The following is a 56951-nucleotide window of genomic DNA, read 5'->3' as shown; positions in this document are numbered from 1 at the left end:
CATCGTGCCGGCCGGCATCACCGGCCACACCACGGCCTTCTTCGACACCTACGGGTCCCGCCCGCAGCGCGCCAAGGCCGAGGCGGCACTGCGCTCCGCCGGCATCCAGGGCAAGGCCAAGATCACCATCTGGTCGACCCCGACCCGCTACGGCCCCGACACCGACGCCGCCATGGCGGAGATCGCCCAGCAGCTCAACTCCAGCGGCCTCTTCGACGCCAAGGTCAAGAGCGTGCCGATCGACCAGTACGAGAAGGGCGTGGCCGCCGGCAAGTACGGCGTGTACGTCAAGGGCTGGGTCCCCGACTACCCGGACCCCGACAACTTCACCCAGCCGTTCTTCGGCAAGGGCAACGTCCTGAACAACGGCTACGACTCCCCGCGCATCACCGGCAGCCTGCTCCCCAGGACCGCCGCCGAGCCCGACCGCGGCGCCACCAAGAAGGACTACCGCGAGGTGCAGCAGATCGTCGCCGACGAGCTGCCGATGATCCCGCTGTGGCAGGGCAAGCAGTACGCCGTGGCCCGGGACACCGTCTCCGGCCTGGAATGGACGCTGGACTCCTCGACGGTCTTCCGCTTCTGGGAGATCAGCAAGAGCTCGGAGGACTGAGACTCCGAAGGACGGACCTGAACGCAGGAAGGCCCGGCGCGGGGAACCGCGCCGGGCCTTCCCGCATCCGCTCGCTCACTGCGCGCCGGGACGCACCAGCCCGCTCTCGTACGCGTACACCGCCGCCTGCACCCGGTCCCGCAGCCCCAGCTTCGTCAGCACATGACCCACGTGCGTCTTCACCGTCGTCTCGCTGACGAACAGATCCGCCGCGATCTCCGCGTTCGACAGCCCGCGCGCCACCAGCTTCAACACCTCCACCTCGCGCTCGGTCAGCGTGCCGAGCGTGTCCGGCACCGCCTCCTCGCCCGACGGCAGATGCGTGGCGTACTTGTCCAGCAGCCGACGCGTGATGCTCGGCGCGAGCATCGCCTCGCCGGCCGCCACCACCCGGATCGCCTGCACCAGCTCGTTCGCCGGCGCGTCCTTCAGCAGGAAGCCGCTCGCCCCGGCCCGCAGCGCCTCCACCACGTACTCGTCCAGGTCGAACGTGGTCAGCACCAGGACCTTCGCCGGGCCGTCCTTCGCCGGACCGGTGATCCGGCGGGTCGCCTCCACGCCGTCCATCCGCGGCATCCGGATGTCCATCAGCACCACGTCGGGCTGGAGCGCCCGCACCTGGTCCAGCGCCTGCATGCCGTCACCGGCCTCGCCGACGACCGCGATGTCCTGCTCCGCCTCCAGGATCATCCGGAAGCCGGTACGCAGCAGCGGCTGGTCGTCGACCAGCAGGACGCGGATAGTCACGAACTCTCCTTCGATTGGCCTGCGGCCCCATTCTGCCCTGCCGGCGCGTCCCCGGACTGCGGCGCCGGGATCACCGGGAGCACCCCACCGGGGACGGCCGCGCCCGTCGCCAGCGGATACGGCGGGGGAGTGCCGCCGAACTCCGGGCACACCGCCTGGTGGTCGCACCAGTTGCACAGCTTCGTCGGCCGCGGCCGCCAGTCACCCGAATCCGTCGCCCGCTGGATCGCGTCCCACAACGCCAGCAGCTTGCGCTCCACCCCCCGCAGATCCGCCTCGGTCGGGTCGTACGTCAGCACGTCGCCGCTGCCCAGATAGACCAGCTGCAGCCGGCGCGGCACCAGCCCGCGCAGCCGCCACAGCACCAGCGCGTAGAACTTCATCTGGAACAGCGGACCGTCGCTGTACTCCGGGCGCGGGGCCTTGCCCGTCTTGTAGTCCACCAGGCGCACCTCGCCCGTCGGCGCCACGTCCACCCGGTCGATGAAGCCACGCAGCTGCAGCCCCGACTCCAGCACCGTCTCCACGTACAGCTCGCGGTCCGCCGGCTCCAGCCGCGTCGGGTCCTCCAGCGAGAACCACCGCTCCACCAGCTTCTCGGCGTCCGCCAGCCAGCGGGACAGCCGCTCGCCCTCCGGATCGTCGGCGAACAGCTCCGCGAGCTCCGGCCGCTTCTCCAGCAGCTTCGCCCACTCGCCCGGCACCATGGCCCGCGCGCTCGGCGCCGTACGCTCCGCCGCCGGCGCATCGAAGAGCCGCTCCAGGACCGCGTGCACCACCGTGCCCCGGGTGGCCGCCTCACTGGGCTTCTCCGGCAGCTTGTCGATCACCCGGAAGCGGTACAGCAGGGGGCACTGCATGAAATCGCTCGCGCGGGAGGGCGACAGCGCCACCGGGCGCGCCGCGGCCGGCGCTGCCCGTACGGCCTTCTCGGTGCTCGTGTCCATAGCCATAGACCCTACGGCCCGCCACCGACAGCATTCCGCATACCATCGACGACGGACCGCTTCGCCCTGCATGATCGGGGTACCGAGAGCGTGGTACCGAACCGGACAGACCGGTCAGGGCGAAGGCCGCACACCGACGAGGGGACACCGTGGACGAGAGCGGGAAGCCGCAGGGCCCGCAGGACGCCCAGGAGTCCGCCGCCGCACCGCGAACCGCCCAGGACGCACCGCAGGACGGAGCGGCGGCGGAGACGGGGAAGGACGTACCCGAGAGGGGGACGGAAGAGTCGGAGGGCACGCCCGCGAAGGGCGACGGCGACGAGGAGACCACCGGCGCTCCGGCCGGCGGGGCGCCCCAGCGGCCGGCCGTCACCCCGGGGTCCGTGGACGGCGCCGCCAACGGGCGCCGCGGTCCCGGCGGCGGCATCCTCATGGGCAAGCCCTTCGGCGTGCCCGTGTACGTCGCCCCCAGCTGGTTCCTGGTCGCCGCGCTGATCACCTGGGTCTTCGGCGGCCAGCTGGAACGCGTACTGCCCGAGCTCGGCGCCGCCCGCTACCTCGTCTCCCTCTTCTTCGCCGTCGCCTTCTACGCCTCCGTACTGGTGCACGAGCTGGCGCACACCGTCGCCGCACTCCGCTTCAAGCTCCCCGTACGCCGCATCCAGCTCCAGTTCTTCGGCGGCGTCTCGGAGATCGAGAAGGAGTCCGAGACCCCCGGCCGCGAGTTCGTCCTCGCCTTCGTGGGCCCCTTGCTCTCCCTCGTGCTCGCCGGGGTCTTCTACGGCGCGATGTACCTCGTCGAGCCCGGCACGGTCCCCGGCGTCCTGATCGCCGGCCTGATGATCTCCAACCTCATAGTGGCGATCTTCAACCTGCTCCCCGGCCTCCCGCTCGACGGCGGCCGGATGCTCCGCGCCGTCGTCTGGGCCGTCACCGGCAAGCCGATGACCGGCACCGTCGCCGCCGCCTGGGTCGGCCGCGCGCTCGCCGTCACCGTGCTCATCGGCCTGCCGCTGCTCACCCACACCGGGGCCCTGGGCAACGAACGCCCCGAGATCGGCGACGTCGACTCCCTCACGGACGCCCTGCTCGCCGCGATCCTCGCCGCGATCATCTGGACCGGCGCCGGCAACAGCCTGCGCATGGCCCGGCTCCGCGCACACCTCCCCGACCTCCGGGCCCGTGCGCTCACCCGGCGCGCCGTCCCCGTGGAGCCGAGCCTGCCGCTCTCCGAAGCGCTGCGCCGCGCCAACGAAGCGGGCGCCCGCGCGCTGGTCGTCGTGGACGGGCACGGCGTACCCACCGCGGTCGTCCGCGAGACGGCGATCGTCGCCATCCCCGAGCACCGCCGCCCCTGGGTCGCGGTCAGCGGCCTCGCGCAGGACCTCAAGGAAGGCATGCGGGTCCCGGCCGAACTGGCCGGCGAGGACCTCCTGGACCACCTCCGCACCACCCCGGCCACCGAGTACCTGGTCGTGGAGGACACCGGCGAGATCTACGGCGTCCTCTCCGCCGCCGACGTCGAGAAGGCCTTCGTGGCAGCAATGGCCCGGCCCTCCTGAGGCGCCGCGCCGATCCGCCCCGTAACGCCGAGGACGGCCGCCCCGTAACGCCGAGGACGGTTCCGCCCCGGAATGCCGAGGGCGGTCCCTGCCGAGTACCCGACCGGGTCCCCGGGCGGTCCGTCCCGGTCGGCCCCGGACCCGTACCGAGCGGTTCCGGCCAAGATTCCCGCGGCCCGCTCCCGGGTAACCCCCAGCTGGGGGGACGGGGGTGTTCGACCGGCCCCGTAGGCCCCGCCCAGCCGGCCCCGGCCCCGCTCCGGCCCCGCCCTGGTACGGAGCGGTCCGCACGCCCGGTAGGCTGGTCACATGTCCGAACCGACCGGTGCCGCCCGCCGTCGCGGGCCCTTCAAGGTCGGGGACCAGGTCCAGCTCACCGATCCCAAGGGTCGCCACTACACGTTCACGCTCGAAGCGGGGAAGAGCTTCCACACCCACAAGGGAGCCTTCCCCCACGACGAGCTGATCGGCGCTCCCGAGGGCAGTGTTGTCCGTACCACCGGGAACGTCGCCTACCTCGCGCTGCGCCCCCTGCTCCCCGACTACGTCCTGTCCATGCCCCGCGGTGCCGCCGTGGTCTACCCCAAGGACGCGGGGCAGATCCTGGCGATGGCCGACATCTTCCCCGGCGCCCGCGTCGTCGAGGCCGGAGTCGGCTCCGGGTCGCTCAGCAGCTTCCTGCTGCGCGCCATCGGCGACCAGGGCATGCTGCACAGCTACGAGCGGCGCGCCGACTTCGCCGAGATCGCCACCCAGAACGTCGAGCGGTACTTCGGGGGCCCGCACCCCGCGTGGACGCTCACCGTCGGTGACCTCCAGGACAACCTCTCCGACACCGACGTCGACCGGGTCATCCTGGACATGCTCGCCCCGTGGGAGTGCCTGGACGCCGTCTCCAAGGCGCTCGTCCCGGGCGGCATCCTCTGCGCGTACGTCGCCACCACGACGCAGCTGGCCCGCACGGTGGAGGCCATCCGCGAGCACGGCACCTTCAACGAGCCGTCGGCCTGGGAGACCATGGTCCGCACCTGGCACGTCGAGGGCCTCGCCGTCCGCCCCGACCACCGCATGATCGGCCACACCGGCTTCCTGCTCACCGCCCGCCGCCTCGCGGACGGCGTCGAGCCGCCGCTGCGCCGCCGCCGGCCCGCCAAGGGCGCGTACGGCGAGGACTACACGGGCCCCGGTGGCCAGTCCGCGCCCGCCGAGGAGCAGCCGGTGCACAAGACCCCGGCACAGAAGCTGCGCGAGAAGAAGGAACGCGAGCAGCAGGAGCAGGCCGCCGGCCAGGAGCAGTCCGGGCAGCCGGAGGCAGGCCGGGAGAGCAGCGCGGACTCCGCCGAGAGCTGACCGCGTACGGCTCGCCACCGCATACCGAACCGCACGGCGCCGCCGGTGAGTTCCCCGCAGGGAACCACCGGCGGCGCCGACGCGTTTCAGGGCCCGGGCCGGTACGCGGGCCCATGGCCGGTTCCGACGTGTTTCCACCGTTCGGGAACCGCCCGCGGAGCCGCCGCGTTTCCAGGACAAGGATCGAGTTCTTCAAGTTTTCTTCTCGGTCCGGACTTGTTGGTTCCGTGGCGGGGCGTCGTGTGGAACGATGCCGGGCAACCCCCACCGCCACAGCTCTTCCCAGGAGTTATTCCGCGTGCAGTCCTTGGCAGGCCCGGACCTTCCGCACACCAGCACGAGCCTGATGCAGTGGCTCGCCACCGCGACCGCCGTCGCGGGTGTCGTCGCCCTCGCCTCCCTGGTCCAGCCTGCCGGCGCGGTCGCGACCGCCTCCGCCGCGACCTCCGCCGGCAGCCGGCCCGCCCCCGCGGCCACCGCCCCGGACGCCCGCGCCGCGCACTATCCGCTCGACTGCGGACCCAACCCCGTCCAGGTGACCGACAAGGTCTCGGGGGACCTCGACGGCGACGGCGGCCCGGAGACCGTCGCCGTGGTGCGCTGCAAGGCCGAGATGGGCACCCCGCCCAGTGGTGTGTACGTCCTCGCCGCGCCCTCCGTGAAAGGAGCGGCGCCGCGCGTCGTGGCCACCCTCGTCGACCCGGCCGACAAGATGAGCGTGCAGGGCCTCGCGCTGAGCGGCCGGGCCGTGAGCGCCACGCTCCTGGGATACTCCGCGACCGACGTGCCCCGCTGCTGCCCCGACGTCCGCAAGGGCGCCAAGTGGCAGTGGCAGGACGGCAAGTTCGTCCAGAGCGAACACTCCGCTGCGGAGGGTGACCTCCCCGCTTCCCAGGGCATCTGACCGGGCTGGGCCGGCGGGCCCGGTGCGCCCCTGCGTGGGCAGCGGCCCGCCGCGGTCCGACGTCCGGACCGTAGCCCTCCGTTACTCCGCGTCCGGCCCGTAGACCTCGGCCTTGTCCGACACGCGGCGCACGTGGATGCAGTCGCCGGGGCACTCCTTCGCGGAGTCCCGCACGTCGTTGAGCAGCGGCAGCGGAACCGGCGTGGTGGCGCCCTTGTCCTGCAGCAGCTCGTCGTCGGCGCTTTTCACGTACGCGAGCCCGTCGATGTCGAGCTCGAAAACCTCCGGCGCGTACTGCGCACAGATGCCGTCGCCCGTGCACAGGTCCTGGTCGATCCAGACCTCTAGCTCGGTGGCTTCTTCCTGGGCGCTCATCTCGCCTGCCGTTCCTGCGTGCGTTTAACCGATGTTGACTAAGTAGTGCCAGCACTGACGGGTGTTGACCGTGTCGACGATACAACCGGTCGCTTTCGGATGTTGTCGGGTGGGTATCACCCCGGGGTGAGGACGTGCGCAAGGGTGAAGATCGGACACACCCCGACAGTCTTTTCGATCTAGGGGTTTCAACCTGCACCGGCCCAGGTAGGGTCAGGAAGCGTCCAGCTCCCCTTGGAGGAGGTGAGGACCGTGGCAGCCCACGACGACGACATCAACCGCGGCATCCGGCCGGGGCGGGGGTCTGATGACCCTGCCGGCCAGGTTGCCTATCTCGAGCAGGAGATCGCCGTCCTGCGACGCAAGCTCGCCGACTCTCCGCGTCACACGAGGATTCTCGAAGAGCGGATCGTCGAGCTGCAGACAAACCTGGCTGGCGTATCGGCTCAGAACGAGCGACTCGCCAATACTCTCCGTGAGGCCCGCGACCAGATCGTCGCGCTCAAGGAGGAAGTCGACCGGCTCGCGCAGCCGCCGGCCGGCTTCGGTGTCTTCCTGCAGGCGAACGAGGACGGCACGGCCGACATTTTCACCGGAGGACGAAAGCTCCGGGTCAATGTCAGCCCGAGCGTCGAGCTCGAAGAGCTCAGGCGTGGCCAGGAGGTCATGCTCAACGAAGCGCTCAACGTGGTCGAGGCCATGGAGTTCGAGAGCGCCGGGGACATCGTCACCCTCAAGGAAATCCTGGAGGACGGCGAGCGCGCCCTGGTCATCGGGCACACCGACGAGGAGCGGGTGGTGCGGCTCGCCGAGCCACTGCTGGACATCACCATCCGCCCCGGCGACGCCCTGCTGCTCGAACCCCGCTCCGGCTACGTCTACGAAGTCATCCCCAAGAGCGAGGTCGAAGAGCTGGTCCTCGAAGAGGTACCGGACATCGACTACACCAAGATCGGCGGTCTGGGCGGCCAGATCGAGCTGATCCGGGACGCCGTCGAGCTCCCGTATCTCTACCCCGATCTGTTCAAGGAGCACGAACTGCGCCCGCCCAAGGGCGTCTTGCTCTACGGCCCGCCCGGCTGCGGCAAGACGCTCATCGCCAAGGCGGTCGCCAACTCCCTCGCCAAGAAGGTCGCCGAGGTGACCGGCAAGCCCGCGGGGAAGAGCTTCTTCCTCAACATCAAGGGCCCCGAGCTCCTCAACAAGTACGTCGGCGAGACCGAGCGGCACATCCGCCTGGTCTTCCAGCGGGCCAGGGAGAAGGCCAGCGAGGGCACGCCCGTCATCGTCTTCTTCGACGAGATGGACTCCCTCTTCCGCACCCGTGGCTCGGGCGTCAGCTCGGACGTGGAGAACACCATCGTCCCGCAGCTGCTCTCCGAGATCGACGGTGTGGAGGGCCTGGAAAATGTGATCGTCATCGGTGCCTCGAACCGCGAGGACATGATCGACCCGGCGATCCTGCGCCCCGGCCGTCTCGACGTGAAGATCAAGATCGAGCGTCCGGACGCCGAGGCCGCCAAGGACATCTTCTCGAAGTACCTCACGGACCGGCTGCCGCTGCACGCCGACGACCTCGCCGAGCACGGCGGATCGCCGAAGGCCGCGGTCAGCGCCATGATCCAGTCGGTCGTCGAGCAGATGTACGCGGAGTCCGAGGAGAACCGCTTCCTGGAGGTCACTTACGCCAACGGTGACAAGGAAGTCCTGTACTTCAAGGACTTCAACTCCGGCGCCATGATCGAAAACATCGTCGGACGCGCCAAGAAGATGGCCATCAAGGCCTTCCTCGAACAGAACCAGAAGGGCCTCCGGGTCGCCCACCTGCTCCAGGCGTGCGTGGACGAGTTCAAGGAGAACGAGGACCTCCCCAACACCACCAACCCCGACGACTGGGCCCGCATCTCCGGCAAGAAGGGCGAGCGGATCGTCTACATCCGCACCCTCGTCACCGGCAAGCAGGGCGCGGACACCGGCCGCTCCATCGACACGGTGGCGAACACCGGCCAGTACCTGTAACACCGCTCACCGGCTGCGGATGTCCCAGGCGGGGCGTCCGCAGCCGGACGCATTTCCAGGGGTGGGACGCGCCCTGGAGGGGACCCGGCGGAACAGGGAAAACCGGACTGGAGCAATGACTGTAATGATCTCCCCAGCGCCGTTCCGGCGTTCTAGGCTCTTCGGTACCGCCGCACCACCACGTGCGGAAGCGGGGACCGCATACGGACCGGAAGCGCAGCGGTACTTGAGCGCCGACCCCAGCCGGGGGCGCCGCCGGGCAAGGAGGGCCGCATGACCGTACGGCGAGTAATGGGCATCGAGACGGAGTACGGCATCTCCGTCCCCGGCCACCCCAACGCCAATGCCATGCTCACCTCGTCCCAAGTCGTCAACGCCTACGCGGCGGCGATGCACCGGGCGCGCCGCGCCCGCTGGGACTTCGAGGAGGAGAACCCGCTGCGGGACGCCCGCGGCTTCGACCTCGCGCGCGAGAACGCCGACGCCAGCCAGCTCACCGACGAGGACATCGGCCTGGCCAACGTCATCCTCACCAACGGTGCACGGCTCTACGTCGACCACGCGCACCCCGAATACAGCGCCCCCGAGGTCACCAACCCGCGCGACGCGGTCCTGTGGGACAAGGCCGGCGAGCGCATCATGGCCGAGGCCGCGGAGAAGGCCGCCCAGGTCCCCGGGGCCCAGCCGATCCACCTCTACAAGAACAACACCGACAACAAGGGCGCCTCCTACGGCACGCACGAGAACTACCTGATGAAGCGGGAGACCCCCTTCTCGGACATCGTGCGCCACCTCACGCCCTTCTTCGTCTCCCGCCAGGTCGTCACCGGCGCAGGCCGGGTCGGCATCGGCCAGGACGGCCACGAGCACGGCTTCCAGCTCAGCCAGCGCGCCGACTACTTCGAGGTGGAGGTGGGCCTGGAGACGACGCTCAAGCGGCCCATCATCAACACCCGCGACGAGCCGCACGCCGACGCCGAGAAGTACCGCCGCCTGCACGTGATCATCGGCGACGCGAACCTCTCCGAGATCTCCACGTACCTGAAACTGGGCACGACTGCGCTGGTCCTCTCCATGATCGAGGACGGCTTCATCAACGTCGACCTCGCCGTCGACCAGCCCGTACGCACCCTCCACCAGGTCTCGCACGACCCGTCGCTGCACCACCTGATCACGCTCCGCAGCGGCCGCACGCTCACCGCGGTACAGCTCCAGATGGAGTACTACGAGCTGGCCCGGAAGTACGTCGAGGAGCGGTTCGGCGCCGACGCGGACGAGCAGACCAAGGACGTCCTCAGCCGTTGGGAGGACGTGCTCGGCCGGCTGGAGAACGACCCGATGAGCCTGTCCGGCACGCTGGACTGGGTCGCGAAGCGGGAGCTCATGGAGGGCTACCGGCGCCGCGACAACCTCGACTGGGACGCGGCCCGGCTGCACCTGGTCGACCTCCAGTACGCCGACGTACGGCCCGACAAGGGCCTCTACAACCGGCTGGCGGCCCGCGGCAAGATGCAGCGGCTGCTGACCGAGGCGGACGTGGAGAAGGCGGAGATCAAGCCGCCGGAGGACACCAGGGCCTACTTCCGGGGCCGCTGCCTGGAGCAGTACGCGGACGACGTCGCGGCCGCCTCCTGGGACTCGGTGATCTTCGATCTGCCCGGCCGCGACTCCCTCCAGCGGGTCCCGACCCTGGAACCCCTTCGTGGCACCCGGAACCACGTCAAGGAGCTCCTGGACCGCTGCCGCACGGCGGAGGACCTGGTGCGGGTGCTGAGCGGCGGCTGAGGCGGTAAAACCGCGTACGGGCCGCTCACGGCCTGATGAGAGGCCCGATCGTGACCGATCCGGTCCCCGCCGGGCGGCTGAAAAGTCCGCCCGGCGGGAATCATCGAAGTGGGTCCCGGACGTTGAGGGAAAGTGCAGGGCCGATGTCGGACCCAGCTTGTAGGGTCTGATCTTGACAGTCACATCGAGCGGGGCGAACCGAGCGGGGTGAGGGATATGGCGACCAAGGACACCGGCGGCGGGCAGCAGAAGGCTTCGCGCACCACCGAAGAGGTCGAGGAGCAGACTCAGGACGCGGAAGCGTCCGAGGACCTCAAGGAGCGCCAGGAAAAGCTGTCGGACGACGTGGACTCCGTGCTGGACGAGATCGACGACGTACTTGAGGAAAATGCCGAGGACTTCGTGCGCTCATTTGTGCAAAAAGGTGGCGAATGAGCGGAATGTCCGAATCTGCCGATAAGCAGTGCACTGGGTGCAAGCAGCGCTTAGCGCTTGACCGGTTTGCTGCGGACAAGAATCGGCGGGACGGGCTCCAGGTGCGGTGCCGGCAGTGCGTAGCCGAATACGGGGCGGCGCACTACCGGCGTCGCCGGGAGGCTCTCGGCAAGACGGTACGCGAGAAGGTGGAGCTCCCAGCGGGTCACAAGCAGTGCCGCACGTGCGGAGAGGTCAAGCCGCACAGTGAGTGGCATCGGAACAGCTCCGCCTCCGACGGTCTGTCGACGCGCTGCAAAGCGTGCCGTGCCGTGCAAGGCCGAGCGGATCACCTCAAGCGCCAATACGGCATGACCGAAGCCGAGCGCGACGCGCTCATCAAGGAGCAGTTCGGCATCTGCCCCATCTGTCTCGTGCCTGTGCCCGTGCATGTGGATCACGATCACAAGACGGGTAAAGTCCGGGGCGTACTGTGCTTCAACTGCAATTCGGGACTGGGCAAGTTCCAAGATGACCCCGACGTGCTGCGTCGGGCCATCGCATATCTGGAAGGGAACCCGTGGAAGCCAATACTCGAAGCACCGGGCGTCTACCGTCTGCCTTCCTGACGCCTGGGTCCTCCTCGTTCATGGACTTTCTCAGTGAGCACTCGCCGGAGCTGCTGCCGGGGAACCGGCCGCTGCCGCCCGTGCAGGGGGCGATCGAGGCGCCGCACGGCACGACGATCGTCGCGGCGACGTTCCCCGGGGGCGTCGTGCTGGCCGGTGACCGCCGCGCGACGATGGGCAACGTCATCGCGCAGCGGGACATCGAGAAGGTCTTCCCGGCGGACGAGTACAGCGCGGTCGGCATCGCCGGCACCGCGGGACTGGCCGTCGAGATGGTCAAGCTCTTCCAGCTGGAGCTGGAGCACTACGAGAAGGTCGAGGGCGCGCAGCTGTCCCTGGAGGGCAAGGCGAACCGCCTGTCGACGATGATCCGCAGCAATCTGGGCATGGCCATGCAGGGTCTGGCCGTGGTGCCGCTGTTCGCGGGGTACGACATCGATCGTGAGAAGGGCCGTATCTTCTCGTACGACGTGACCGGCGGGCGTTCGGAGGAGCGGAACTACGCGGCGACGGGCTCCGGCTCGGTGTTCGCGCGCAGTGCTCTGAAGAAGCTGTTCCGGGACGACTTCTCGGAGAATGACGCGGCGACCGCGGTCGTGCAGGCGCTGTACGACGCCGCGGACGACGACTCGGCCACCGGTGGTCCGGACATGGGCCGGCGGATCTATCCCATCGTCACGGTGATCAATGACGAGGGCTTCAAGAAGCTCACCGAGGACGAGGTCTCCGAGGTGGTCCGTGCCGTTCACGAGCGGCGCATGGAGCAGCCCGACGGCCCGCGGGCCGGGCTTCTCTGACGTGACGACAGCGGATGACGGATCCGGAGGGGCTTTCGCCGTGAGAGAGCCATTGACAGAAAGGGACGGATAGCCGGTGTCGACGCCGTTCTATGTCTCACCCCAGCAGGCCATGGCGGACCGCGCCGAGTACGCCCGCAAGGGCATCGCGCGTGGGCGCAGTGTTGTCGTCCTGCAGTATGCCGACGGCGTCGTTTTCGTCGCCGAGAATCCTTCCCGTGCACTGCACAAAGTCAGTGAGATCTATGACCGGATCGCCTTTGCGGCGGTCGGTAAATACAACGAGTTCGAGAACCTTCGTATCGGTGGTGTGCGCTACGCCGATCTGCGGGGGTACACCTACGACCGTGAGGACGTGACCGCGCGCGGGCTGGCCAACACCTATGCCCAGACGCTCGGTGCGATCTTCTCCAGTGCGGGCGAGAAGCCGTACGAGGTGGAGTTGCTGGTCGCCGAGGTGGGGGCGACCCCGGAGGACGACCAGATCTACCGGTTGCCGCATGACGGTTCGATCGTGGACGAGCACGGTTCGGTCGCGGTCGGTGGCAATGCCGATCAGATCAGCAGTTACCTCGATCAGCACCACCGGGACGGCATGACGCTGGGCGAGGCGCTGAAGCTCGCCGTGGAGTCGCTGTCGCGGGACAACAACGGTGGTGAGCGCACGCTGACCGCCGAGCAGCTGGAGGTCGCGGTCCTGGACCGTAAGCGGCCGCAGCAGCGGAAGTTCAAGCGGGTGCTGGGCCGTCAGCTGGCCCGGTTGCTGGAGTCGGACGGTGCGGCGGCGACGTCGGCCGGCGAGTCCGAGGGCGAGTCCGAGGAGGGCTCCGAGTCCGAGGAGTGAGTTCCGAGTCCGAGGAGTGAGCTCCGGCTCCGGTACGTTCCGCGTCGCCCCGGTGGGTCACCGCCCGCCGGGGCGACGCGGCGTTTCAGGGGCGTGGCTCCGCCGGGGGCGGGGCGGTGGAGCCGCGGGTGACCAGTTCGACGGGGAGGGTGGTGGGCGCGGCGGGTGGCCGGCCGGCCAGGACGTCGATGAGGGCGCGCATGCCGGCGGCGCCGAATTCCTCGGCGGGCAGTCGTACGGTCGTCAGCTCGGGTTCGACGGCGGTGGCGAGGGCGAGGTCGTCGAAGCCGGTGACGGAGACGTCTTCGGGGACGCGCAGGCCGAGGCGGCGGGCGGCTTTGCAGGCGCCGGCGGCGAGGAGGTCGTCGTCGCAGACGAGTGCGGTGGGGCGGGGGCCGGGGGCGGTCAGTGCGGCGTGCGCTGCGTGCAGTCCGGCGTCGACGCTGAGCGGTGCGGCCTGTACCGCCAGGGTGGCGCCGGATACGGCGGCCACGGTGTCGGCGAGCGCGCGGGCGCGGAGGTGGAAGGTCCAGGAGTCGACGGCGGCGGCGAGGTGGGTGAGCCGGCGGTGGCCGAGGTCGAGCAGGTGGTGGGCGGCGAGGCGGGCGCCGTGGGCGATGTCGAGGTTGACGGTGGCGGCGGCCGGGGTGCTGTGGGGGTCGCTGTCCAGCATGACCAGGGGGAGGCCCTCGCCGTAGAGGGCGGTCAGCGCGTCGGCGGCCATGGAGGAGGCGATGACGCCGTCGAGGGTGGCGCGGGCCGAGTCGAAGGGGTCGCGGGCCGGGCCGATTCCCTCGGGGGAGGGGTAGAGCACGAGGCCGAAGCCGGTGTCGGCGGCGATGCGGGCGGCGCCGGTGTAGACGCGGGCGAAGAATTCGGTGGTGAGCGCGGGGACGACGAGCAGTGCTGTGCGGGTGCGGCCGAGGCGGAGGCTGCGGGCCGCGAGGTTGGGGCGGTAGCCGAGTTCGCGTGCTGCGGTGCGGACGGCGTCGGCCTTGGCCGTGGAGACCCGGCCGCGCCATTTGTCGCCGAGGACGAGGGAGACGGCGGCCTGCGAGACGCCGGCGGCCCGCGCCACGTCCTTGCTGGTGACGCGGGGTGCGTCGGCCGCCGCCTGGTGGGTGGCGCGGTCGGTGCCGGCCGGCGCGTGCGTTCCGGTGCCGGGCGTCGCCGTGCCGCGCGTCGCCGTGTCCGGCGTTCCGGTGTCGTCTGCCGCCGCCCCCTGTTCGGTCACTGGTGTGGCTGCCCTTCGTGCGGCGGTGCTGTTGTGGTGTGCGCGGTGGATCCGCGTGCTGTTGTGGTGTGCGCGGTGGTCCCGCGTGCTGTTGTGGTGTGCGCGGTGGTCCTGTGTGCTGTTGTCGTGTGCGCGGTGGACCCGCGGTCAGCTGCCATGGTACGTATGGCGGGTCACGTTATACGTAACACTGAAACGTCCACCGGACGGCTCCCGGCCCGGACGGCCGGCGGAGAGGGGCGGGTATGGCCGCGGGATACGCGGAGCTGCTCAGGACGCGCCACGCGGCGCGGCTGCTGGTCGGCACGTTGGTCGGACGGCTGCCGAACGCCACGGCGGCGCTGGCGGTGGTGCTCTTCACCCGGGCCGAGGGCGGCAGTTACGCCCTGGCGGGGGCGCTGTCGGCCGTGTACGGCCTCTGTACGGCCGTAGGACAGCCGCTGCTGGGCCGCGCGGTGGACCTGTGGGGCCAGCCGCGGGTCATGCTGCCCTCGGCCGTCCTGTCGGCGCTGGGCATGGTTCTGCTGGCCGCCGTCGGCATCGAGCCGCTGTGGACGGCGTACGCGGCGATGGTGGTCGCCGGCCTCTTCACGCCGCCGCTGGAGGGCGGACTGCGGGCGCTGTGGCCCGGGGTGCTGAAGCGGCCGGAGCGGGTGCACGCGGCGTACGCGCTGGACGCGGTGGCGCAGGAGGTCATGTTCGCGGTCGGCCCGCTGTTGGTGACGCTGAGCGTCGCGGCCTGGTCCGAACGGGTCGCGCTGCTGGTCATCAACGTACTCGGGGTGGTGGGCGCGCTGTCGGTGGTGGTCTCGCCGCCGTCCCGCGAGTGGCGCAGCGCGCCGCGTGAGGCGCACTGGCTGGGGGCGCTGCGCTCGTCCGGGATGCTCGTCCTCATCGGGTCGTTCTTCTTCGTGGGCCTGGCGCTGGGGTCGATCGCGGTGGCGGCGGTGGCGTACGCCGACACGCACGGCGGCGGGATGGTCTCCAGCTATCTGCTGTCGGCGCTGGGTGCGGGGGCGCTGGTCGGCGGTGTGGTGTACGGGGCGCGGGAGTGGCCGGGGGAGCCGGAGCGCCGGCTGCGGGTGCTGATCGGGCTGCTGGCGCTGGGCTATCTGCCGTTGTCGCTGGTGCCGGGGGTGGTCGGGATGACCGCGCTGACGGGGCTCGCGGGGGTGTTCCTGGCGCCGGCGTTGGCGTGCGCGTTCATCGTGGTGGACCGGCACGCGCCGCGGGGCACGGTGACGGAGGCGTTCTCGTGGCTGGTCACGACGTTCGGCGTGGGGGCCGCGGTGGGTACGTCCGTAGTGGGCCCGGCGGTGGAGCTGGGCGGCGCGGCGGCGGGTTTCGCGGTCGCGGGCGGCGGTGGTGTGGCCGCGCTGGCGGTGATGGTGGCCGCGCGGCGTTTTCTGCTGCCGTCCGGGATCCGTACGGGTGAGGGCGGCGGGGCGCCGGTTGCCGGCGGCCCGGCGGAAAATGATCGGAACGGTGCCGCCGAACCCGGTTTCAGAGCTGGCCATCAGGCGTAATGTTCAGTCATGGACCGCCGCATTTTCGGGCTGGAGAACGAGTACGGCGTCACGTGTACGTTCAGGGGACAGCGCCGCCTGTCTCCCGACGAAGTGGCGCGGTACCTCTTCCGCCGTGTCGTGTCATGGGGCCGCAGCAGCAATGTCTTCCTGCGGAACGGTGCCCGCCTGTACTTGGACGTGGGATCGCACCCGGAATACGCAACTCCCGAGTGCGACAACGTGACCGAACTGGTCACGCATGACAAGGCCGGCGAGCGCATTCTCGAAGGCCTGCTCGTCGACGCCGAACGCCGCCTGCACGAGGAGGGAATCGCCGGAGACGTCTATCTCTTCAAGAACAACACCGATTCGGCGGGAAACTCCTACGGCTGTCACGAGAACTACCTCGTGGCCCGGCACGGGGAGTTCTCCAGGCTCGCGGACATCCTCATTCCGTTCCTGGTGACCCGTCAGCTGCTGTGCGGTGCCGGAAAGGTGCTGCAGACGCCGCGCGGCGCGGTGTACTGCGTCAGCCAGCGTGCCGAACACATCTGGGAAGGGGTCTCGTCCGCGACGACCCGGTCCCGGCCGATCATCAACACCCGCGACGAGCCGCACGCGGACGCCGAGCGCTACCGCCGCCTGCACGTCATCGTGGGTGACTCCAACATGTCCGAGACGACCATGCTGCTGAAGGTCGGCGCCACCGACCTCGTGCTGCGCATGATCGAGGCGGGCACGGTGATGCGGGACCTGACGCTGGAGAACCCGATCCGGGCGATCCGCGAGGTCAGTCACGACATCACCGGTCAGCGCAAGGTGCGGCTGGCCAGCGGCCGGGAGGCCTCGGCGCTGGAAGTCCAGCAGGAGTACTACGAGAAGGCGGTGGACTTCTGCGACCGCCGCGGCATCCGTACGGGCACGGTGGAGCGGGTCCTGGAGCTGTGGGGCCGCACGCTGGAGGCGATCCGGGACGAGCAGCTGGACCGGGTCGCGACCGAGATCGACTGGGTGATGAAGTACCAGCTGATCGACCGTTACCGCGCCAAGAACAACATCACGATGTCGCACCCGAGGGTCGCGCAGATAGACCTCGCGTACCACGACATCCACCGCCGCCGCGGGCTGTACTACCTCCTGGAGAAAAAGGGCCAGGCGGCGCGGGTGTGCAACGATCTGAAGATCTTCGAGGGCAAGTCCGTGCCGCCGCAGACGACGCGGGCCAGGCTGCGCGGCGATTTCATTCGCCGGGCACAGGAACAGCGCAGGGACTTCACGGTCGACTGGGTGCATCTCAAGCTCAATGACCAGGCGCAGCGTACGGTGCTGTGCAAGGATCCGTTCCGGTCGGTGGACGACCGGGTGGAGAAGCTCATCGCGGGAATGTGACCGGTTCCCCGCGCCACGGCGGTGTGTCAACGGCCTTTGCGCCGGTGCACACCGCCGTGTTGTCTCTGGAAAAGCGGTGGTGTTCGGCTCGTGGCGGGGCGGGGTTCAGGTCGTAGAGTGGCGGGCATTGCCCACCCACCCCTCTAGCCCGAGTTGGACTGATGAAGCTCACGAAGAACACCCGCCGTGCCGCGGCCGCGGCGATCGCCGTGCCCGTCCTGTTGTTCACCGCCGCGTGCGGGTCCGACGACGACTCCGCCGCGAGCGTCGCTTCGGTGGAGGGCAAGGCCGGCGAGCAGCCCAAGATCAAGGTCGACAAGGAGGCCAAGGCGCCGGACAAGGCGGTCGTGAAGACCCTCCACAAGGGGACGGGCGCGACCGTCGCCAAGGGTGACTTCGTCCGGCTGGACTTCGTCGGGCAGACGACGAAGGGCCAGGCGCTGGGCAGCAGCTGGACGAAGCAGCCGGGTGCGAAGGCGGACGCGCCGCGCTCGCAGTCCGTGAGCGAGGCCGGCCAGCCCACTCAGCAGCTGCCGGTGCCGCGGGTGGCGCAAGAGGTGCTGGGGAAGAAGGTCGGCACCCGCTTCGAGATCGAGGGCACTGCCAAGGCGCTGGTCGGGGACCAGCTGAAGCCCAACGGCGGGATCAAGCCGGAGGACGGACTGGTCTGGGTCGTCGACGTGACGGCCGCGAAGAAGGCGGACAAGCAGGCGACGGCCAAGGGCGAGCAGGCGGCGCCGGAGGCCGGTATGCCCGAGGTGAAGGCCGAGGGGAAGAAGGCCGCCACGATCACCGTCCCGAAGGGGCAGAAGCCGCCGAAGGAGACGAAGGAGCAGGTCCTCATCAAGGGCGACGGCCCGAAGGTCGAGGCCGGCAAGGGCCTGATCGCGCAGTACACCGGCGTGAAGTGGGAGGACGGCAAGAAGTTCGACTCCTCCTGGGACCACGGTGGCGCGACGGCCTTCCAGATCGGTACGAACGGTGTCATCCCCGGCTGGGACAAGACGCTGGTCGGCAAGCACGTCGGCGACCGTGTCCTGATCGTCGCCCCGCCGAAGGACGCCTACGGTGCCAACCCGCAGTCCGGGCTGTCGAAGAACACCCTGGTCTTCGCGGTGGACATCCTCGGCACGTTCTGAGGCCGTCGGGGCGAACGGCAGCCTGCCGCGGTGATCGTTCCGCCGTGATCTGCGAGACTGTTCCGCGTTGTAGAACGATTCGTTCGTAGGAGCACATACGTGAGCATCGACAAGCCCGAGATCGACTTCCCGGAGGGTCCCGTACCCACCGATCTGGAGATCGTGGACCTGTGGGAGGGTGACGGGCCGGTCGCCAAGGCGGGGGACACCGTCTCCGTCCACTACGTCGGCGTCTCCTTCAGCACCGGTGAGGAGTTCGACGCGAGCTGGAACCGCGGCAAGCCGCTGCAGTTCCAGCTGGGCGCCGGCCAGGTCATCGCGGGCTGGGACCAGGGCGTGCAGGGCATGAAGGTCGGCGGTCGCCGCCGGCTGACCATCCCCGCGCACCTCGCGTACGGCGACCGTGGCGCCGGTGGCGGCCGCATCGCCCCGGGCGAGACGCTGATCTTCGTCTGCGACCTGGTCTCGGTCTGAGACGCGACGCCGGAGCCGGCTGAGCCCGGTCCGGCGTTGATCTTCGGCCACGCGGACACCGTGTCCGGCCGCCGGTCACGTCCTTTCGCGGCGCCGGCCCGGCGCGTGGCGCGAGCAGTGAGGGCCCATGCCCCCTCGGGGGTATGGGCCCTCGGCTTTTGAAGCGGCTCGCGGTAGCGGTACGGTCATCGGTCGAGAGCTAGAGAAAGGGCGTCGATGGCCATTGCCAAGGCCGAGCGGCTGATGAACCTGGCGCTGTGCCTGCTGGGGACCCGGCGCCCGCTCACCAAGCGGGAGTTGCGCGGATCCATCGAGGCGTACGTCGAGGCGTTCGGCCCGGGGGACACCGTGGCGGGCGCGGGCGACGAAGCGTTCAACCGCATGTTCGAGCGGGACAAGGACGACCTGCGTGAGCTCGGCATGGTCATCGAGACCGTCGAGGGTCTGGACGGCGACACCGGCTACCTCGCCCGCCGGGACTCCAACCGCCTCCCGCCGATCACGCTGGACGCCGAGGAGGCCGCGGCCCTGGGCCTGGCCGCGAAGATCTGGCAGCAGGCCCGGCTGGCCGGCGCGGCCAGCGGCGCGCTCCAGAAGCTGCGCGCGGCCGGCATGCCGCTGGCGTCGGAGGACGAGGGCCCGTACGACCCGGCGCAGCCGCACAGCGCCCTGGAGCCCCGCATCCCCGCCCACGAGGCGGCCTTCGAACCACTGATGCTGGCCTGCCGGGACCGCCGGCCGGTCGTCTTCGACTACCGCAAGGGCAACGCGGCGCGGCCCGAGCAGCGCCAGGTGGAACCCTGGATCCTGGAGTGCTGGCGCGGCCACTGGTACCTGGCCGGCTGGGACCGCGACCGCAAGGCCGAACGGGTCTTCCGGCTCTCCCGCATCACCGGCAAGGTCCGCTCGCGCGCCGGAAAGTTCACCGCCGAGGTGCCCGACCACGTGACCGTACGGGAGACGGTGGAGAGCTGGGCGGGCGAGACCGCCACCGGCACCGCCCGTATCAAGCTGCGCGCCGATCACGGCTACCCGCTGCGCGCCCGCGCGCTGTCCGTGCGCGCGGCGGGCGAGGGCTGGGACGAACTGGAGATCCCGTACGGGCACGGGCTGGACGCCTGGCTGGTGGAGCTCGGCCCGGACGTGGTCGTGCTGGAACCGGCCGAGCTGCGGGCCGACGTCGTGGACCGGCTGCGCGCCGTGGCCAAGGGCTGAGGGGAACGACCACATCATGGCGACGAACGCCATCGACCAGACCCGCCGGATGCTGTCCCTGGTGACGTACCTGCGCGAGCGCCCCGGCGCCCACGTCAGCGACGTCGCCCGGGCCTTCGGCATCAGCGAGGACGAGCTGATCGCCGACCTGGACGTGCTGCCCATGTGCGGTACGAGCTTCCGCGGCGGCGACCTGCTGGACATCGACACCGACGGCGACCGCATCTGGTGGCACAACCCGGACGACGTGGCCGAGCCGCTGCGGCTGGCCGCCGACGAGGCGACCGCGCTGCTGGTGGCGGCGCGCGCCGTGGCCACCCTGCCCGGCCTGCGCGAGGGCGACCGGCAGGCGCTGCTGCGGGCCACGGCCAAGCTGGAGGCCGCGGCCGGCGAGGCGGCCGGCGCGAGCTCCCGCCTCGCCGTCACCTTCGAGTCCGAGGGCGGCGTCTTCGCCGACGTGGACCGGGCCATCGCCGAACGCCGCCGGCTGTGGCTGCGCTACTACTCACCGGCCCGCGACGAGCTCACCGAGCGCGAGGTCGACCCCATCCGCCTCTTCACCATCGGCCACACCTACGTCGAGGCCTGGTGCCGGCTCTCCGAGGCGCGCCGCACCTTCCGGCTGGACCGGGTCGCCGAGATCAAGCTGCTCGACGCGCCCTCCGACCCGCCGCCGATCGAGCTGCGGGACCTGTCCGAGGGCCTGGTCCAGCCGGCCGCGGAGGACCCGGAGGTCGTGATCGAGGTGGGGCCCGGCGGCCGCTGGGTCGCCGAGTACTACCCACACGACACCGCCGAGGAGCTGCCCGAGGGCGGCCTGCGCATCACCCTCCGTACGCCGGACCCCGCGTCGCTGCGGCGGCTCGCGCTGCGGCTGGGCCGGGACGGGCGGATCGTCGCTCCGCAGGAGCTGGCGGACAGCGCGCGGGACGCGGCGGCCCGGGCGCTCGCCGCGTACGGCGGCTGAGCGGCGGCCCGGAGCGCAGGACAGTCGAGGAAACAGCAGGGGAGCTGTGAGTGCGATGACGACGGTGCCGACGCCGGCCGCGCCTGTGGTCTTCAAGGCCGCCTGCCCGGACTGCCGCGGCCGCTTCGAGCTGGCCTCGGACGCGCTGCGGCTCGCGATAGGCGGCAGCCGCCGTACCACCTTCTACTCCTTCACCTGCCCCGACTGCGGCTCCGCCGTCCGCAAGCCGGCCGGCGAACGCATCGTGGAACTCCTGACGGGCGGCGGCGTACGGACGCTGCGGCTGCATACGGGGTGACCGCGTCTGCCTACGGGGTGACGACGGCTGCCTTCGGGGTGACGGCGGCGACGGGGCTGCAGGACCGGCGGCCGCACGCGGTTCCGGCGCGCTTCCCCTGGGTAACCCCCCGGTGGGGGAGCGGGCTCGTTCGATTCGCCCCGTAGGCGCCGGTAGGCTCGCCCCATGCTCTGGCCCATGATCGCCATCGCCCTCGGCTTCCTCGGCCTCGCCGTCCTCGGTGTCCTGGCCGTCCGCGTCTTCGTCGAGGTACGCCGACTCGCCCGGCAGGTGGACCACACCTCGCGCCGGATCCAGCAGGCCGCCCAGGATCTGGAGCGGGCCGCCGCGCCGCTCACCGGCGACGCGGGGGCGATGGCCGGAACCCGACGGGAGAGCGTCTGAAAAACGTCCGCCCCTGGGCGGTACGCTGCAAGATGCGGGTCGACGAGCGAGGCGCGGCTCGCAATCGGGAGTATGCACGGGGATTGCCGCCGGTTAACCCCCGCGCGTTACGATCGCTGGCAGCACGGCGAAACGGACGCTTGTCCGACCAGTCGGGCAGCCCCACCCCAGCCGCCTCGGTGAGAAGGTAACCACTTATGTTCACTGGCAAGATCGGCGCTCCCGAGATCATCCTCATCCTCGTCGTCGTCATCCTTCTGTTCGGTGCCAAGAAGCTCCCCGAGATGGCCCGCTCCCTCGGCAAGTCGGCGCGCATCCTCAAGAGCGAGGCGAAGGCGATGAAGTCCGAGGGCTCACAGTCGCAGTCCGCGCCGTCCGACCCGCCGAACGACGCGCAGGGGGAGACGCCGAGGACGATCCAGGCCTCGCCCGGCGACGTGAACAGCTCCCGCCCGGTCGCCGAGCCGACCGACAGCACCACCAAGCGCTGATCCAGGGCCGACTGGGGCGGCGGACCGGTACCGCTGCCCGCCGCACGAGATGAGGACGTGGGTTGCTCAAGTCTGCCCCCACCAAAGAAAAGAAGAACAAGGACCCCGAGGGGCGGATGCCTCTCGCGGAACACCTGCGTGAGCTCCGCAACCGGCTCGCGAAGGCCGTGCTGGCGATTGTCGTGGCGAGCGTCATCGCGGCGTTCTTCTACCAGGACATCATCAACGTCATCACCAAGCCGGTGCTGCAGACGGTGGGGTGCGACCTGTCCTTCGCCGAGCTGGCGAAGAAGCAGGGCGGTGAGACCTGCGCCCGCATCGTGATGATGGACCTGCTCGGACCCTTCACGTTCGCGCTGAAGGTGTCCCTGATGGCGGGCATGATCCTCTCCTCGCCGGTCTGGCTCTACCAACTCTGGGCGTTCCTCGCGCCGGGGCTGCACCGCAGCGAGAAGAAGTACGCGCTGACGTTCGTCGGCGCCGGCTTCCCGCTCTTCCTGGCCGGTGGCTACTTCGCGTACCACGTCCTGCCGACCACGGCCAAGGTGCTCATCGAGTTCACCCCGCCGGGCGTCGACAACCTCGTGACGCTGGAGAAGCTGCTCGACCTCGTGACGCGGATGATCGTGGTCTTCGGCCTCTCCTTCGAGCTGCCGCTGCTCCTCGTCCTGCTCAACCTGGGCGGTGTGCTCACCGGCAAGCGGATGCTCGGCTGGTGGCGCGGCATGATCATGGGCATCACGGTCTTCGCCGCGGTCGCCACGCCCAGCGTCGACCCGGTGTCGATGATCCTGCTGGCGGCCCCCATCGCCGTCCTGTACTTCGCCGCCGTGGGCATCTCGCTCGCCAACGACCGCCGCAGGGCGCGCCTGGCCGGCACCGGACCGGACGACGACGAGGCCTCCGAGCTCGACCTGACCCCCGACGACATCGGGAGCATCGAGCCCGTCGAGGCGCCGCGCGCCCTCCCGACCCAGTCCGCGAACGGCCACGAGCTGGAGCGCCGCCGCGACGACATGGACGACATCACGTAACGCGTCCGCTCCGGTACGGGGTGTACGAGGGCCGGTTCCCGGGGTGGGGCCGGCCCTCGCCGCGTGTACGGGGGCGGCGGATCGCGTGGCATAAAGATCGCGTGACTGTCAGAGGTGGCCGGTAGTCTCGTAGACACGATGACCGAGGACATGTCCCCTGCTGAGCGCTATGCCGCCGCGCGTGTTCGCGCGGCCGAGCAGGCCACCGCACTCTTCCCTTTCAAGGAGATGTACGACTTCGCACTGGACGCGTTCCAGATCGAGGCGTGCGAGGCCCTTGAGGCCGGCAAGGGTGTGCTGGTCGCCGCTCCCACCGGATCCGGCAAGACGATCGTCGGCGAGTTCGCCGTCCACCTGGCCCTGGAGCAGGGCCGCAAGTGTTTCTACACCACCCCCATCAAGGCCCTGTCGAACCAGAAGTACCAGGACCTGGTCAAGCGGTACGGCGCCGAGAAGGTCGGCCTGCTGACCGGCGACAACAGCGTCAACGGCGACGCCCCGGTGATCGTGATGACCACCGAGGTCCTGCGGAACATGCTGTACGCGGGCTCCCAGACGCTGAACGGCCTCGGTTACGTGGTCATGGACGAGGTGCACTACCTCTCCGACCGCTTCCGCGGCGCCGTCTGGGAAGAGGTGATCATCCACCTGCCCGACTCCGTGACGCTGGTCTCGTTGTCGGCGACGGTCTCCAACGCCGAGGAGTTCGGCGACTGGCTGGACACCGTGCGCGGCGACACCGAGGTGATCGTCTCCGAGCACCGCCCCGTGCCGCTGTGGCAGCACGTCCTGGCCGGCCGCCGGATGTACGACCTCTTCGAGGAGAAGGAGGGCGGCGAGCCCGGCCGCGGCAGGCGCGAGGTCAACCCCGACCTGATGCGGCTCGCCCGGCTGGAGAACAGCCGCCCCACCTTCGGCCGGGACAAGCGCCGCGGCCGGAATCTGCGGGAGGCGGACCGCGAGCGGGAGCGGCGCCAGCGCAGCCGGATCTGGACGCCCAGCCGTGCCGAGGTGATCGACCGGCTGGACAACGAGGGCCTGCTCCCCGCGATCACGTTCATCTTCAGCCGGGCCGGCTGTGAGTCGGCGGTGCAGCAGTGCCTGTACTCGGGCCTGCGGCTGAACGACCAGGCGGCGCGGGAGAAGGTCCGCAAGATCGTCGAGGCTCGTACGGCCGGCATCCCCGACGAGGACCTGCACGTCCTGGGCTACTTCGAGTGGCTGGAGGGCCTGGAGCGCGGCATCGCGGCGCACCACGCCGGCATGCTGCCCACCTTCAAGGAGGTGGTCGAGGAGCTGTTCGTGAAGGGCCTGGTCAAGGCGGTCTTCGCGACCGAGACCCTGGCCCTGGGCATCAACATGCCGGCCCGTTCCGTGGTCCTGGAGAAGCTCGTCAAGTGGAACGGCGAGCAGCACGCCGACATCACCCCCGGCGAGTACACCCAGCTGACCGGCCGGGCCGGGCGCCGCGGCATCGACGTCGAGGGCCACGCGGTGGTGCTGTGGCAGCGCGGCATGGACCCGGCCGCGGTCGCGGGCCTGGCGGGCACCCGTACGTACCCGCTGCGCTCCTCCTTCAAGCCGTCGTACAACATGGCGGTCAACCTCGTCTCGCAGTTCGGCCGGCACCGCTCGCGCGAGCTGCTGGAGATGTCCTTCGCGCAGTTCCAGGCCGACAAGTCGGTCGTCGGGATCTCGCGCCAGGTGCAGAAGAACGAGGAGGGGCTGGAGGGCTATCGCGAGGCGATGACCTGCCACCTCGGCGACTTCGAGGAGTACAGCCGGCTCCGCCGGGACCTGAAGGACCGGGAGACGGAGCTGGCCAAGCAGGGCGCGGCGCAGCGCCGGGCCGCCGCGGCGGCGGCGTTGGAGAAGCTGAAGCCGGGCGACGTGATCCACGTGCCGACGGGGAAGTTCGCGGGGCTGGCGCTGGTGCTCGATCCGGGTATGCCGTCCGGGCGGACCAACGGCCATCGCGGCTTCCACGCCGAGGACGGCCCGCGGCCGCTGGTGCTCACCGCGGAGCGGCAGGTCAAGCGGCTGGCGTCGATCGACTTCCCGGTGCCGGTGCAGCCGCTGGACCGGATGCGCATCCCGAAGTCGTTCAACGCGCGCAATCCGCAGTCGCGCCGCGACCTGGCCTCCGCGCTGCGCACCAAGGCCGGGCACATCCCGCCGGAGCGGCATCGCAAGAAGCGGTCGGAGGCCGCCGACGACAAGGAGATCAAGCGGCTGCGTACGGCGCTGCGCGCGCATCCGTGCCACGGCTGCGACGAGCGCGAGGACCACGCGCGGTGGGCGGAGCGGTACCACCGGCTGCGGCGGGACACGCGGCAGCTGGAGCGCCGCATCGAGGGCCGCACGAACACCATCGCGCGCACCTTCGACCGCATCTGCTCGCTCCTGACCGAGCTGGACTATCTGCAGGGCGACACGGTCACGGACGAGGGACGCCGGCTGGCGCGGCTCTACGGCGAGCTGGACCTGCTGGCGAGCGAGTGCCTGCGCGAGGGCGTCTGGGAGGGCCTGTCGGCCCAGGAACTGGCCGCGTGCGCGTCGGCGCTGGTGTTCGAGGCGCGCCAGGCGGACGACGCGGTCGCGCCGAAGCTGCCGTCCGGCAAGGCCCGGGCCGCGCTGGGCGAGATGGTCCGCATCTGGGGGCGGCTGGACGCCCTGGAGGAGGACCACCGGATCAACCAGGCGGAGGGCGTCGGCCAGCGCGAGCCGGACCTCGGCTTCGCGTGGGCGGCGTACCAGTGGGCGTCCGGGGTCGGCCTGGACGCGGTGCTCCGCGAGGCGGAGATGCCGGCCGGCGACTTCGTGCGCTGGTGCAAGCAGCTGATCGATGTCCTCGGCCAGATCGCGGCCGCGGCGCCGGAGGGCAGCACGGTGACCCGGGCAGCGCGCAAGGCGGTGGACGGCGTGCTGCGGGGCGTCGTGGCGTACTCGTCGGTGGGGTGAGCCCCACCGTCCGGCGGCCGAGGCGCACACGCGTCCCGGCCGCCGCTCGGTCGCGTCCTACGCCCTGACCGCGCTCGGCCCCGCGGCGGCACGCCCCGTGGCGTTCCCCTGCGCGGTACGGCTGCGCAGTGCCCGCAAGGCCAGGAAGAGCAGGACGCCGATCGGGGACAGCAGCACGGTCAGGACCAGCAGGGGGCCCATGACCAGCGGGTGGATGCCCAGGCGGCGGGCCTCGCGGTACATCCACTGACCGAGGAAGAGATCCCAGGCGATGACCTGCGCCCAGATGGCCGCCGCGCCGCCGTCCACGGTCATCAGGTCCTGGAACGCGCCCAGTTCGGGGCTCGACACCGCGGACCAGAGCCGCGGGAGGACCGGTACGGCCAGCGCGAGGTAGACCGCGAGGACCGGTATCAGCGGCAGCGGCGAGGCGGCGATCCGGTCGGTCCACCGCCGGCCGGGCGCGAGGATCAGCAGGGCCCAGAAGGGGGCCGCGAGCCAGAACGCGAGATCGAAGAGGACGCGTGTCATGCGGTGAGCTCCTGGGGGCGGGCCGCGGTCTCCGCGGTCTCGTCGTACGGGCGGGTGGGGGCGCGCAGCGCGGCAAGCGTGCCGAGGGCGGTGGCCGTGAGCAGGGCCGCCAGCGCGCCCAGGGTCGGCGCGTCCGGGTGGATCAGCGGCTGGCCGCGCAGTGCCTGCCAGGTGATCAGGGCCAGCAGTCCGGTGAGGAAGCCCGCGGCGACCAGGACGAGCCGCAGCCGTACGCGCTCGGTACGCAGCCTCGGTATGCGGCGGCCGAGGGCGTCGAGGCCGAACAGGAAGAGGGGCAGCAGCTGCAGCGCGTGCATGCCCACGAAGTGCGGTATGCGCAGGTCGCCGCCGGTGGTGCTCCAGCCGGTCAGGGGCATCGCGGGGCCGCCGTCCGGCACGCCGACGCTGTGCGCGCCGACGATCTCCCGCACGCCGTGCGCGGCCGCCGCCTGCTGCTCCGGGGTGGGCGCGAGCATCAGTCCGCCGAGCGCCAGGCCGGCCAGCGCGATCAGTACGCCGAGCCGGACCGCCCAGGTGGCGGCCGGGTCGGCGCCCTGGCCGCGGCGGAACTGGAGCAGGGCGATGACGAGCGTGGCGAGCCACAGGACGACGATGGTCACGCCCATGATCGCGAAGAGCGCCTGGTCGAGCGGGGTGGCGAAGTTGAAGTGGCTGCGCCGGCCGCGGACCGTCTGGCCGACGATGACGGCCATTTCGACGGCGCCGGTGACGGCCACGGCCGTGCCGGCCCACCAGCCGGTACGGCTCCGCGCCGGGGACCGCCCGAGCAGCCAGGCGAGCGTCAGCCCGTAGAGGACGAACGAGACCGAGAACTTCAGCGGCTTGAACCAGATCGGCGCGCCGACGAGCACCCGGTCGTCGGCCGCCGTGCCCACCGCCGAGACGACGGCCAGGGCGGCCATGGCGAGCGAGAACCAGAGCAGTGGGCGGTGCGGTGTCGCGGTGCGCAGGGCAGGCAGGAGTGGAGCGGGCATGAGTGACCCCCGTCATCGTCATGTCGCGAGAATGGATAGTGGCACTTGCCGCTATCTGATAGTGGGACTATCTATGATGGGGAGTGATCTGGCAAGCCTGGAAGGGAAGTGAACGGCGCGTGCGCATCGGCGAGTTGAGCCGGCGGACCGGGGTGGCGGTACCGACGATCAAGTACTACGTCCGGGAAGGCCTGCTCCCGGCAGGCCGCCTGACCAGCCCGAACCAGGCGGACTACGACGAGACGCACGAGCGGCGGCTGCGGCTGGTCCGCGGTCTGATCGAGGTCGGCGGGCTGTCCGTATCGGCCGTGCGTGAGGTGCTGGCGGCGGTCGAGGACACGGACCGGCCCGTGCACAAGGTCCTCGGCTCGGCCCACGAAAGCCTGACGCCGCCGCACGCCGTCGGCGGCGCGGAGCTGGCCGGGGCCCGCGAGGCCGTGGCCGCGCTGGTCGCGCGGCGGGGCTGGCAGACGGCGCCCGACGGCGCGGCGGGCGAGGCGCTCGCCGGTGCGCTGGCCACGCTGCGAGGCCTGGGGCACGGCGGATTCGAGGAGGTGCTCGACGCCTACGCCGATGCCTGCGAGCGGATAGCGACGGCGGACCTGACGTACGTCGGGCGGGCCCCGGACGTGGAACGGCTGGTCGAGGGCGTCGTCGTGGGCACCGTCATCGGCGACGCCGTGCTCTCGGCGATGCGGCGGCTGGCGCACACGGACGCCTCGGCCCGGAGGTACGGCGCGGCGGACGACTGAGGCGCCCGCCGGGGGCGGGCGCCCGGGGAGGGGCCGGCCGGACAGGAGGCGTCCGGCGTGGCCGTCGGTCAGGAGGCGTCCGGCGCGGCGGCCGGCTTCTCCTGCTCCGCCTCGACCGCTTCGTTCCACTCCTTCTTGGAGGCCTGCCAGCCGTCCTCGTCGTGGCCGCGGCGCCAGTAGCCGGAGATGGACAGGTCGGCGCGCGGCACCTCGCGCTCGACGCGCAGCAGGCGGCGCAGCTCCTTCACGAAGCCCGCCTCGCCGTGCACGAACGCCTGGACCCGCCCGGGCAGCCACTCCGTGCCGCGCACGGCCTCGACCAGCCGCTCGCCGACCGGCTCGCCGTTGCGGTGCAGCCAGACGATCTCCGCGCCGGCCGGGGCCCGCAGCTTCTGCTCCTCGCGGGCGTCCGGCACCTCGATGAAGGCGCGCACCACCGCGTCCTCCGGCATCCGCGCGAGCGAGGCGGCGATGGCCGGCAGGGCGCTCTCGTCGCCGGCCAGCAGGTGCCAGTCCGCCGAGTCCTCGGGGGCGTACGCGCCGCCGGGGCCGAGGAAGCGGATCTCCTCGCCGGCCTCGGCCTGCTGCGCCCACGGCCCGGCCAGCCCCTCGTCGCCGTGGACGACGAAGTCGATGGTCATCTCCAGGCTCTGCGGGTCCCAGGCGCGCACCGTGTACGTACGGGTACGGGGCCACTGGTCGCGCGGGAAGTCCGCCCGGATCTGCGCCATGTCGAACGGCTCCGGGTACGTCACGCCCGGCACCGGGAAGAGCAGCTTGACGTAGTGGTCCGTGTACTCCCCGGCGGAGAACTCCGCCAGCTCCGCACCGCCCAGCACGACCCGCATCATGTGCGGGCTGAGGCGTTCGGTGTGCACCACGCGGGCGCGGTGGGTGACGGCCTTCCTGCGGGCGGGACGCTCGGTGGGACGTTCGGCGGGACGGTCTGCTGCCACGGTGGGCCCCCTGGACGGTCTGAGAATAAGTTAGGTACACCTAACCTAACAGCACATCATGAGAGCGTGCTGAGGACGCGCTGGAGTGAACCGCCCAGTCCCCATCGGCCGGCCAGCTCCTCCAGCGTGGCGGGATCGGCCGGTTCCTTCGGCACCGCCGGGTCGAACTCCGGCAGCGCCACGTCCCTCGCGACCTGGACGACCCGGGGCGCCACCTCGATGTAGGGCCGGGCCTCGGCCAGCCGCTTGCGCTGGGTGGGCGTCAGCTTCGCCGCCGGGTCGTCGACCGCGGCCATGATCCCGGCCAGGTCCCCGAAGGACGCCAGCAGCTTCGCCGCGGTCTTCTCGCCGATGCCCGGCACGCCCGGCAGGCCGTCGCTCGGGTCGCCGCGCAGCAGTGCCAGGTCGGCGTAGCCCGCGCCGTCCACGCCGTACTTCTCGCGGAGCCACGCCTCGTCGGTGAGCTGGAGGGTGCCGACACCCTTGAGGGGGTACAGCACGCGGACCCCGCGCCGGTCGTCGACGAGTTGGTAGAGGTCCCGGTCGCCGGTGACGATGTCGACCGGCCCCGCGGCCCGCGTGGCGAGGGTGCCGATGATGTCGTCCGCCTCGTACCCCGCGACCCCGACGCGGGCGATGCCCAGCGCGTCCAGCACCGCCTCGATCACCGGGACCTGCGGCGAGAGGGTGTCGGGGATCTCCTCCGCGTCGGGCTCGGCGGAGCCCTCGGGCGCCTCCTCGGCGACCCGGTGCGCCTTGTACGTCGGGATCAGGTCCACCCGCCACTGGGGGCGCCAGTCGGCGTCCATGCAGGCCACCAGGTCGTCCGGGTGGTGGTCCTGGAGGAGGCGGGCGATGAAGTCCAGCAGGCCGCGGACGGCGTTGACGGGCGTGCCGTCCGGGGCGCGGACCGAGTCGGGCACGCCGAAGTAGGCGCGGAAGTACAGCGAGGCGGTGTCGAGGAGCATCAGGCGTCGAGTCACACGCCGATGATGCCGCACGCCACTGACAGCGCCCGGCGTGTGTCCCCGTTCACCGTGCATCGCGTCTGAGTCGCGAGCAGGCGTGTCCGGGTCGCATGTGACGCCGTATCAAACCTGTGACCTGTGTGAGCCATGCCACTGATGTGTTTGGCGTGAATAAACGGGGGCATGCGCGCACCCGGAGCGGAACCGGTAAGGGATTCAACTTTTCTTTTCCCGGCGCAGGCGGCCCGAAGTCGTGCCGCTCCACGGCCCCTCCCCAGCCTTTCGGCCTGGGGATCACCCATGGCTTGGGACGGGCCGTACCTTGGTTCGACTCGAGAGGTGTATGTGTCCAGGCTGCAAGCCGAGCACCTGTACAAAGTGTTCGGCAGACGACCCGATGACGCCGTGCGGAAACTCGAGGGCGGGGCAACCCGCGACGAGCTGCGCGCCGAGGGTACGACGGCAGCGGTGATCGATGCGTCGTTCACCGTGGACGAAGGCCAGATCTTCGTCGTCATGGGTCTGTCGGGTTCCGGCAAGTCCACGCTGCTGCGCATGCTGAACGGGCTGCTGGAGCCGACCGCGGGCAGTGTGCGGTTCGACGGCCAGGACCTGACCACGCTCAGCCCGAAAGAGCTGCGCCGGGTCCGTTCGCAGAAGATCTCCATGGTCTTCCAGCACTTCGCGCTCTTCCCGCACCGCAGCGTGCTGGAGAACGCCGCGTACGGGCTGGAGGTGCAGGGCGTACCGAAGGCCGAGCGGCAGAAGCGTGCCCATGAGGCGCTGGAGCTCGCGGGCCTGAAGGGCTGGGAGAAGTCTTGGCCCGACGAGCTGTCCGGCGGCATGCAGCAGCGCGTGGGCCTGGCCCGTGCGCTGGCCACTGACGCGGACCTGCTGCTGATGGACGAGTCCTTCAGCGCGCTGGACCCGCTGATCCGCCGCGACATGCAGGACCAGCTGCTGGAACTGCAGAAGACGCTGAAGAAGACGATCGTCTTCATCACCCACGACCTGAACGAGGCCATGCGGCTCGGCGACCGGATCGCCGTCATGCGCGACGGCCGGGTCGTCCAGAACGGCACCGCCGAGGACATCCTCGTCCGGCCCTCCAACGACTACGTCGCCTCCTTCATCCAGGACGTCGACCGCACCCGCGTGCTGACCGCGGGCGCGATCATGACGGACGTGGCGTCGGTACTGGGCGGCAAGGACGCCAACGGCCAGGAGATGTCCACCGCCGAGCGGTTCCGCGCCGCGGCGCCCGCCACGGTCACCGAGGACACCCCGCTCGTCGACCTGTTCGCGCCCTGCTCGGCCAGCACGGTCCCGGTGGCCGTCGTCGACGCCGCCGGTGAGCTGGTCGGCGCCGTGCCGACGCAGCGGCTGCTCGCCGTGCTCGGCGAGGCCGAGGCGGACACCGCACCGGCCGCCGGCGTACCCGCGCAGCCGGCCTCCGCGGACGCGAAGCAGCCGGAGGACAAGCAGCCGGAGGACGCGAAGCCCGCGGACGTCACGCCCGAGGACAAGCAGCCCGAGGACGCGAAGCCGACGGACGCCGACACGGTGGAGAAGAGCGGCGAGGACACGACCGGCGACGGCAAGTCCGCCGATGACAAGACCGGCGACGACAAGCCCGCCGACGGGAGCAAGGTGATCGCCGGTGCCTAGGATCGAGATCGGCGCCTGGGCCGACGCCGCAGTCGACTGGCTGCGGTCGAACGTCGCCTGGCTCTTCGACGCCATCACCAGCGTGCTCAACGCGGTGTACGGCTTCTTCCACATGGTGCTCGCGGCGCCCGAGCCGCTGTTCCTCGCGGGCATCCTCGCGGTGCTCGCCTGGTGGCTGCGCGGCTTCCTCGCCGCCGTACTGACCTTCCTCGGCTTCGTACTGATCGACTCGATCGAACAGTGGGACGCGACCATGGAGAGCCTCTCCCTGGTCCTGGTGGCCTGCCTGGTCATCGTCGTCATCTCGGTGCCGCTGGGCATCTGGGCCGCCCGCAACCGTGCGGTCAGCGGCGCGGTGCGCCCGGTCCTGGACCTGATGCAGACGATGCCGGCGATGGTGTACCTGATCCCGGGCATCCTCTTCTTCGGCCTCGGCGTGGTCCCCGGCATCGTGGCGACCATCGTCTTCGCCATGCCGCCCGCCGTCCGCATGACCGAGCTGGGCATCCGGCAGGTCGACGCGGAGCTGGTGGAGGCGGCCGACGCCTTCGGCACGCACCCGCGCCGCACGCTCTTCCGCGTGCAGATCCCGCTCGCGCTGCCCACGATCATGGCCGGCATCAACCAGGTCATCATGCTGGCGCTGTCCATGGTCGTCATCGCCGGCATGGTCGGCGGCGGCGGTCTGGGCTCCTCCGTCTACGACGCGATCAGCTCCGTCGACGTGGGTCTGGGCACCGAGGCCGGTCTCGCGGTGGTCATCCTCGCCATGTACCTGGATCGGATGACCGGCGCCCTGAACCAGCGGGTCTCGCCGCTCGGCCGGCGCGCGCTGGCCAAGGCGCAGGCCGCGCTCGGCGGCTGGAAGTTCCTGCAGTGGCGCCCGGCGACCTCGCTCGCGATGGTCGGCGTGGTCGTGCTCGCGCTGGCCGCGGGCGGCATGAACGCCTTCGGCGGCAAGAGCGAGAACTCGGCCGCCGGCATCGGCGACGGTCGGACGATCAACCTCGGCTACGTCAACTGGGACGAGGGCAAGGCCACCACGTACCTGTGGAAGGAGCTGCTGGAGCAGCGCGGCTTCAAGCCCAAGGCGCAGGCCCTGGAGGCCGGCGCGCTCTACACGGGCCAGGCCCAGGGCGACATCGACGTGCAGACCAACTCCTGGCTGCCGGTCACCCACGCCTCGTACTGGAAGAAGTACAAGAACAAGCTCGAGGACTACGGCGCCTGGTACGACAAGACCTCCCTGGAGATCGCCGTACCGTCCTACGTCAAGGGCGTGAAGACGCTCGACGACCTCAAGGGCAAGGGCAAGGAGTTCGGCGGCAAGATCGTCGGCATCGAGCCGGGCGCCGGCGAGATGAAGATCGTCAAGGACAAGGTCCTCAAGGACTACGGCCTGGCCGGCGAGTACAAGCTCCAGCAGTCCAGCACCTCCTCGATGCTGGCCGAGCTGGACCGCTCGATCAAGGCCAAGAAGCCGGTCGCGGTGACCCTGTGGTCCCCGCACTGGGCGTACAGCAAGTACAAGCTGACCAAGCTCAAGGACCCCAAGGGCTCCTTCGGCTCCGGTGACGGCATCCACGCCCTCGGCCGCAAGGGCTTCTCCAAGGACGAGCCGCAGGTTGCCTCGTGGATGAAGAACTTCCACCTGGACGAGGGGCAGCTCACCAGCCTGGAGGCGGAGATCCAGGACGCCGGCAAGGGCCACGAGCAGGACGGCGTCAAGGCCTGGCTGAAGAAGAACCCGGGCATGGCCGACAAGCTGGCCCCGGCCCCGGGCGCCTACGCCAAGGGCAAGGACGCCGGCGCCGCGCCGAACATCGGCTACCCGTCCTGGGACGAGGGCATCGCCACCTCCTTCCTGTGGAAGTACGTCCTGGAGCAGCGCGGCTACAAGCCGAAGATGCGCAACCTCGACGTGGGACCGATGTGGACCGGCATGTCCACCGGCCAGGTCGACGTGGAGATGGACGCCTGGCTGCCGGTCGCGCAGAAGCAGTACTGGGACAAGTACAAGAACGATCTCGTCGACCTCGGTGCGTGGTACGACAAGACGTCCCTGGAGATCGCGGTGCCTTCCTACGTGAAGGGCGTGAAGACCATGGACGATCTGCGTGAGCACAAGGACGAGTTCAAGGGCAAGATCATCGGCATCGAGCCGGGCACCGGTGAGATGAAGCGCCTGAAGAGCAAGGTCCTGCCGGCCTACGGCATCAAGGACATGAAGGTCACCGAGGCCGGCACCAGCGCCATGCTCGCCGAGCTGGAGCGGTCCTACGCCAAGAAGGAGCCCATCGCGGTCGTCCTGTGGTCGCCGCACTGGGCGTACGACAAGTACGACCTGACCAAGCTGAAGGACCCGAAGGGCACCTGGGGCGCCAACAACCAGATCAAGTCGCTCGCGAACAAGAGCTTCCCCAAGAAGTTCCCCGAGTTCAGCAAGTGGCTGAAGAACTGGCACATGCAGCCCGAGGAACTGGCGAGCCTGGAGCAGGCCGTCAACAAGGCCGGCACCGGTCATGAGGAAGAGGGCGTCAAGAAGTGGGTCGAGGCCCACCCGGGCATCGTCGACAAGATGGCGCCGGTGAAGTGACACCGTGACGCCGAACCGGTCCTGACCGGTCGCCCCTCCCTGGTACGGGCCCCGCCACCGCACTCCGGTGGCGGGGCCCGTCCGCGTGTCGGCACTCCGACGACGGGGCCCGTCCGCGGTCGGCAGGCCCTGTCGCGGGGCCTACGGTGGGGCGATGACCTCTCACGCTCCCGTACGCAAGGTGGTCTCCCTCGTCCCGTCCCTGACTGAGGCCGTCGCCGCCACCGGGCCCGAGCTGCTGGCCGGCGTCACCGACTGGTGCAGCCACCCCGCCGGCCTCGACGTCCCGCGCATCGGCGGCACCAAGAACCCCGACACCGCGCGGATCGCGGCGCTCGCCCCCGACCTGGTGATCGCCAACGAGGAGGAGAACCGCCCCGCCGACCTCGCCGCGCTCCGCGCCGCCGGGCTGGACGTGCTCGTCACCGAGGTCCGCGACCTGCCGCAGGCCTTCCGCGAGCTGGACCGTGTCCTGGTACGCGGCTGCGGGCTGCCCCGCCCGAGCTGGCTGGACGACGCGGAGGCGGCCTGGCGCGAGGTCCCGGCGTACGACCCGCCGCTCACCGCCGTGGTGCCGATCTGGCGGCGGCCGTGGATGGTTCTCGGCCGGGCCACCTTCGCGGGTGACCTGCTGGCCCGGCTGGGCGTCCGCAACCTGTACGCGGACCACGCCGACCGCTACCCGAAGATCCCCCTCGACGAGCTGAACGCCCGCGGCGCCGACCTCGTCGTCCTCCCCGACGAGCCGTACCGCTTCACCGCCGACGACGGCCCCGAGGCGTTCCCGGGGATGCCCGCCGCGCTCGTCAGCGGCCGCCATCTCACCTGGTACGGCCCGTCGTTGGCGGCGGCTCCCGGGGTGCTGCGGACGGCGCTGGAGGCGGCCGTACGGCGGTAGCGGCGGCGCGCCGGCAGCCACCTGCCGGCACACCGCCCGGGGCGCAGGCCTGGGCGCGGGCCCGGGCGCGGTCCTGCGCGCGGGTCCGGGCGGGCGTCAGGTAGACGTCGCCGTAGCCGTGGCTGTAGCCGTAGCCGTAGCCGTCGATGCCGCGGCCGAGGCGGGCGGCGCGAGGAGCGTGCCCCGGACGAGCCCGCGGGCCGTATACACGAAGGCCGTCAGCCAGCCCGCCACCAGGAGCAGGTACAGCCCGACGGTGAGCCAGTCGTACAGGACCAGTCCGGTGTGCCCGGCCAGCCCGGCGGCGCCGGTGACACACGTACCGACAGGGAAGGTGAACGCCCACCAGGTCATCGAGAAGCGCATCCCGCCGCGGAACGCGCGGGCCACCAGCGCGGCGGAGAGCAGCAGCCACAGCAGCGCGAACCCCATCACCGGCACGCCGTACAGCACGGCGAAGGCGGTCATCGCGCCGCTGTACGCGGAGCCGGCGGCGGGCGCGGCGTTCGCGAGGTTGCCCACCGCGGTCGTGGACTGGCCGAGCGGGCCGAGCACGAGGACCAGCGCGGGCGTCGCGGCGAGCGGCAGCGGGCCGTGGTGGATCAGCCGGGAGAGCACCAGCGGCAGCATGGCCAGCACGGTCAGCAGGGACAGCCCGAACATGCCGTAGCAGCCCAGCAGCAACGCCTCCCGCCACTGACCGGCCGGCAGATGCGGGATCAGGCCGGGCCCGATGGCCGCGGAGACCATCGGGGCGACGATGGGCAGCAGCCAGGCGGGGGAGGCCGAGCCGACGTCGATACGGTGCCGGGTCACCATCAGGTACGGCACGGCCGCCGCCGCGGCCAGCCCGGTCACGGTCCCGGCGACCCACAGCACACTGTCCACCGCCACCGCCGGGGACAGACCGATCACGTCCTTGCCCACGGCGAGCGTGCCGCCGCCGACCGCCAGCAGCGCCATCGCCAGGCAGCCGTGGAACGGGGCCACGGCCGGATCGAGCAGGTGCGCCCTGGCCTGGTCGGTGTGGCGGACCCAGTGCGCGGCGCGGGCGGCGAGCAGCACGGCCAGCAGGACGGCCGACAGCGCCCAGACGGCTTCGTACGCGGAACGCAGTACGCCTGAGTGCACCGGGAGGGTGGCACCGGCGTTGGCGACGATCGCCGTACCCATGACGGCGGCGTACCAGTTGGGGCCGAGGTGCCGTACGGAGCCACGGGGACGGCCGTCGGAACCGGTCACCGGACGGGAACTGGAATGCGCGAGGGTTGCCATGCCACCAGCGTTTCGCCACACGCCGGGTTCCACCAGGGGGCTCACTCCTATGAGGACATAAGCTGGTCTTATGAGCGAAGCGGAGCGGGAACAGGAAGGAAGTGTGCCGGAAGCGGCGCACCGCGGCCGGCCGGCGCAGGACGGCGGACCGGCGCACGGTGGCCGGCTGGCGCACCGCGTCCCGGACCTCGGCGCGCTGGAGCTCCTGCTCGCCGTGGCCCGGCTGGGCAGCCTGGGCCGCGCCGCGAAGGAGCTGGGCATCACCCAGCCCGCCGCCTCCAGCCGACTCCGTGCCATGGAGAGCCAGTTGGGCGTCGGCCTCGTCGAACGCTCACCGCGCGGCTCCCGGCTCACCGATGCCGGCGCGCTCGTCACGGACTGGGCGCGGCGGATCGTGGAGGCGGCCGAGGCCTTCGACGCGGGCGCGCAGGCGCTGCGGGCCCGGCGCGACTCCCGGCTCCGCGTGGCCGCGAGCATGACCATCGCCGAGTACCTCCTCCCCGGCTGGCTGATCGCGCTGCGCACCCAGCGCCCGGACACCGCGGTGTCGCTGTCCGCGGGCAACTCCGCCGTGGTCGCGGAACGGGTCCTCTCCGCCGAGGCCGACCTCGGCTTCGTCGAGGGCCTGGACGTACCGCCCGGGCTGGACGGCGCGGTCATCGCCCACGACCGCCTGATGGTGGTCACCGCCCCGTCCCACCCATGGGCCCGCCGTCGCACCCCCTTGACCGGCCGCGAACTGGCCGCCACCCCCCTGATCCTCCGCGAACAGGGCTCCGGCACCCGCCAGGTCCTCGACGCGGCCCTGGCGCTCTGCGGCCCCCTTGCGCCCCCACTCCTCGAACTCGCCTCCACCACCGCGGTGAAAGCCGCCGCAGTCAGCGCCGCCGGCCCCTCGGTCCTCAGCGAACTCGCCGTCGGCGAAGAACTGGCAGCCCGCCGTCTGGTGGAAATCCCGGTCCCGGGCATTCCCCTCGGCCGCGACCTCCGAGCGATCTGGCCCACAGGCCAACGCCCTACGGGGCCGGCGCGGGAGTTGCTGGGACTGACGCGGGCGGTGCCCTGACCGGTGCGGTGACGGGCAGGGCAGAGGCCGAGCCGGACCGGGCTGAGAGCCTCTCGGGCCCCGGCGGACGCTGTCGCGGCCAGCTGCGTCTGCGGCCTTCCCGGGCCTTCCCGCGCGGCGAGCCGGTCCGCCCGCTCGTCGGCCTCGCGGTCGCGCTGGTTTCCCGGGCGCGGCCACCTCGTAGTTCCACCGTTCGGCGGCGTCTGACCTGTGCCGGGCCGGGCAGGCGCCGGGAGCACGGGACGGCACAGATGCCAGCGCTCGGGGAAAGCGTGCCGTGCAGCCCGCGACGTCGCGAAAGCCTCAGTGGGTACGAGCGGGGCGGTACTGCGAGCGCAGCGCCGCCCCGCTCACACACTCATGAGCCGGGACCACGTCCACCGGCACGGCATGAGACCTCAGCGGATCGACACCACATCGCGACTCGTAGCCCGCGCAGTCCTGGGCCGTGCGGGCCGGCACTGCTCCTGGGATCGCAGAGCCGGCGACAGAGGGTGCGTGTCAGTGATGGCCGGGAGATTCCGGTGTGAAGTTTCGGGCCGGCCGGGGTGGCGACTCGGCGGTTGCCTTCACAGCCGCGGCGGCCAACTGCTCTCGGACGGCCTTGGACAGAGCGGGCCCGTGAACGGCGCCCACCACGTCCCCGGCCAGACGGTGCAGCTTGGTGTTGGTTTTCTGTGAGGTGGTGACCAGCACGTCCCAGGCTCCGTCGGGGCTCAGGCCGAAGCTGACCATCAGGATGCCGCGTGCCAGGTCGATGATCGGACGGGTCTGGATGGCCCGTCGCAGTTGGGCGTTGACGGCATGCGGGTCCTGCGCAGTGTTGTGGTCGGAGCGTGCGTCCTGATCGGTTGACTGCGCGGTGTTCCTGTTGTTCGGGCTCGGGGGCGCGAACAGCGTCCGGATACCGGTCAGGTCAAGCCGTCGCTCCACCGCGGGGCTGCTGGAGCAGATGATGACGGTCTTGCCCCGTTCGAAAGCCCGTCGGCGCAGGTCGAGCAGCAGGTAGACGCCGGAGGAATCGCACGACTTCACTGCGCTCAGGTCCAGATCGATGCCTTCGACCGAGATGCCGAGGGCTTGCTGCACGATCGAGGAGACTTGGTGGCCGTCGTCAGGACCGAGGTCCGCATGCACGGTCACCCTCATTCGATCGCCGGACGAAGCGATGTCGAATGTAGCCGCCGAAGGCGGCGTCCGGCCGGCCTCCGGGGGTGCGCCGCTTCCCCCAGGAAGGGACTGCTCAGAGTACGCAGGCTCCGGCATGGCCTTACTCCCTGTGCTACCTGTCTGCGCTGGCTCGCACTCAGGCTGCCCACTCCGACCCACACAGGTCAATTGATACAGGAAAAAATGTGCATGCTTTGGGATGCGTGCAACCGCGTGCGCCCTATGGTTGAAGTCCATGAATGGAGTACCTCAGCCACACACCGGATGGACGTTCGTCACCAACCACGCACGGGTACTGGCCGCCATCGCCGACAACCGGCATGTCCGCATCCGTGACCTCGCTGCCCACTGCCGGCTCACCGAACGCGCCGTCCACGGCATCATCGGTGACCTGGAGCGCGAGGGGTATCTCTCCCGCACCCGCGAAGGACGCAGCAACGTGTACAAGGTCGACCCCGGCAGGGTGCTGCGCCACCCGGCCGAGTCCGGCCTGACCGTGGCCGGCCTGCTCTCCCTGCTCATCCGGGACGAAGCCGAACACACCGCGGACCCCGACAGCGACCGGGCGCCCGATCCCCCTTGAAGGACGTCTCACGTGGCGAAGTCTCGACACGGGCCGCTCGCTGACGCGTCGATGAAGTTCGGCGTCGAGGAACTGCGCGGCACGCTGCGTCTGCGGCGGGCCGAACCGGGGACTGCTGTGACTGCCGCGGGGGCACGGCCGCTACAGGTCGAGGCGAGGCTCCGAGCGATCGAGAGTGAGGGGCGCATGCCCACGAAGGGTGCGGCGGGCGGACCACGGTGGTGTCCCGTCACGGTGTGGCGCGCCCGCCGACTTGCAGGAGGCCGCACGGGGGAGACGCCGGAGCGGATGGTGTCGTGTGCAGCCGCCGGCACTCAGCATCCCGCTGCCGTCGTGGGTTGGGTACCCAGGACCGCCCGTGTCGTACAGGTCACTCTCGTCCAGCTGCTCGCCGCTGGCCGGCGGCCTCGCGGGCGCGGTATTCCTCGGCGAGGTCGATGCCGGGGAGTAGCAGTCGACGGCGTCGGCGTTGTTCCGGCCCCGGGCGACGACCGCACCGACGAGCGCGGACAGCGTTTGCCGGGGAACGCCGAGCCAGTCGGCCCACGATGTCCAGTAGCGGTCGTCGCGCACCAGCGTCTCGCCGATATCGAAAGCCACAGCTCGGATCATGCCGGCACCCTACGGGCGCCCCTCGGGCGGCGCGCAGCGGTGGCCTGCCGTGGCCCAGGTGGCGAGTTGTATCGGCGGGGGAAAGCCGGCCCGCACCCTCGTGACACAGGGCATCAGGAGGCCGTCAGGGTGCCGGCGAGTTCTTCCTGGCGTTGCTTCAGGTTCTCGAATGCCGTGATGACGTCGCATGCGAACTCCTCGGGCCACGGTGTTCTCGAATGCCAGCGGTAGGGCACGCCCTCTTCCTTCCAGCGGAGATGGCTCACGTGCCAGGAGTTGTGGTGGTCCAGGAACGCCAGGTACGAGGCGGGCATGTGTGCGGCGTCGATGAGGTGGGCCTTGGCGGCCAGTAGATTCTGTATCGCGCGGTTTCTCGGCATCAGGTCGTTGTCCACCCAGAACAGCCAGGTGTCCAGCTGCGCACCGCTGAGGGTGCCACCGGACGGCATGAATTCGCGGCCGACCGTCTCGCAGAAGTCCCTGAAGGAGGAGCGTCCTTCAAGGAATAGGCGCACGCCCAGGCTAACGCCGCGTCAGGAACCGCCCGTACCGGGGTCACCGGGTCTGCGCGGGAGGCTGTCGGCGGGCGGGCTTTTCGGACGCGTTCCGTGGTGCGTGAACACCGCCGTCAGCACCACCGCCGTGATGGCGCCCGCGGGGACGCCGCTGCCGAAGAGGGTGCGGGCCCAGACGGGGAGGGGCTCGTACAACTCGGGGGCGAGGACGGGGAGGAGGCCGGCGAGGAGGGTGAGGGCGACGACCGTGATGACCGGGCCCTCGAAGGTGTCGGCGCGGCGGAGCATGCCGAGGCCCATGGCGGCGATGACGGCGTAGATGACCAGGCCGGCGCCGCCGACGACCGGGGTGGGGAGTGCCGCCAGTAGGCGGGAGATCGGGGCGAGCAGGCCGATGAGGATGAGGAGCGTGCCGGCGCCGGCGGTGACGAAGCGGCTGCGGACGCGGGTGAGTTGGACGAGGCCGATGTTCTCGGCGCTGGTGACCATGATGGAGGTGCCCAGCAGGCCTGCCGCGAGGGAGGTGAGGGCGTCGGCGCGGACCGTGCGGGGGACGTCGCGGGCGGGGTCCGGGTCGCGGCCCACCGCCTCGCTGTTGAGGACCGTCTGCCCGGTGGCCTCGGCGAGGGAGGCGAGGGTGAAGACGATGAGGGGGATGGCGGCGAGCAGGTCGAAGTGGGGGGCGCCGTACGGGAAGGGGTGGGGGAGGGCGAGTACCGGGCCGGTGGCCGGGGCGGCGTGCGTGCCCGTATCGGTCAACAGGGCGGCGGCCGTGCCCGCTGCGATGCCCATCAGTACGGACATCTGCCGCCACACGCCGGGCAGTACGAGGTAGCAGAGTGCGGTGGCGCCGATGGTGACGAGGGCCAGCCAGGTGTCGTGGGCGATCATCGGCGCGGTGACGTCGACCATGTTGATGCCGATGAGGAGGACGGTGGTGCCCAGGACGACCGGTGGGAAGAAGCGGACGATGCGGCGGTAGAGGGGGAGGACGGCGAGGAGGAAGGCCGCGGCGATGAGGACGGAGCCGGAGGCGGTGGCCGGGCCGTGGTCCTTCGCGGTCTGGAGGAAGATGGCCACGGCCGCGCCGCCCGGGAGCATGACGAACGGCAGCCGGGCGCCGATCCGGAGGACGCCGAGGGACTGGAGGAGGGCCCCGGCCCCGCACAGCGCGAGGGTCGCGCTGAGCAGGGCCGCCGTGCGGTCCGGGGACAGCCCGAGGCCGGTGGCGATCAGGAAGGCCGTGGAGACCGGGGCCGCGAGCATCGCGAGGACGTGCTGCGCGGCCAGTGGGAGGAGCCGGTGCAGCGGGAGGCGTTCGTCCACCGGGTGGACCGGCCGGCCGTCGGGACCGGACGGTCCGTCAGGGGTGTCGCCTCCGGTACGGGTGGTGCCGGCGGGGACGGCCACCGGTCACCCCTGCTCCGGCAGCCAGGGCAGTTCCTCGGCGCCGTAACGATAGGCGCGGAACAGGGCGTTGTGCTGGGCCGGGAAGATCCGGCCGACCTCCGGCTCGCGGTAGCCGCCGAAGTGCGGGACGACGTACTCCCAGCAGAGGTAGCCGTCGGCGGTGACCTCGAAGATACGGCCCGCGGGGGAGTCGCAGACGAGTGTGTTGCCGTTGGGGAGGCGTTGCGCGCTGCCCATGAAGGGGGCGAAGAAGGCTTCGCGGGCGGGGTCGTGGTACTCCCAGGCGATCTTTCCGGAGGACCGCTCGACCTCGATGACGCGGGAGAAGGGGACGTCCCGGTGCGGGCGGAAGACGCCGTTGTCGAAGATCAGGATGTTGCCGTTGGGGAGTTCGGTGGGGTTGTGCTGCTGGGAGACGATGCCGGGCTCGGTGCGCCAGATGATCTTTCCGGTGGCGCGGCTGATGACGATGACTGCTGAAGCGCTGCGGAGGCTGGCGAGGATGTTGCCGTCGGCGAGCGGGAGGACGGCGTTGATGAGGGGGTAGTGCTCGCGCGAGTAGTCGGGGTGGAGGGGATACTCGTCGCGGTCGAGGTGGTCGGACACCCGCCAGGACCAGAGTTCGCTGCCGTCCGCGTCGACCTCCTTGATGGTGTCGGCCCAGACGGTCGGGCCCTCGGCGGTGGTCGGCTCGGAGCCGGGGACGCCGCCGCGTACGGCTGCCGCGGCGTCGCCCGTGAGCGGCTCCAGCGCGGCGTAGAGGATGCGGCCGTCGCCGAGGTGGTGCGCGTCGTGGTGCTGGAGCGGGTCGATGTGCTCGCGGACGACGGTGCCGTCGGGGGTGATCTCCTGCATCACGCCGCCGCGGTACTTGTGCCACATCGGGAACAGGGCTTCCTGGTCGGGCAGTACGCCGTTGTAGGCCAGGTTGCCGTTGGGGAGGATGCGGGCGTGCCGGCCCGGGCGGTAGGGGAGGTTCCACTGGTGGACGACCTTGCCGTGCAGGTCGACGAGGTAGACCTCGCCGGAGCCGGTGAGCGGCGCGTAGAGGGTGTAGCCGGGGTACGCGACGTCCTCGTCGAGCGCGAGCAGGCCGGTGCCGCGGCGGCGGCGTGTGTTTTGATCGACAGCGGTCATGGCGGAGCCCTCTCTCGTCAAACTTTGTTTGATGGCGTCAAACAGGTTCGATGCTAGAGGGCATTCGTTGCAACGCTGTGAACGTGGCGATAAAGGGGAGAAGGAGTGCGGGATGCGTGAAGATCAGGGGGCGCCGCAGGTCGGCCGGGCCGTGCGGCGCCGCCGCCGCGCGCTGGACCTCACGCTCGCCGAACTGGCCGGGCGCACCGACCTGTCCAAGCCCTTCCTGAGCCAGGTGGAGAACGACCGCGCCCGGCCGAGCATGCGCTCGCTCCAGCGCATCGCCGACGCCCTGGAGACCACGGCGGTCCAACTGCTCGGCGCGGCCGAGGACCGGCGGGCCGTCGACGTGGTGCGCGCGGACCCCGCCGCGGCGCTGGCGGACGGCGCGGCGGGCGCGGTACGGCCGCTGGTCCGCGGCCAGCAGCAGCTGCACGCGCTGGAGTTCACCGGCACCCACGAGTGGGGGCGGGAGTTCCGGCACCCGAACGACGAGCTGCTGTACGTGATCGAGGGTGCCGTGGAGGCGGAGGCCGAGGGGCAGCGGTACGAGCTGGGCCGCGGCGACACCCTGTACTGCACGGGCGGGGTGACGCACCGCTGGCGCGCCCAGGAGCCGGGCGCGCGGGTGCTGCTGGTGGGGGTCGCGGACGACGTCGGTCTCTGACGCCGCCCGGGAGGACGGGTACGGCAGCGCTACGTATCGCGGGCGGTTGACGGTGCGTCAGGGGGTGGCGGCCGTCACCAGCGCCTGCATCACCCGCAGGTCGTCGTCCGCCTCCGGGTGCCACTGCACGGCCAGCGCGAAGGCCTCGGCGTCCGGTACCTCCAGCGCCTCCGGCGTGCCGTCCTCGGCGTACGCGGAAGCCACCAACCCGCGGCCGAGCCGGTCCACGGACTGGTGGTGGTAGGTCGGTACGGACACCGGCTCGGGCAGGACCGCGGCGAGCCGGGTGTTCGGCACCGGTTCGACCTTGTGCCGGGCGAAGACGCCGGGCGGGCCGCCGTGCCCGTCCAGGTGCTGGTGCAGCGTGCCGCCGAGGGCGACGTTCAGCAGTTGCATGCCGCGGCAGATGCCGAGCAGCGGGGTGCCGGAGTCCAGCGCCGCCTGGATCAGCGCGAGTTCCCAGGCGTCGCGGGCGAGGGCGGCCGGTCCGGTGCGCGGGTCGGTTTCCGCGCCGTACCGCTCCGGCCGGACGTCCGGGCCGCCGGCGATCACCACGCCGTCCAGGCGGGCGACGACGGCCGCGGCCGCCTCCCGGGCCTCGTCCCGGTCGAGGTCCGGCTCGTGCGGCGGCAGCATGGCGGCGAGGCCGCCGGAGTTCTGTACGAGGCGGTGGTAGCCGGCCGGCAGGAGTGCGGCCGGGAGAGACCAGACACCCCAGCGGGCCTCGGCCTCCAGGTAGGTGCTGATGCCGATGAGGGGCTTGGACAAGGGATCCTCCGGTCGGTGAGGGCGGTGTCGTGGGCGGACGGTCAGTCGCGTTCGAGTTCGGCCTCGGCCGCCGCCAGCGCGGCGAACTCCTCCTCGGGTGCCGCGGCCACCAGCCGGTGCCGCGAGTAGAGCGCGAAGTAGGCCAGCGCGACGGCGTACACGACGAGTGCGATGACGGCCGCTTCCTTGTCCACCAAGAATGTCGCCACCAGTGCCGAGCAGGCCAGGACGAAGGCGATCGAGGAGGTCAGGACGCCACCGGGGGTGCGGTACGGGCGCGGCAACTCCGGCTCGCGGCGGCGCAGCACGATGTGGGAGAGGGCCATCAGGGCGTAGGAGATGGTGGCGCCGAAGACCGCGACGTTCAGCATCCGGGCGCCGTCGCCGGTGGCCGCGGCGAGCGCGAAGCCCAGCGCGCCGGGGACGAGCAGGCCGAGGTAGGGGGCCTTGCGGCGGCTGGTGAGGGAGAGGAAGCGGGGCAGGTAGCCGGCCCGGGAGAGGGCGAAGAGCTGCCGGGAGCCGGCGTAGATGAGGGAGAAGAAGGAGGCGATCAGGCCGGCCAGGCCCGCGTAGTTGACGACGCGGGAGGCGACGGTGGGCTCGCCGTGCGGTTGGAGCGCCTGGACGAGGGGGTCGCCGACGGACCGGATGGCGGCGGCGCCGCGCGCCCCGGTCGCGGTGAGGAAGGTGACCAGGGCGAGGAGGAGCAGGACGCCGATCGCGGCGGCCATGGCCTTCGGCAGCGTACGGGCCGGGTCCTTGGTCTCCTCGGCGGCCAGCGGCACGCCTTCGATGCCGAGGAAGAACCACATGCCGAACGGGAACGCCGCCCAGATGCCGAGCAGGCCGAAGGGCAGCCAGGAGGACGCGCCGAAGGCGTGCTCGTCGGCCGGTATGTCGTTCAGGGCGCTCACGTGGAAGTCGGTGGCCGCGGCGAGCGCGAAGACGACCAGGGCCGCGACCGCGATGGCGGTGACGACGAGGCTGAAGCGCAGTGCCTCGCCCACGCCCCACAGGTGGATGCCGATGAAGATGACGAAGCAGGCGAGGTAGACGGGCCAGGAGGAGGTCAGCCCGAAGAGGCCGAGGGATTCGACGTAGTCGCCGATGAAGATGGAGATCGCGGCGGGCGCGAGGACGTACTCGATGAGGATGGCGGTACCGGTCAGGAAGCCGCCCCAGGTGCCCAGCGCCCGGCGCGCGAAGCCGTAGCCGCCGCCCGCCGTGGGCAGCACGGACGCCAGCTCGGCGAGCGCGAAGACCAGGCAGGTGTACATCAGGCCCATCAGCACGGCAGCGACCGCCAGGCCGCCGAAACCGCCCTGGGCCAGGCCGTTGTTCCAGCCGGAGAAGTCGCCGGAGACGACGTACGCCACGCCCAGGCCGGTCAGCAGCAGCGGGCCGGCGCTGCCCCGGCGCAGCGCGCGCTTCTCCAGGTAGGCGTCCTCGGGCGCGGCGGCCCCGGCGGGTGGGGGAGAGGTCGGTGCGGTGCGCGGTTCCGTGCTGTCGGCCATGAGCCGCTCCTGCCTCGGGGGGGGGTAAAGGTCCGGCGTCACACCTTTGTGGGGTCCGGGCGTCGGAGGCAAGACCCGTGCCGTAAAAGAACGATTACGGTGCGGGGGACGCCTGCCCGGTCGCGCCCGGGTCAGGACGCCGCCGGCGGCGCCGTGAGGAAGCCGCGCAGCAGCGCCGCCGTGCCGCAGCAGTGCTCGCGCATCACCTCCCGCGCCCCGTCCGCGTCGCCCTCCAGCACCGCCTCCACCAGCGCGGTGTGCTGCGCCTGGGAGTGTTCCAGGTTGCGCACCAGCAGCGGGATGCAGTCCAGCAGGTCGTTCACCGTCGCCCGGACGGCCGCGTACTGCGCCGCGAGCGTGGTCGAGCCGGACAGTTCGGCCAGCGTCAGGTGCAGCAGCGTGTCCCGCCGCCGGTAGTCCGCCAGCGGCGCGTCGTGCGTGGCGGCCAGCGCCGCGCGCAGCCGCTCCGCCTGCGCCCCGTCCAGCCCGTACCCCGCGCACAGCCCGGCGGCGCCCACCTCCAGCACCTCGCGGAACCGCAGCACATCCTCCACGTCGACCTTTCCGATGCGGCGGCGCAGCTCGTCCTCGCCGGGCGTCTCCGCGCGCTCCCGTACGAACGTGCCGCCGTACCGCCCGCGTCTGCTGATCACCAGCCCCTCGTCCTGCAGCACCTTCAGCACCTCGCGCAGGGTGACCCGGCTGATCTGCAGCCGCTCGGCCAGCTCCCGCTCGGCGGGCAGCCGTTCGCCCTGGGGGACCAGCCCCAGCCGCACGATCTGGAGTATCTGCTCCAGCGCTTCCTCGAAGCCGTTGCCCGCCCGCACCGGGCGCAGCACCGGCGCCAGCCGATCCGCCGCTCCGTCCACCGCAACCCCTTCCCAATCAATGGTTCCTGTGCATACCTTATGACCTCCGGATGCAGCGACAGGAGGCACCACCGTGGCAGACCGCACGCCCCCGCTCTCGGTCGAGGAGCTGAGAGGGCTCGTCGACGCCGGGGAGATCGACACTGTCGTCCTCGCCTTCACCGACATGCAAGGCAGGCTCCAGGGCAAGCGGTTCGCCGCCCGCTTCTTCCTCGACGACGTGCTGGCGCACGGCTCGGAGGGCTGCAACTACCTGCTCGCCGTGGACGTCGACCTCAACACCGTCGACGGCTACGCCATGTCCTCCTGGGAGCGCGGCTACGGCGACTTCTGCATGCACGGCGACACCGCGACCCTGCGCCGCACGCCCTGGAGCCCCGGCACCGCGCTGCTCACCGCCGACCTCGCCTGGCACGACGGCAGCCCCGTCGCCGCCTCCCCGCGGCAGATCCTCCGCCGCCAGCTCGACCGGCTCGCCGAGCACGGCTGGCAGGCGTACGCCGGCACCGAGCTGGAGTTCATGGTCTTCAAGGACACCTACGAGGACGCGTGGCGGCGCGGGTACCGGGACATGAGCCCGGCCAACCTCTACAACGTGGACTACTCCGTGCTCGGTACCAGCCGCGTCGAGCCGCTGCTGCGCCGCATCCGCAACGAGATGGGCGCGGCCGGCATGACCGTGGAGTCCGCCAAGGGCGAGTGCAATCTCGGCCAGCACGAGATCGCGTTCCGCTACGACGAGGCCCTCACCACCTGCGACCAGCACTCCGTCTACAAGACCGGGGCCAAGGAGATCGCCGCCCAGGAGGGCATGGCGCTCACCTTCATGGCCAAGTACGACGAGCGCGAGGGCAACTCCTGCCACATCCACCTCTCGCTCCGCGACGAGGACGGCGTCCCGGTACTGGCCGACGCGGACGGCGAGTACGGCATGTCGCCGCTGATGCGGCACTTCCTCGCCGGGCAGATCGCCGCGATGCGCGACTTCACGCTGCTGTACGCGCCGAACATCAACTCCTACAAGCGCTTCCGCCCCGGCTCCTTCGCGCCCACCGCGGTCGCGTGGGGCCCGGACAACCGCACCTGCGCCCTGCGCGTCATCGGTCAGGGCCACGCGCACCGCTTCGAGAACCGCCTCCCCGGCGGCGACGTGAACCCCTACCTCGCGGTGGCCGGCATGGTCGCGGCCGGGCTGTACGGCGTGGAGCACAAGCTGGAGCTGCCGGCGGCCTGTACGGGCAACGCCTACGCGGGCGACGCCCAGCACGTCCCCACCACCCTCCGCGAAGCCGCCGACCTGTGGGAGAAGAGCCCGATAGCGCAGGCCGCCTTCGGTGACGAGGTCGTCGCGCACTACCTCCACATGGCCCGTGTCGAGCTGGACGCCTACGACTCCGCCGTGACCGACTGGGAGCGGTTCCGCTCCTTCGAACGCATGTGAGGTCCAGTCACTTGTCTTCCGAGCACCAGCCGCCCGCCGGGCCCGCACCCGCCGAGCACCGGATCCTGAACCCGGCCACCGAAGAGGTCATCGCGACCGTCCCGGCCACCACCCCCGACCAGGTCGACGCCGCCGTCACCCGGGCCGCCGAGGCCCAGCGGCAGTGGGCGGCGCTCGCCCCCGGCGACCGCGCCCGGCTGCTGCGCCGCTTCGCCGCCACCGTCGACACCCACCTCGAAGAGCTCGCCCAGCTGGAGGTACGGGAGGCGGGCCACCCGGTCGGCAACGCGCGCTGGGAGGCCGGCAACGCCCGCGATCTGCTCGAATACGCGGCCGGCGGCATCGAGCGGCTGACCGGGGCGCAGATCCCGGTCGCCGGCGGCCTGAACATCACGCTCCACGAACCGCTCGGCGTCGTCGCCGTCATCGCGCCGTGGAACTTCCCGATGCCCATCGCCGCCTGGGGTACCGCGCCCGCCCTCGCCGCGGGCAACGCCGTCCTTCTCAAGCCCGCCGAGACCACCCCGCTCACCGCCCTCCGCCTCGCCGAACTGGGTCTCGCGGCCGGCCTGCCCGAAGGCCTCTTCCAGGTGCTGCCCGGCGCCGGCCCCGTCGCGGGCAGCGCGCTCGTCGGGCACCCCGGCGTCGCCAAGGTCGTCTTCACCGGCTCCACCGGCGTCGGCAAGCAGATCATGGCCAGGTGCGCCGACGGGGTGAAGCGGGTGACCCTCGAACTCGGCGGCAAGAGCCCCAACATCGTCTTCGCCGACGCCGACATCGAGAAGGCCGCGGCCGCCGCGCCCGGCTCCTTCCTCGACAACACCGGCCAGGACTGCTGCGCCCGCAGCCGCATCCTCGTCCAGGCCTCCGTGTACGACCACTTCCTGGAGCTGCTGGAGCCTGCCGTCAAGGCCGTCACCGTCGGCGACCCGGCCGACCCCGCCACCGGCATGGGCCCGCTGATCTCCGCCGCCCAGCGCGACCGCGTACGGTCCTACGTCCCCGACGACGCCCCCGTCGCCATCCGCGGCGAGGCCCCCGAGGGCAAGGGCTTCTGGTACCCGGCGACCGTCCTGGAGGGCCGGCCCGGGGACCGCGCCGCCGTCGAGGAGATCTTCGGCCCCGTCGCCGTCGTGCTGCCCTTCGAGGACGAGGCCGAGGCCGTCCGGCTCGCCAACGCCACCGACTACGGCCTCTCCGGCTCGATCTGGACCCGCGACGTGGGCCGGGCGCTGCGCGTCTCCGGCGCCGTCGCGGCCGGCAACCTCTCCGTCAACTCGCACAGCAGCGTCCGGTACTGGACCCCGTTCGGCGGCTACAAGCAGTCCGGCCTCGGCCGGGAGCTGGGCCCCGACGCGCTCGCCGCCTTCACCGAGACCAAGAACGTCTTCATCAGCACCGAGGAGCAGTGACGTGACCGAGACCCCTGACGCGACCGAGGCCCCCGTCTGCCGCCGGCTCGTCGGCCGCACCGCCGTGATCACCGGGGCCGGCAGCGGCATCGGCCTGGCCACCGCCCGCCGCCTCGCCTCCGAAGGCGCCAACGTCGTCTGCGCCGACATCGACGAGACCGCGGGCAAGGCCGCCGCGGCCGAGGTCGGCGGCCTCTTCGTCCAGGTCGACGTCACCGACGAGGCCCAGGTCGAGGCGCTGTTCAAGACCGCGTACGACACCTACGGCTCGGTCGACGTGGCCTTCAACAACGCGGGCATCTCGCCGCCCGACGACGACTCCATCCTCACCACCGGACTGGACGCCTGGAAGCGGGTCCAGGAGGTCAACCTCACCTCCGTCTACCTGTGCTGCAAGTACGCCCTCCCGTACATGCAGCGTCAGGGCAAGGGATCCATCATCAACACCGCCTCCTTCGTCGCCGTCATGGGCGCCGCCACCTCCCAGATCAGCTACACCGCGTCCAAGGGCGGCGTGCTGTCGATGTCCCGCGAGCTGGGCGTGCAGTTCGCCCGTGAGGGCATCCGGGTGAACGCGCTCTGCCCCGGGCCCGTCAACACCCCGCTCCTCAAGGAGCTGTTCGCCAAGGACCCGGAGCGGGCCGCGCGCCGCCTGGTGCACGTGCCGGTGGGCCGGTTCGCCGAGCCCGAGGAGATGGCCGCCGCGGTCGCCTTCCTCGCCAGCGACGACTCCTCCTTCGTCAACGCGGCCGAATTCCTCGTCGACGGCGGCATCGCCGGGGCGTACGTCACGCCGGTGTAAGCACATCGTGTAGGACCCACGGGTATGGTTTGCCGATCATGTTCGGGGCGGCGGCCGCGCGCCGCCGGCCCGGACGGGTCCCGCCCCGGCCCGCACCGTCAAGGAGGACGTATGCGCATCCGGCCCACCCTCGCGCCGGCCCTGGCCCTGGCCGTCACCGCCACCCTGGCCGCCGCCGTGCCCGCCACCGCGACACCGGCAGCCCCCACCACCCGGCACGCGAGCTGCCCGCAGCTGTCGAAGAGCCTGAAGTGGTACGGCACCAACCGCGACAAGCTCCAGCGCACCATCGACGAACGCGGCGTCTGCTCCCACCCGGAACTGGCGCACGGCCACGGACAGCGCCCGGTCGCCGCCTTCGACTGGGACAACACCATCACCAAGAACGACGTCACCGACGCGACGCTCGTCTGGTCCCTGCAGCACGACAAGATCCTCCGGCCGGCCCGCTGGCGCGACACCAGCAAGTGGCTGACCCCGGCCGCCGACCGCGCCCTCACCAAGGCGTGCGGCACCGACGTGCCCGTCGGCGCGCCCCTGAACACCTCCACCAACACCGCCTGCGCCGACGAGATCTTCTCGATCCGCGACGAGGCGAAGACACACGGCGGTGCGGAGGCCTTCGCGGGCACCTGGAACCACCGTCGCACCGTGCCCCAGTACGCCTGGATCCCGCAGCTGTTCGCCGGCCACACCGTCGCCGAGCTCCGCTCCTACGCCGCGACGGCGCGCACCCGCGCCCTGAAGGCGCCGATCGGCAGCACGGTGAAGGTCGGCAGCCACACCGTCCCCGCCTACGTGCGCTACTACGACCAGCAGCGGGACCTGGTGAACACGCTCCGCCGCGCCGGCTTCGACGTCTACATCGTCTCCGCCGGGTCCGAGCCCGTCACCGAGGTCTGGTCGGCCGGCATCGGCTTCGACAAGCAGCACACCATCGCCATCCGCAGCGTCCTCGACAAGCACGGCCGCATCACGTACGAGAACCAGGGCTGCGGCGGCATCGGCGACAACAAGGGCGAGGCCATCCCGTACGTCGACGGCAAGCGCTGCTGGGTCAACCAGGAGATCTTCGGCATCAAGGGCGCCAAGGCCTGGCAGCAGCAGGACTTCTCCCACCGCATCGCGCTCGGCGGCGGCGACGCGGACACCGACGTCACCTTCGTCGGCGACGCCACCGGCGCGCACCTCGTGCTGAACCGCAACAAGAACGAGTTCATGTGCCGCGCCTACGACAACGCCGACGGACGCTGGGTGGTCAACCCCATGTTCATCGAGCCGCTGCCGCGCAAGTCCGGCACGTACCCCTGCTCCACCGCCGCGCACATCGAGCCGGCGGGCGGCTTCGGGCCGGTCCGCCGCGCCGACGGCAGCGTGGTGCCCGACCAGCGGGACAGTGTGTACGGCGGTTGATTCCGGCCATAAGGTGTCCGGCGTGAGCATGACGACACCGCCGGGCTGGTACCCAGACCCGGGGCACACAGGCAACGGTCCCGCGCCCGAACGCTGGTGGGACGGTTCGGCGTGGACCGAGCAGACCCGCGCAGCACAGGCCGCACCGGCGGCGTACGGGTACCCGCAGCAAGGCGCGCCCGGGGCCTACGGGTACCCGCAGCAGCTCCCCGGCCACCAGGGCCCGGGGACCGTGCCCGGCGGGTTCGGCCCCGTCCAGCCCGGCGGCCCCGGCCAGGGCGGCGGTGGCCGGAAGCGCGGCCCGATGATCGCGGCGATCGCCGCCGCCGTGGTCGTCGTGGCCGCCGCCGGCACCGTCCTCGCCGTCACCCTCGGCGGCGGCGACGCACCGCACGACGACCCCAAGGCCGCCCCGACGGAGAGCAGGAGCAGCAGCGCGAGCCCCTCTCCCGAGCCGGCCACCAGCTCGGCGGCGCCTGACCCGGTGCCCACCGACGACGAGGACACCCTCGTCGACGCCCTGAACAGCATCGCCATCCCGGTGCTCGACGGCTGGCACAAGGACGACTTCGGCCGCGACACCGACCTGTACATCGGCCCGTACCAGTGCAAGGGCGACACCGCCAAGCAGTGCATGCGCGGCAAGGTGCTGTCCGAGACCGCGGCGGGCTTCTCCGAGACCACCGCCGAGGGCATCGCCAAGGCCGACATGCAGAAGAACGTCGAGGCGGTCTACGGCAAGGGCGAGTACGGCGACAAGGACTACTACGGCGGCATCGAGAAGCACGAGGAACTGAAGTCGGCGAAGGTGACCGTCGCGGGCCAACAGGGCTACCTGGTCCGCTGGAAGGTCACCAACAAGAAGGGCCCGGACGGCATCGCCCAGTCCGTCGCCTTCCCCTCGCCGGGCGGCTCCGGCTCCATGGTCGTGGTCCGCTTCAACTTCGACGTCGGCGGACAGGCCCCGCCGCTCGCCGACATGGACAAGATCCTCCAAGGCATCGAGCCGACCGCCTGACCCGCCCGCGGGCGGCGCCCGCCCGGCGCCACCCTAGAGGAACGTGTGCCCCTCGCCCCGGTACGTCGGCACGGTCGCCACCACCCGGTCACCGTCCACCAGCCGCAGCGCGTCGAACCGCTCGCACAGCTCGCCCGCCTTGGCGTGCCGGAACCACACCTTGTCGCCCACCCGCAGCCCGTCGGCGGCCGCGCCCAGCAGCGGCGTCTGCACCTCGCCCGCGCCCTCCTGCGGGTCGTACGCCAGCCCCGCCGGCAGATACGGCTCCGGCAGCCGGTCGGCACCCGCCGCACCGGACGCCGGATAGCCGCCACCCAGCACGGTCACCACGCCGGGCCCCGGCCGGCGCACCACCGGCTGCGCGAACAGCGCCGCCGGCCGGCCGCTGAACGAGCGGAAATTGTCGAACAGCCGCGGCACGTACAGCCCCGACCCGGCCGCGACCTCCGTCACCGCCGCCTCCGCAGCGGTGCCCTGCACGCTGCCCGTGCCGCCGCCGTTGACGAACTCCAGATCCGGCGCCTCGGCCCGGACCGCGCGCACCGCCTCCCAGCGGCGCCGCGCCAACTCCCGGCGCGCCGCGGCCTGCATCACCCGCACCGACCGCGAGAACAGCGGCCGCCCGGCCACCGCGTCGCCCACGCCCGCCACATGGCCCTCGTACGCCATCAGTCCGACGACCTTGAAGCCCGGCCGGCGGGCCACCAGCCGCGCGAATTCGGCCAGTTGCGCAGGCTCCCGCAGCGGCGAGCGGCGCGCGCCCACCCGCATCCGGCCGCCCGCCGTACGGAAGGACGTGTCCAGCTCCAGACAGACCCGGATCTCCGCCCGACCGCCCGCCCGCGCCGCGTCGATCAACTCCAGCTGCGCCACGTCGTCGACCAGCACCGTGACCGCCGTGGCGAGCTTCGGATCGTCCGTCAACTCGGCGAACGCCGCCCGGTCCGCCGACGGATACGCCAGCAGGACGTCGGAGAAGCCCGACCGCGCCAGCCACAGGGACTCCGCCAGCGTGAAGCTCATGATCCCGGCGAAGCCGTCCCGCGCCAGCACGCGTTCCAGCAGGGCCCGGCAGCGGACGGACTTGCTCGCCACCCGGATCGGCTTGCCCTGCGCCCGGCGCACGAGATCGGCGGCATTGGCGTCGAACGCCGGAAGGTCGACGATGGCCAGCGGCGCGTCGAGGTGAGCGGTGGCCCGGTCGTAACGGGCCTCCAAGGCATGGGGTTCGGAGGTCAGCCGGTGCATGACGGCAGCCTGCCAGACCGCATTACCGCAGGGTAGGGGAGAGATCACTACAGACCGGACACGGTGGCGTGACCGGTACTGCACGCGAGTTGCGGGAGGGGGAGCGACAGCCCGTAAAGTGGCGCAGGCCGTGGCCCGCAGACCCGCGGCACCAGGTCTGATCGATACGTTCCACCCGGCATGCCGCCGTCCGGGTACGGGACCGGACTGCGCGAGGGGGAGCGCGGGTGAGCACCGAAGCGAACTACGCCGGCCCGCGCCGCCTGCCCCGCATACCCCCGCCCCCGCCGTACCGCCCGACGACCGGCCAGGACGAGCCCACGCCCGACACCGCGCCGGAACCCGCCCCCGCACCGTCGGCACCGCCCCGGCCCACCGTCCCGCCGAAGCCCAGCCGCCCCGCACCGCCCGGATACCGCGACACCGCGTCCTTCCACCTTGCGAACGCGGCGGCCGCCTGGCAGACCAGAAGTGCCACGAAGGCCCCCCGCAAGCCCGCACGAGCGGAAACGTCCCCCCAGGAGCGGCCGGCCGACCGTACGCCGCTCCCCCCGGAGCGCGACGCCGCGACCCTCGGACAGCCCGCGGAACCCACCCCACCGCGCCGCCCCGCCGTACGCAGAGCCCTCGTCGCCGGCTGCCTCGTCCTCGGCCTCGGCCTCATCGGCGGGGCCGCGGCCGGCAGCTGGCTCGCCGGCGAACCCGGCGGCCGGCCGTCCGCCGCCACCTTCGGCGACGCCCGCGGCCTGTGGCACAGCGCCCCCGTGAACAGCCTCTTCCCACGCACCCTGCACGGCACGGCGGCCGGCCCCGGCGGCGCCGACCGCACCTGGCACCGCATCGCGGTCGCCCCCGACACCAACTGTGCCGACGCCTTCGACCCGCTGCTGGCCAAGGCGCTGTCCCCGGCCGGCTGCAAGCGGCTGCTGCGCGCCGACTACGCGGACGCCACCCACAGCAGCGTGATCACCGTGGGCGTGGTCACCACCCGTACCGACGTCTCCGGCATGCGCGCCCTCGACAAGCGGTTCACCACCGAGCGGCTGGCCGCCCGCCGCGACCTGATGCCCCGCCCGTACACCGTGCCCGGCACCCTCGCCGCGGACTTCGGCCCGGCACAGCGCGCCAGCTGGAGCATCCAGGTGCTGCCCGACATGCCGCTCGTCGTCTACGCCGTCTCCGGTTTCGCCGACGGCCGCGAGGTGACGGCCCCGCAACCGGCGGACGAGGCCACCCGCACCGGTGCCACCTCGGCGCCCGCCCAGTCCGGCCTGGGCCACGACGCCGCCGGCGTCGCCGACCGCATCGAACACGCCTTCCGCACGCAGGCGGCCAAGGCCGCGGAGGAAGAATGACCCGCGCCCGCCGCGCCCTCGCGGCCGCCCTCACCGCCACCGCCGTGGCGATCCTCGCGGCCCCGTCCGCGCACGCCGACGGCATCCGCACCCAGGAATGGGCCCTGGACGCCCTGCACGTCGACGACGCCTGGCGGACCACCAAGGGCGACGGCATCACCGTCGCCGTCCTCGACACCGGCGTGGACGCCACCCACCCCGACCTGAAGGGCCAGGTCCTGCCCGGCAAGGACCTCATCGGCTTCGGCGCCGCCCGCGGCGACAAGACCTGGGCGGACCACGGCACCGCCATGTCCGGCATCATCGCCGGACACGGCCACGGCAAGGACGACGCCGACGGCGTCCTCGGCATCGCCCCCGAGGCGAAGATCCTCCCCGTCCGGGTGATCCTCGAAGACGCCGACCCCCAACGGAAGCGGGCCCGCACCGAGCGCGCCAACGCCCTCGCCGACGGCATCCGCTGGGCCGCCGACCACGGTGCCGACGTCATCAACCTCTCCCTCGGCGACGACAGCGACTCCGCCCACCCCGAACCCCGCGAGGACGCCGCCGTCCAGTACGCCCTCGCCAAGGGCATCCCGGTCGTCGCCTCGGCCGGCAACGGCGGCGAGCACGGCGACCACGTCTCCTACCCGGCCGCCTACCCCGGCGTGATCGCGGCGACCGCCGTCGACAAGTACGGCACCCACGCCCCCTTCTCCACCCGCCGCTGGTACGCCACGGTCAGCGCCCCCGGCGTGAACGTCGTGATCGCCAACCCCGACCGCAAGTACTACGAGGGCTGGGGCACGAGCGCCGCCGCCGCATACGTCTCCGGCGCGGTCGCCCTGGTCCGCGCGGCCCACCCCACTCTCGGACCCGACCAGATCAAACAACTCCTCACCGAAACGGCGAGCGACTCCCCACCCCACGGCCGCAACGACGACCTGGGCGCCGGCCTGGTGAACCCCGCAGCAGCCATAAAAAAAGGCGCCCCCACGAACCAGACCTCCGACAGCCGCACGACTTACACCAAGCGCTACTTCGGCCCGGGCCCCACAGCCCAAGCAGCCACCGACACCTCCTGGCTCCCGTGGACGGCAGCAATCGCCGGCACAGCCCTCCTGGCAACCAGCACCCTCCTCCACCGCCGCCGCCCCTGACCCCACACGCACCCCCATCCACGCGCTACCCCCCCATCCACGCGCCACCCTCCATCCACGCGCCCCCCAACCACGCGCCACCCCCCAACC

The 56951-nt window shown here is 71.4% G+C and carries 52 protein-coding genes and 2 pseudogenes (1 of these 54 running past the window's edge); 36 read left to right on the top strand and 18 right to left on the bottom strand.

Translation table 11 applies throughout. The features are described from left to right. Positions 1–613: the 3' portion of an ABC transporter substrate-binding protein gene (locus IF20_RS24505; protein WP_052867456.1), read on the top strand. 974 nt of this gene lie to the left of the window's left edge; the window shows 613 of its 1587 coding nt (coding positions 975–1587); the start codon falls outside the window, past its left edge; it ends in the stop codon at positions 611–613. A gap of 75 nt (positions 614–688) precedes the next feature. Here the strand turns inward: IF20_RS24505 and IF20_RS24500 are convergent, their stop codons facing one another. Further along, positions 689–1360 (bottom strand): response regulator, encoded by a 672-nt coding sequence (locus IF20_RS24500; RefSeq protein ID WP_052867455.1) that lies wholly within the window; start codon positions 1358–1360, stop codon positions 689–691. Beyond that, on the bottom strand, positions 1357–2307 hold the full coding sequence (locus IF20_RS24495) for a RecB family exonuclease (protein ID WP_110944507.1): 951 nt from the start codon (positions 2305–2307) through the stop codon (positions 1357–1359). The genes IF20_RS24500 and IF20_RS24495 overlap by 4 nt, the downstream gene beginning before the upstream one ends. A gap of 149 nt (positions 2308–2456) precedes the next feature. Here IF20_RS24495 and IF20_RS24490 point away from each other — a divergent pair, with 149 nt between their 5' ends. The 3 genes from IF20_RS24490 (at position 2457) to IF20_RS24480 (ending at position 6123) form a co-directional block, all read left to right on the top strand. Next, positions 2457–3869 (top strand): site-2 protease family protein, encoded by a 1413-nt coding sequence (locus IF20_RS24490; RefSeq protein WP_052867454.1) that lies wholly within the window; start codon positions 2457–2459, stop codon positions 3867–3869. Between the two features lie 309 nt (positions 3870–4178). Continuing rightward, entirely contained in the window at positions 4179–5219 is a 1041-nt protein-coding gene (locus IF20_RS24485; RefSeq protein ID WP_234426802.1) for a tRNA (adenine-N1)-methyltransferase, read from the top strand. A 298-nt stretch (positions 5220–5517) separates the two neighbouring features. After that, positions 5518–6123 carry a hypothetical protein gene (locus IF20_RS24480; protein ID WP_052867453.1) on the top strand — a complete coding sequence of 202 codons (606 nt, stop codon included), beginning with the start codon at positions 5518–5520 and terminating at the stop codon, positions 6121–6123. 81 nt (positions 6124–6204) lie between these two features. Here IF20_RS24480 and IF20_RS24475 read toward each other — a convergent pair whose 3' ends face one another. After that, positions 6205–6498: a ferredoxin gene (locus tag IF20_RS24475; protein ID WP_030252045.1), complete on the bottom strand. Its 294-nt coding sequence runs from the start codon at positions 6496–6498 to the stop codon at positions 6205–6207. 252 nt (positions 6499–6750) lie between these two features. Between IF20_RS24475 and arc the strand changes: the two genes are divergently transcribed. From arc to prcA, 6 genes are all read left to right on the top strand, one after another. Then, the gene (gene arc / locus IF20_RS24470; RefSeq protein WP_052867452.1) at positions 6751–8517 is read left to right on the top strand and encodes a proteasome ATPase; all 1767 of its coding nucleotides are present in this window, start codon (positions 6751–6753) and stop codon (positions 8515–8517) included. 273 nt (positions 8518–8790) lie between these two features. Next, positions 8791–10302 carry a depupylase/deamidase Dop gene (gene dop, locus IF20_RS24465; RefSeq protein ID WP_346096604.1) on the top strand — a complete coding sequence of 504 codons (1512 nt, stop codon included), beginning with the start codon at positions 8791–8793 and terminating at the stop codon, positions 10300–10302. A gap of 216 nt (positions 10303–10518) precedes the next feature. Further along, the gene (locus tag IF20_RS24460; RefSeq protein WP_030616454.1) at positions 10519–10737 is read left to right on the top strand and encodes a ubiquitin-like protein Pup; all 219 of its coding nucleotides are present in this window, start codon (positions 10519–10521) and stop codon (positions 10735–10737) included. Positions 10738–11087: 350 nt separating this feature from the next. Further along, the gene (locus IF20_RS40740; protein ID WP_324605595.1) at positions 11088–11345 is read left to right on the top strand and encodes an endonuclease VII domain-containing protein; all 258 of its coding nucleotides are present in this window, start codon (positions 11088–11090) and stop codon (positions 11343–11345) included. Continuing rightward, entirely contained in the window at positions 11297–12142 is an 846-nt protein-coding gene (gene prcB / locus IF20_RS24455; RefSeq protein WP_052867450.1) for a proteasome subunit beta, read from the top strand. The genes IF20_RS40740 and prcB overlap by 49 nt, the downstream gene beginning before the upstream one ends. A gap of 76 nt (positions 12143–12218) precedes the next feature. Continuing rightward, positions 12219–12986, top strand: coding sequence for a proteasome subunit alpha (gene prcA / locus IF20_RS24450; RefSeq protein ID WP_052867449.1), 768 nt, complete (start codon positions 12219–12221; stop codon positions 12984–12986). 85 nt (positions 12987–13071) lie between these two features. On the opposite strand, the gene IF20_RS24445 is transcribed toward prcA, so the two are convergent. Next, a complete protein-coding gene (locus tag IF20_RS24445) occupies positions 13072–14064 on the bottom strand; it encodes a LacI family DNA-binding transcriptional regulator (RefSeq protein WP_052867621.1) in 993 nt (330 codons plus the stop codon). A gap of 401 nt (positions 14065–14465) precedes the next feature. Here IF20_RS24445 and IF20_RS24440 point away from each other — a divergent pair, with 401 nt between their 5' ends. The 11 genes from IF20_RS24440 to IF20_RS24390 all read left to right on the top strand — a co-directional run bounded on the left by IF20_RS24440 (position 14466) and on the right by IF20_RS24390 (position 26080). Further along, positions 14466–15746: an MFS transporter gene (locus IF20_RS24440; protein ID WP_052867448.1), complete on the top strand. Its 1281-nt coding sequence runs from the start codon at positions 14466–14468 to the stop codon at positions 15744–15746. A gap of 9 nt (positions 15747–15755) precedes the next feature. After that, entirely contained in the window at positions 15756–17117 is a 1362-nt protein-coding gene (pafA, locus tag IF20_RS24435) for a Pup--protein ligase (protein WP_052867447.1), read from the top strand. 161 nt (positions 17118–17278) lie between these two features. Beyond that, on the top strand, positions 17279–18256 hold the full coding sequence (locus IF20_RS24430; RefSeq protein WP_052867446.1) for an FKBP-type peptidyl-prolyl cis-trans isomerase: 978 nt from the start codon (positions 17279–17281) through the stop codon (positions 18254–18256). A gap of 99 nt (positions 18257–18355) precedes the next feature. Then, a complete protein-coding gene (locus IF20_RS24425) occupies positions 18356–18730 on the top strand; it encodes an FKBP-type peptidyl-prolyl cis-trans isomerase (RefSeq protein ID WP_052867445.1) in 375 nt (124 codons plus the stop codon). A 216-nt stretch (positions 18731–18946) separates the two neighbouring features. Beyond that, positions 18947–19945 (top strand): helix-turn-helix transcriptional regulator, encoded by a 999-nt coding sequence (locus tag IF20_RS24420; protein ID WP_052867444.1) that lies wholly within the window; start codon positions 18947–18949, stop codon positions 19943–19945. A gap of 16 nt (positions 19946–19961) precedes the next feature. After that, the gene (locus tag IF20_RS24415; protein WP_052867443.1) at positions 19962–20912 is read left to right on the top strand and encodes a helix-turn-helix transcriptional regulator; all 951 of its coding nucleotides are present in this window, start codon (positions 19962–19964) and stop codon (positions 20910–20912) included. Positions 20913–20967: 55 nt separating this feature from the next. Next, positions 20968–21210 carry a hypothetical protein gene (locus IF20_RS24410; RefSeq protein ID WP_052867442.1) on the top strand — a complete coding sequence of 81 codons (243 nt, stop codon included), beginning with the start codon at positions 20968–20970 and terminating at the stop codon, positions 21208–21210. A 165-nt stretch (positions 21211–21375) separates the two neighbouring features. Continuing rightward, on the top strand, positions 21376–21594 hold the full coding sequence (locus tag IF20_RS24405; protein ID WP_052867441.1) for a hypothetical protein: 219 nt from the start codon (positions 21376–21378) through the stop codon (positions 21592–21594). A 197-nt stretch (positions 21595–21791) separates the two neighbouring features. Further along, positions 21792–22085: a Sec-independent protein translocase subunit TatA gene (tatA, locus tag IF20_RS24400; RefSeq protein WP_052867440.1), complete on the top strand. Its 294-nt coding sequence runs from the start codon at positions 21792–21794 to the stop codon at positions 22083–22085. 62 nt (positions 22086–22147) lie between these two features. Continuing rightward, a complete protein-coding gene (gene tatC / locus IF20_RS24395) occupies positions 22148–23119 on the top strand; it encodes a twin-arginine translocase subunit TatC (RefSeq protein WP_052867439.1) in 972 nt (323 codons plus the stop codon). 138 nt (positions 23120–23257) lie between these two features. Further along, a complete protein-coding gene (locus IF20_RS24390; RefSeq protein ID WP_052867438.1) occupies positions 23258–26080 on the top strand; it encodes a DEAD/DEAH box helicase in 2823 nt (940 codons plus the stop codon). A 57-nt stretch (positions 26081–26137) separates the two neighbouring features. Here IF20_RS24390 and IF20_RS24385 read toward each other — a convergent pair whose 3' ends face one another. Together IF20_RS24385 and IF20_RS24380 are read right to left on the bottom strand one after the other, a co-directional pair. Next, complete coding sequence (locus IF20_RS24385; RefSeq protein WP_052867437.1) at positions 26138–26611, bottom strand: ABA4-like family protein; 474 nt, start codon at positions 26609–26611, stop codon at positions 26138–26140. After that, positions 26608–27534: a hypothetical protein gene (locus IF20_RS24380; RefSeq protein WP_110944526.1), complete on the bottom strand. Its 927-nt coding sequence runs from the start codon at positions 27532–27534 to the stop codon at positions 26608–26610. The genes IF20_RS24385 and IF20_RS24380 overlap by 4 nt, the downstream gene beginning before the upstream one ends. Positions 27535–27689: 155 nt before the next feature. Between IF20_RS24380 and IF20_RS24375 the strand changes: the two genes are divergently transcribed. After that, positions 27690–28358 (top strand): MerR family transcriptional regulator, encoded by a 669-nt coding sequence (locus IF20_RS24375; RefSeq protein WP_407702549.1) that lies wholly within the window; start codon positions 27690–27692, stop codon positions 28356–28358. 68 nt (positions 28359–28426) lie between these two features. Here the strand turns inward: IF20_RS24375 and IF20_RS24370 are convergent, their stop codons facing one another. Further along, positions 28427–29314 carry a siderophore-interacting protein gene (locus IF20_RS24370; RefSeq protein ID WP_052867435.1) on the bottom strand — a complete coding sequence of 296 codons (888 nt, stop codon included), beginning with the start codon at positions 29312–29314 and terminating at the stop codon, positions 28427–28429. A 56-nt stretch (positions 29315–29370) separates the two neighbouring features. Then, a complete protein-coding gene (locus IF20_RS24365; RefSeq protein WP_052867434.1) occupies positions 29371–30282 on the bottom strand; it encodes a 5'-3' exonuclease in 912 nt (303 codons plus the stop codon). Between the two features lie 345 nt (positions 30283–30627). On the opposite strand from IF20_RS24365, the gene IF20_RS24360 reads away from it, so the two are divergent. From IF20_RS24360 to IF20_RS24350, 3 genes are all read left to right on the top strand, one after another. Next, positions 30628–31950: a quaternary amine ABC transporter ATP-binding protein gene (locus IF20_RS24360; RefSeq protein ID WP_110944505.1), complete on the top strand. Its 1323-nt coding sequence runs from the start codon at positions 30628–30630 to the stop codon at positions 31948–31950. After that, entirely contained in the window at positions 31943–34546 is a 2604-nt protein-coding gene (locus IF20_RS24355) for an ABC transporter permease/substrate binding protein (protein ID WP_052867433.1), read from the top strand. The genes IF20_RS24360 and IF20_RS24355 overlap by 8 nt, the downstream gene beginning before the upstream one ends. 154 nt (positions 34547–34700) lie before the next feature. Beyond that, a complete protein-coding gene (locus tag IF20_RS24350; RefSeq protein ID WP_052867432.1) occupies positions 34701–35444 on the top strand; it encodes a helical backbone metal receptor in 744 nt (247 codons plus the stop codon). Between the two features lie 96 nt (positions 35445–35540). Here IF20_RS24350 and IF20_RS24345 read toward each other — a convergent pair whose 3' ends face one another. Beyond that, positions 35541–36719, bottom strand: coding sequence for a TDT family transporter (locus IF20_RS24345; RefSeq protein WP_052867431.1), 1179 nt, complete (start codon positions 36717–36719; stop codon positions 35541–35543). 70 nt (positions 36720–36789) lie between these two features. On the opposite strand from IF20_RS24345, the gene IF20_RS24340 reads away from it, so the two are divergent. Beyond that, entirely contained in the window at positions 36790–37785 is a 996-nt protein-coding gene (locus tag IF20_RS24340) for a LysR family transcriptional regulator (RefSeq protein WP_110944504.1), read from the top strand. Positions 37786–38286: 501 nt separating this feature from the next. Here IF20_RS24340 and IF20_RS24335 read toward each other — a convergent pair. After that, positions 38287–38922 carry an ANTAR domain-containing protein gene (locus IF20_RS24335; protein ID WP_199896726.1) on the bottom strand — a complete coding sequence of 212 codons (636 nt, stop codon included), beginning with the start codon at positions 38920–38922 and terminating at the stop codon, positions 38287–38289. A gap of 268 nt (positions 38923–39190) precedes the next feature. On the opposite strand from IF20_RS24335, the gene IF20_RS24330 reads away from it, so the two are divergent. Together IF20_RS24330 and IF20_RS40075 are read left to right on the top strand one after the other, a co-directional pair. Next, positions 39191–39538 carry a helix-turn-helix transcriptional regulator gene (locus IF20_RS24330; protein ID WP_052867429.1) on the top strand — a complete coding sequence of 116 codons (348 nt, stop codon included), beginning with the start codon at positions 39191–39193 and terminating at the stop codon, positions 39536–39538. A gap of 54 nt (positions 39539–39592) precedes the next feature. Beyond that, a pseudogene (locus tag IF20_RS40075) lies at positions 39593–39733 on the top strand (MerR family transcriptional regulator); the annotation flags it as partial. 153 nt (positions 39734–39886) lie between these two features. Here IF20_RS40075 and IF20_RS40070 read toward each other — a convergent pair. The 4 genes and pseudogenes from IF20_RS40070 to IF20_RS24315 form a co-directional block, all read right to left on the bottom strand. Continuing rightward, a pseudogene (locus tag IF20_RS40070) lies at positions 39887–40150 on the bottom strand (HAD family hydrolase); the annotation flags it as partial. A 113-nt stretch (positions 40151–40263) separates the two neighbouring features. After that, positions 40264–40599 carry a hypothetical protein gene (locus tag IF20_RS24325; RefSeq protein ID WP_052867428.1) on the bottom strand — a complete coding sequence of 112 codons (336 nt, stop codon included), beginning with the start codon at positions 40597–40599 and terminating at the stop codon, positions 40264–40266. Positions 40600–40683: 84 nt separating this feature from the next. Then, positions 40684–42075, bottom strand: coding sequence for a uracil-xanthine permease family protein (locus tag IF20_RS24320; RefSeq protein WP_234426800.1), 1392 nt, complete (start codon positions 42073–42075; stop codon positions 40684–40686). A 3-nt stretch (positions 42076–42078) separates the two neighbouring features. Next, positions 42079–43212, bottom strand: a complete 1134-nt coding sequence (locus IF20_RS24315) for an arylsulfotransferase family protein (RefSeq protein WP_052867427.1) — start codon at positions 43210–43212, stop codon at positions 42079–42081. A 112-nt stretch (positions 43213–43324) separates the two neighbouring features. Between IF20_RS24315 and IF20_RS24310 the strand changes: the two genes are divergently transcribed. Then, the gene (locus IF20_RS24310; RefSeq protein WP_052867426.1) at positions 43325–43879 is read left to right on the top strand and encodes a helix-turn-helix domain-containing protein; all 555 of its coding nucleotides are present in this window, start codon (positions 43325–43327) and stop codon (positions 43877–43879) included. 57 nt (positions 43880–43936) lie between these two features. On the opposite strand, the gene IF20_RS24305 is transcribed toward IF20_RS24310, so the two are convergent. The 3 genes from IF20_RS24305 to IF20_RS24295 form a co-directional block, all read right to left on the bottom strand. Beyond that, on the bottom strand, positions 43937–44647 hold the full coding sequence (locus IF20_RS24305; protein ID WP_052867425.1) for a gamma-glutamyl-gamma-aminobutyrate hydrolase family protein: 711 nt from the start codon (positions 44645–44647) through the stop codon (positions 43937–43939). 41 nt (positions 44648–44688) lie between these two features. Further along, on the bottom strand, positions 44689–46161 hold the full coding sequence (gene eat, locus IF20_RS24300; RefSeq protein WP_052867424.1) for an ethanolamine permease: 1473 nt from the start codon (positions 46159–46161) through the stop codon (positions 44689–44691). A 131-nt stretch (positions 46162–46292) separates the two neighbouring features. After that, positions 46293–47030, bottom strand: coding sequence for a FadR/GntR family transcriptional regulator (locus IF20_RS24295; protein WP_110944502.1), 738 nt, complete (start codon positions 47028–47030; stop codon positions 46293–46295). Between the two features lie 73 nt (positions 47031–47103). Between IF20_RS24295 and IF20_RS24290 the strand changes: the two genes are divergently transcribed. The 5 genes from IF20_RS24290 to IF20_RS24270 all read left to right on the top strand — a co-directional run bounded on the left by IF20_RS24290 (position 47104) and on the right by IF20_RS24270 (position 53116). Next, a complete protein-coding gene (locus tag IF20_RS24290) occupies positions 47104–48471 on the top strand; it encodes a glutamine synthetase family protein (RefSeq protein ID WP_052867423.1) in 1368 nt (455 codons plus the stop codon). A gap of 11 nt (positions 48472–48482) precedes the next feature. Beyond that, entirely contained in the window at positions 48483–49883 is a 1401-nt protein-coding gene (locus IF20_RS24285) for an aldehyde dehydrogenase family protein (RefSeq protein ID WP_052867422.1), read from the top strand. Position 49884: 1 nt separating this feature from the next. Further along, positions 49885–50685 (top strand): 3-oxoacyl-ACP reductase, encoded by an 801-nt coding sequence (locus IF20_RS24280; RefSeq protein WP_052867421.1) that lies wholly within the window; start codon positions 49885–49887, stop codon positions 50683–50685. Positions 50686–50796: 111 nt separating this feature from the next. Beyond that, positions 50797–52098 carry an HAD family hydrolase gene (locus IF20_RS24275; protein WP_052867420.1) on the top strand — a complete coding sequence of 434 codons (1302 nt, stop codon included), beginning with the start codon at positions 50797–50799 and terminating at the stop codon, positions 52096–52098. 28 nt (positions 52099–52126) lie between these two features. Continuing rightward, on the top strand, positions 52127–53116 hold the full coding sequence (locus tag IF20_RS24270; RefSeq protein WP_052867419.1) for a DUF2510 domain-containing protein: 990 nt from the start codon (positions 52127–52129) through the stop codon (positions 53114–53116). Between the two features lie 33 nt (positions 53117–53149). Here the strand turns inward: IF20_RS24270 and IF20_RS24265 are convergent, their stop codons facing one another. After that, positions 53150–54364 (bottom strand): amino acid deaminase/aldolase, encoded by a 1215-nt coding sequence (locus IF20_RS24265; protein WP_110944500.1) that lies wholly within the window; start codon positions 54362–54364, stop codon positions 53150–53152. A gap of 227 nt (positions 54365–54591) precedes the next feature. Between IF20_RS24265 and IF20_RS24260 the strand changes: the two genes are divergently transcribed. Then, the gene (locus IF20_RS24260; protein ID WP_199896724.1) at positions 54592–55719 is read left to right on the top strand and encodes a hypothetical protein; all 1128 of its coding nucleotides are present in this window, start codon (positions 54592–54594) and stop codon (positions 55717–55719) included. After that, the gene (gene mycP, locus IF20_RS24255) at positions 55716–56861 is read left to right on the top strand and encodes a type VII secretion-associated serine protease mycosin (protein ID WP_052867418.1); all 1146 of its coding nucleotides are present in this window, start codon (positions 55716–55718) and stop codon (positions 56859–56861) included. The genes IF20_RS24260 and mycP overlap by 4 nt, the downstream gene beginning before the upstream one ends. Positions 56862–56951 lie beyond the last annotated feature (90 nt).

This window comes from Streptomyces niger (assembly GCF_000718305.1).
Classification (GTDB): domain Bacteria; phylum Actinomycetota; class Actinomycetes; order Streptomycetales; family Streptomycetaceae; genus Streptomyces; species Streptomyces niger.
This window is presented reverse-complemented; position numbering and strand designations above follow the sequence as displayed.

Coding starts and splice junctions, on each gene's coding strand:
- IF20_RS24495 (WP_110944507.1), bottom strand. CDS start 2,307: ATGGACACGAGCACCGAGAAGGCCGTACGGGCAGCGCCGGCCGCGGCG.
- IF20_RS24485 (WP_234426802.1), top strand. CDS start 4,179: ATGTCCGAACCGACCGGTGCCGCCCGCCGTCGCGGGCCCTTCAAGGTC.
- IF20_RS24475 (WP_030252045.1), bottom strand. CDS start 6,498: ATGAGCGCCCAGGAAGAAGCCACCGAGCTAGAGGTCTGGATCGACCAG.
- dop (WP_346096604.1), top strand. CDS start 8,791: ATGACCGTACGGCGAGTAATGGGCATCGAGACGGAGTACGGCATCTCC.
- IF20_RS24460 (WP_030616454.1), top strand. CDS start 10,519: ATGGCGACCAAGGACACCGGCGGCGGGCAGCAGAAGGCTTCGCGCACC.
- IF20_RS40740 (WP_324605595.1), top strand. CDS start 11,088: ATGACCGAAGCCGAGCGCGACGCGCTCATCAAGGAGCAGTTCGGCATC.
- IF20_RS24440 (WP_052867448.1), top strand. CDS start 14,466: ATGGCCGCGGGATACGCGGAGCTGCTCAGGACGCGCCACGCGGCGCGG.
- pafA (WP_052867447.1), top strand. CDS start 15,756: ATGGACCGCCGCATTTTCGGGCTGGAGAACGAGTACGGCGTCACGTGT.
- IF20_RS24430 (WP_052867446.1), top strand. CDS start 17,279: ATGAAGCTCACGAAGAACACCCGCCGTGCCGCGGCCGCGGCGATCGCC.
- IF20_RS24420 (WP_052867444.1), top strand. CDS start 18,947: ATGGCCATTGCCAAGGCCGAGCGGCTGATGAACCTGGCGCTGTGCCTG.
- IF20_RS24415 (WP_052867443.1), top strand. CDS start 19,962: ATGGCGACGAACGCCATCGACCAGACCCGCCGGATGCTGTCCCTGGTG.
- IF20_RS24410 (WP_052867442.1), top strand. CDS start 20,968: ATGACGACGGTGCCGACGCCGGCCGCGCCTGTGGTCTTCAAGGCCGCC.
- IF20_RS24405 (WP_052867441.1), top strand. CDS start 21,376: ATGCTCTGGCCCATGATCGCCATCGCCCTCGGCTTCCTCGGCCTCGCC.
- tatA (WP_052867440.1), top strand. CDS start 21,792: ATGTTCACTGGCAAGATCGGCGCTCCCGAGATCATCCTCATCCTCGTC.
- IF20_RS24390 (WP_052867438.1), top strand. CDS start 23,258: ATGACCGAGGACATGTCCCCTGCTGAGCGCTATGCCGCCGCGCGTGTT.
- IF20_RS24385 (WP_052867437.1), bottom strand. CDS start 26,611: ATGACACGCGTCCTCTTCGATCTCGCGTTCTGGCTCGCGGCCCCCTTC.
- IF20_RS24380 (WP_110944526.1), bottom strand. CDS start 27,534: ATGGCCGCCCTGGCCGTCGTCTCGGCGGTGGGCACGGCGGCCGACGAC.
- IF20_RS24365 (WP_052867434.1), bottom strand. CDS start 30,282: ATGCTCCTCGACACCGCCTCGCTGTACTTCCGCGCCTACTTCGGCGTG.
- IF20_RS24350 (WP_052867432.1), top strand. CDS start 34,701: ATGACCTCTCACGCTCCCGTACGCAAGGTGGTCTCCCTCGTCCCGTCC.
- IF20_RS24345 (WP_052867431.1), bottom strand. CDS start 36,719: ATGGCAACCCTCGCGCATTCCAGTTCCCGTCCGGTGACCGGTTCCGAC.
- IF20_RS24340 (WP_110944504.1), top strand. CDS start 36,790: ATGAGCGAAGCGGAGCGGGAACAGGAAGGAAGTGTGCCGGAAGCGGCG.
- IF20_RS24330 (WP_052867429.1), top strand. CDS start 39,191: ATGAATGGAGTACCTCAGCCACACACCGGATGGACGTTCGTCACCAAC.
- IF20_RS24325 (WP_052867428.1), bottom strand. CDS start 40,599: ATGCCGTCCGGTGGCACCCTCAGCGGTGCGCAGCTGGACACCTGGCTG.
- IF20_RS24315 (WP_052867427.1), bottom strand. CDS start 43,212: ATGACCGCTGTCGATCAAAACACACGCCGCCGCCGCGGCACCGGCCTG.
- IF20_RS24310 (WP_052867426.1), top strand. CDS start 43,325: ATGCGTGAAGATCAGGGGGCGCCGCAGGTCGGCCGGGCCGTGCGGCGC.
- eat (WP_052867424.1), bottom strand. CDS start 46,161: ATGGCCGACAGCACGGAACCGCGCACCGCACCGACCTCTCCCCCACCC.
- IF20_RS24275 (WP_052867420.1), top strand. CDS start 50,797: ATGCGCATCCGGCCCACCCTCGCGCCGGCCCTGGCCCTGGCCGTCACC.
- IF20_RS24270 (WP_052867419.1), top strand. CDS start 52,127: ATGACGACACCGCCGGGCTGGTACCCAGACCCGGGGCACACAGGCAAC.
- IF20_RS24265 (WP_110944500.1), bottom strand. CDS start 54,364: ATGCACCGGCTGACCTCCGAACCCCATGCCTTGGAGGCCCGTTACGAC.
- mycP (WP_052867418.1), top strand. CDS start 55,716: ATGACCCGCGCCCGCCGCGCCCTCGCGGCCGCCCTCACCGCCACCGCC.